Source organism: Corallococcus sp. AB032C (assembly GCF_003668935.1).
GTDB classification, from domain to species: domain Bacteria; phylum Myxococcota; class Myxococcia; order Myxococcales; family Myxococcaceae; genus Corallococcus; species Corallococcus exiguus.
On the sequence record NZ_RAWP01000089.1, the window covers coordinates 1 to 43,358 of the forward strand.

The window sequence follows — 43,358 nt, forward strand, 5'->3', positions numbered from 1 at the left end:
CGCCCGAGGGTGCCGAGTGCTTCGCGGAGAGCGCGGTGGGCAAGCCGCTGGACGTGGAGGCCCTGCTGGCGCCTTCACGCGCGAGCATTGCGCCGGCGTCGCCGCTGGCCACCGTGGACATGCAGCATCTCGCCACGCTGCTGCGCCGCCATGCGCGTCCCGAGAACAAGCCGCTCGTGGGCCGGGCACTTCGCGGCGAGCCCCTGGCACCGCGTGGCAGCCAGGACACGTCCCTGCAGCAGCTCATGAGCACCGTGGCCTTCTGCCTGCCCAATGACACGCCGGACGTGGCCATCGTGGAGATGCTGCGCCCGTGCTTCTCCGCAACGGACTGGGGCCAGGGCACGGAGCACCTGGTCACGGAGGCGCTGAAAAAGCTGCACAGGGCCCGCGCACGCAAGGCGGAGCGCGACGCGAAGCGGCTCGCGGCGAACCATGACCTCGTGGCCCTGCTGGGCACGCCCATGAGCGCACCAACGTCCGCCGAGAAGCTGCCGCCCGTGGACGAGGGACTGGAGACGCCAGAGGCCTGGGGCAAGGAGCTGCTCACCTACGAGACGCGGGACGGGGAGAAGAAGCTGCGCAACTGCGAGGCCAACCTGTCCATGGTGCTGCTGCGCTCGCCCGAGTGGCGGGGCACGCTGCGCTTCAACGAGACCTCGAAGGAGATCGAGTTCTCGGGCAGCCCCCTGCGCGCGGACGTGCGACAGGACGACCTGGACACGGAGATTGCCGTCTGGGTCCAGGGCAGCAGCTACGGGCGCCTGGGCCTGATGCCCCGCCCCGCCCAGGTGCGCGACGTGCTTCGCCAAGTCGCCCACGCCAACGCCTACGACCCGCTCCGGGACTACCTAGAGGGCCTTGCCTGGGACGGGAGGCTGCGTATCGACACCTTCCTGGAGCGCTACCTGGGCGCCAGCGGCGACGTGACGCACCTGCGCACCATCGGCCCCAAGTGGCTCATCAGCGCCGTGGCACGGGCGCTCCGGCCGGGCTGCAAGGTGGACACGGTGCTCATCCTAGAAGGCGCCCAGGGGCTCCGGAAGTCCACGGCCTTCCGCGTGCTGGCAGGTGAGTGGTTCAGCGACGCCACGCTGGACATCGGCCACAAGGACTCCGCCGCGCTCGCCTCTCAGTTCTGGATCATCGAGTTGGCGGAACTGGACGCCGTCCGGCGCGCGTCGGATGTGCAGGCCCTCAAGGCCTACGTGTCACGCAGCGAGGACACGTACCGGCCGCCCTATGGGCGCGTCACGGTGCGCACGGCGCGCCGGTGCGTCTTCGTCGGCACTACCAACAGCGAGGAGTACCTGCGCAACGACCCGAGCGGCTACCGGCGCTGGTGGCCGGTGCGATGCACGTCCATCGACATCGAGGCGCTGAAGACAGATCGAGCGCAGTTGTGGGCGGAGGCAGTGGCGCGCTTCCGTCAGGGCGAGAAGTGGTGGCTGTCGGAGGAGGAGGTCCCCCGCGCCGAGTCCCAGGCGAAGGAGCGCAGCGAGACGCCGAACGATGGGAAACGGGATGCCATCGTCCAATGGCTCCTGCGCATGCCGCCTGCTCGGCGCCCGGTGGACGTGCCGCTGCTGACCGTAGCGGAAGAGGCGCTTGGAGTCCTGAAGGGCAACCTCAACACGGCCACGGACCGGGAGATTGCCAGCGTCCTTCGAGACCTCGGCTTCCGCAAGCGAATCCAGAGCGTCGCTTCTGTGCGTCGTCGGGTCTGGGTGGTGCCAGATGCACTGCGCAATTCTCCGGAGGAATTCGCTAGGTGATGTCTCCAGAACGATGCTCGGAACTCAGCTCGTTAACGATTTGAAGAAGGTCTTCCTGCTGAACCAGCAACTCCTCGGCCTTGCCGCCCTTGCTGGCGGAAGGAGCGGCGTGGATTGAAATCAGAACTACATAGACATTGACACCTTTCACACGAAAGAAGCGCAATCCATCAGACTCCTCAAGAGGCAAGCGAGGAAGAACAAACGTGTCGATAAACACAGCAAGGAATCCATTGGGCTGATCGAAATCGCCACAATAACGGGAAACCTGATGCAGACCTTCGGCAATCTTCCTTTTCACTTCGGAAGGCGAGGCGTCTTGGGCAACGTATTTTGCATCAATGACGAGGTGTCGCCCATTCGCATCACTCAGCAGAAGGTCGACCTCCCCACTCGCAGACGTCGGCTCTATGGAAAACTCGACCCCCTGATTGAAAATGTATTCTTGGAGATCCACCGCAAGCGCGCGTTCGCCCTTTTTGCCCTCCAGCCCCTTCACAACGTCACGCAACCGAGCCCGCCTAAACCATTCGCTGCGCTTCTTGTATTTCAAGAGAACAGAATAAAGCGTATTGCGCGCATCTATTTGCTCATCGCAATACTCATAAAGTCCCACAACCGCAACATCCCTAATTACGTCCAGCATTTCATCATACCTAGGATAACGCTCGTCGCCCGTCAGCACAAAATACAACCAACAAACAAGACTCTGGCCGTTTTTTGGCTGATCCCATTCAGCAAGCGCACTCACCACAGAAAGACAGACCGCCGCATGGTCTTCCATCGTTGACGCGATCTGAGCTTCGACGTCGCTTTGCACCTTGTTCGCCTTGGCATCAGCCAAGGCAATCATTGCGTAATTTTTACTGCCAACAAAAGCTCTACTCCGCAGAGATGCTATCATCTGTGCGAACACTGGGTGCCCTTCCAACCAGTCAAGCAGATGCTTGCAGGCCGAGAAAAAAAGTTGCTCGGGGCACGTCTGCGCGCGCCGCACACGCGACTTCAGGACATACCGCGTCCGCTGCACGAGAGAGGGGTCCATCATTGCTCCTTTGCCGGTCAGACTAGCTAAACATTCGTTGCAGAGAAGCCCTTACCCGCTGAAAGCCCCCCAAGTCGTCCTCAAGCTGAATATTCGAGTGGCATCCTCGACAGATGACGACTTCATGGCGGCGAATCTCTCCCAATCGAACCCCCGTCTCCAGCTCGCAATATGGGCACTCGACGTCGATAATGTGCTTATCCAGTTCGGGGAGCTCCATCTCAAGACGCACACGAAACACTCATTCTCCCGACACACGCCAAAAAATCACTAACAACAAACCACCACTCTCGACCATATTCATTACCCCCCCAACCCGCAATCACAACACATACTTCTATTTCCCTGAGACCCGCTGCCCTCGGCGATACTCAATCAGCGCACCGAGAATGGTGGACATCGTCAGGACGACTCCTTGAGTCCCCGTCTGAGTTCCATGAAGCCCAGAGTTCTCCGCAAACCATTGCTGAAACTCGTCGGAAACGAACGTGCCCCCAAAGCCATGCAATTCCTGTCCCGTCATCCCGAAGGAGTCCATTGCGGCCTTGAGCTGACTCTCCAAGCGCTTCCCATGATTCTGATTTTCGACCCACTTCATAAACAGGTCGCCTGCATGGAGATTTGGAGCGAGGTCGTGGCACTCAGCGCACATCAGGAACAGATTGGAGGGTTCATCTGACCCGCCCAGCGAGCGAGGCACAATATGACACCGCTGCAAGGGAGTTTTCTCCCAGCACGCGACGACTTCATCCCAAGGCGCATCTGTCCTCTGCACATCGAACTTATCTCCCCAGTACTTCCTACAGGCCCAGCAGCAAGGCTCCCCCAGATCCACGCCTCTTGCGATGAGCCAGCTCTTCCAGTGCTCAAGGATTCGTCTCTTGATGGGCGTCCCCATGGTGACTATTTCCTCCTGACATTTGGCACTGCCGTCCTAGCCGCAACAAAGTCGAGTTTGCTGCTCGGTCACCTCAAGTGGTGGTTCGAGTCCTTACTCTTAGGTGCGCTAAACGCGCTTTGGTGAGTTCAACAGAAGCTACCAGATAGTACGGGAAATCATCCCCATTAAGAGGGGGTGATTCCGCCCTGCGACAGCCAGCGTCTGCACGCCGTTGAAGCGGGCGTCCTTCGCAGCCTGTCCGTCTCGCAGCTGCGGAAGTTTGCCCTCTGCGAGCGCGCGTGGTTCTTCGTCAAGGTCCTCCGGCTGCCTGAGCGGCCCCTCAAGGCTCGGGACCTTGGCACCGCAGTCCATGCCCAGTTAGAGCACTACCTACGCACGGGCCAGGACGTGCTGAGCCCCTTCGCGGCGTCCGGCAAGCACCTGCTCCCCACGCCAGGTCCGGATCTCCTCGTGGAGGAGCACTTCGGCCAGCCCTCTCCTCTCTTCGCGGACAGCATCCCGCTCACTGGATACATCGACCTCGTCAACCCGCGACGACTCGCCGGGGGCGTGCTGCGCATCACGGACCACAAGACGACGAAGTCCATCGCCAGTTACGCCGCCACGCCCGAGCAGCTCGCCTCCGCAGCCCATGACGCCGGCATCCAGATGATGGGCTACGGCTACTGGGCCGTCCTCGCCGCCGAGCGATTCCCGGGGCTGAAGCGGCTGGAGCTGGAGCACCTCTACTTTCAGACCCACGGCGCGAAGCTCGCCTGCTCCGTCGTCGCCACTGTCAGCGTCGAGCACGTCCGCGATGAGTGGCACACGCACGTCGAGCCGCTGGCGCGCCGCATGCGCGACGTCGCGCGGGCCACGTCCCCCAGCCAGGTCAAACCCACCTGGAGCGCCTGCCAGAAGTACGGCGGGTGCGCCTTCCAGGCGCAGTGCCTCAACTCGCAGTCGCAAGGAAGCAAGCCCATGGCCCTGATGGATCGCATCCTGAAGCCCCAGACTCCGCCCACGCAGCACACCGCATCGGCACCCGCCCAGGCCGCCCCCGAGCTGGAGCTGGCGGCGGTGCTGCCTCCCGACGCGCCCAAGAGCGATCCGACGCTCGCGTCCATCCCAGCGCCCGAGCAGGCCGCCTTGCCGGTCAGCGACGAGGCCCCGCGCCGCAAGCGCCGGACGAAGGCGGAGATGGAAGCCGCTCGCGCTGGCGAGCCCACGCGGCCCGCCGAGGCGAACCTCTCCCTCTTCGTGGACTGCGTTCCCAACTGCCCCGCCGAGCCGCTGGCCGGCTACGTCGGACGCATGGTGGCGAAGATTGAGCAGGAGTGCGGCGTGGTGGACATCCGCGTTGCGCCCAACGACTCGCCCCTGGCCTACGGGAAGTGGAAGGGCGTGCTGGCCGCCACCATCCGCGCCGAGCCTCCCGAGCCCGGCACCTACGCCGCCCTGGGCGTCGCTGGCAGCGAGCTGATGCAGGTGGCCGTGGAGGCCCTGGAGCCGCTGTGCGGCATGGGGCACTTCGTCCGGGGCGTCCGGTAGCGAGGCCCACCCGTGAAGCTTCTCCAGCGCCTTGGCGTGCCCCTGCCGCCGTCTCCATCCCCGGGCGACGTGCCCCAAGTAGCCGAGAACTACTCGCGCACCGGCCGCTCGCCCGTGGGCTGGTCCTCGGACCTGGCCCGAATCCTCGCCCTGCCCCGCCGCGACCTGGCTGCGTCCTACACGACGGCGGACATCGAGGCGCTGGAGGCCCAGCTGCGCGCTCCTGCAGGCCCGTGTGACTGCGCGGCCATGTCCCCTGCCCGTCCGTGTCCTACGCGGCTTCGGCGCGTCCAGGCCCTGGCGCTGCTGGAGGCGTCTCGCGTGGGCGGGCTGCTGGGCCCCATCGGCACCGGGCACGGCAAGGAGCTGACCACCTTCCTCATGCCCATGGTTATGCCGGGCTGCCGCGTGGCGTGTCTCTTCATCCCGGCCAACCTGCTGCCCCAGTTCACGGCGGAGTGGGACTACTACGGCGCGCACTGGCGCTTGCCGAACCTCGCGGGCGGACGCTGGTTCCGGCCAGGGCTGCCGGTGTTGCACGTCATCACCTACAACAAGCTCTCCAGCCAGGAAGCTACGGACCTGCTGGAGCGCATCCGCCCGGACCTCGTCATCCTCAACGAGGCGCACAACCTCAAGGACCCGAAGGCCTCTCGCACCGGCCGATTCCTCCGCTACTTCGAGAAGCGTCCGGAGACGCGGCTCGTGGCCCTGTCCGGCACGTTCGCGTCCAAGAGCATCAAGGACTACGCGCACCTGTCGCGGCTGGCCCTGCGCGAGGGCTCGCCCCTGCCGCTGGCACACCACGTCGTGGAGGAATGGGGCACGGCGTTGGACCCGGGCAAGGTGATTGCCCCACCTGGCGCACTGGAGCGGCTGTGCGAGCCTGAAGAGCACGTCCGCGAGGGATTCCGTCGCCGCCGCAATGACACGCGCGGCGTCGTCGCCACGGACGAGAGCGCCTTGGACAAGCCGCTCATCATCCGCCCACGCTATCCGGGGCCGGTTCCCGCCGAGTTGCTGGCGCTCATTGAGCTGGCGCACGGTGGAGAGCGACCGGACGGGGAGCAGTTCCAGGAGCAGCTCCAAGCCATGGCTTGCGCGCGGCAGCTGTCGGCCGGCTTCTACCACCGCTGGCGCTACCCTCGGGGGGAGGCACCGGAGTTGATCGAAGAGTGGTTCGCGAAGAGGAAGGCCTGGAACAAGGAGGTGTGGGAGGAGCTGAAGGGCGAGCGCCGCGAGCACATGGACTCGCCGGGCCTGCTCACCAAGGCAGCCATCCGCGCGTACATGGTGCCGCCCTACGAGGGAGACAAGCCGGTGTGGCAGGCGTCTACGTGGAGGGACTGGGCAGCTATTCACGACGCGGTGCGGCCAGAGCCTCAAGCCGTGTGGGTGTCGGACTTCCTCGTGCAGGACGCGGCGGAGTGGGCGCGGACCCAGGTGGGAATTGTCTGGGTGGAGTTCCCGGAGCTGGGTGAGCGCATCGCCCGCGCCGCTGGCGTGCCTTTCTATGGCGGAGGGCGGTCCGCGTCCGAGGCCATTCTCCAGGAGAGCGGGCGGCGCTCAATCGTCGCGAGCATCAAGGCGCACGCGACGGGGAAGAACCTCCAGCAGTTCTGCCGCAATCTCGTGGTGACACCGCCCTCGGACGGAGCCTTTTGGGAGCAACTCCTTGCGCGAACGCACCGCCCCGGCCAACAGGCTGCATGCGTCGAGGTGGAAGTGTGTCTCCACACGCAGGACTACGCAGGGGCCATTGCGACTGCGCGAGCACGGGCGCACTTCATCCAACAGACAGATGGACAGCCCCAAAAACTACTACTCCCAACGCGTGACCCGCAAGCACACTAGCAGATGCCCGGCAAGCACATCCGCCGCATTCAAATGGGTGACGATTATCGCGAAAACAACGACAGATCGGGACGCCTCCACGACTCGCCGTACACCCGATCTAGCAAACCGGAATACTCTTCAGAGATCAAACCCTTCAACTCATTCAGATAAGAAATTAGCTCCTGAACATCATTGCTCCCAACGACTCGGGACCAATTGCCCGGCCGATACTCCATAGGAATGTCGCGCATCAACCCGGCGCACTCTCTGTCCACAACCATTGCATCACAAACCGGCAAGACCGACGCAACCGTCTTCACGTCAGAAAAAGTCCCACGATTCGGTGGCTTTTTCTGTCCACCCGATGCCCTCATCGCCATTGCGGCCCATAGCGCGCAGCTGATTTTGACATATGGCGCCTCAAAGAACGCATCGGACATGAAGAATTTCCCGACCACGGAACGAACCTCTGACTGCGGAATGCCAAGATGCAGACACAAGCGAATCAACCCATTTACCGTACTGACTTCTTCAGAAGGAAAGACTCGCTTGAAATCGGGCGATCCAACACTCGCCATCTCATCAAGCGCCCCTTTCTCCCAGGCTGAGTGCAAGTAAATATATGCCCGACCCAAACTACGCCGCTCTTCATCATAGCGTTCCGCAAATGTTCTGTCTTTTTCCCCCTGCCAACGACTGAAAGCTTCCGTCAACAGAGCGTGCCCAGCGCTTCGCCCTGACCGCAAGTCGTCCGGGCCAACCGCATGACGCACATCAACATCCACCCAGACAGTGTTAATCCATTTATCGACATCCTCAAGAGCCGCATCCCGCGCGCCATCTTCATAGTTTGGGGGCCGCCCTTCGAGCATGGCGCGCATAGATTCCGCCATCTGGTCACGCACTATTTGTTCTGAACCATGAAGCGACACACCTCTTGAAATGTGTTTATAGGTCCTCTCCAATTCACCACTCAGCCCGGAATAGACGGACTCCAACTGGTGCCCCTCAGAATATGGGCAAGCTACAATCTGGGCTTTAACGAGGACATCAATCAACGAATACAGCTCAATCCACCTAGGATCATTCCTGGCCTTCTCATGCTTGTCCTTTGGAGCATTGGCATTCAATGCAAGCATAATATTGCTAATCACGAACTGATCTAGATAGACAACCTTCTTCCTAAGGAGGGGCAGGCTCTCTGATTTTATCTTCATGCATCGACGACATCTCAGGGTTAAACTGTAAGGCCCGACCGCAACAACCCCCAATTCCCTTTTCTTGCAGTACGGGCAGTCTTCAAATGGGGGCCGAATAAATCCCCGAGGGTCAAGAACAACACTTGTCATTCACTCCTCCTGATTGCTCCTGCTGAGTGTGCAAGCATCCCACCTGGCTGCAATGATGCAAAATTACATGACAGGCAAGGGCGCCATTATCCCGAGCCTAATATTGTGAGCCACTTCCGACGACCGCCCCCATTTGAGCTAGTAGGCGTCCTTTCGACGTCCCATCAATGGAGCAGCGGGACATGAGCAACGCAGCACTTTCGCGAATCGTCAGCGCACAGGCGGCGCTCGGCGCGCAGTACCTCAAGGCCGGCCGGTACCGCCTGGAGGTGCAGTCCATCCGCACCAAGGACGGATTCAAGGGCTTGTCCGCCATCGCTGAGCTGAAGGTGGTGTCCGCCGAGCGGACGCAGCCCGCCAGCGAGCCCAGCCGCATCGGCATGGTGGCCTCCTACGTCGAGAAGCTCTCCGAGGCGAAGAAGAACGGCGGCGGGCGCTTCAAGGCCTTCGTCATGGCCCTGACCGGCGCCGAGGAGCAGGAACTGTCCCTGGAGCAACTCGCCAAGTTCACGGGCGACAAGCAGGCCGGGGCCTTCCTCCTCATAGACTGCGAGGTCTTCCCCAAGACGCTGCCCGAGCAGGACGGCAAGCCCGGGAAGGTCATCGAGGGCTACCGCTGGAGCACCGTCAGCCCGACGGACGACGAGCTGGCCGCCATCGAAGCGAAGCGCGCCGAAGCGAAGCTGCCGGCCCTCGCCGTCGCCCTGGCCTGAGTAGTCCCTTCCCCCAACGCAGCTGAGTACCTGGCGCGACTCCCCTACCGCCACGGCTGGCCCACGACACGGGCCTCTTCGTGTTGTGCCCACCTCCCTCTTCAGCTTCGACACCGAGACGCACCTGATTCAACCCGGCCTCCTCGCCCCGCCGCTCGTCTGCGCCTCCATCGCGCACGCGGAACCGGGCAGTGAGCGCCTCCTCTCCGCAGCCCAGGCGCGGGACTGGTTTCGGGACGCCCTTTCCTCTCCAGGCATCCACCTGACGGGCGCCAATCTCGCCTACGACCTCGGAATCATGTGCGCGGACGACGCGCGGCTCGTGGATGCCATCTTTGAAGCTGCCGAAGCCGGGCGCCTTCACGACGTCGCCATCCGCGAGGCCCTCATCGACATCGCCCGAGGGCTGCACGGCGTTGACCCGGAGACGGGCCGCCAGCTGGGGGACGACGAGGGCGCCCGCTATCCGCTGTCCCTCCTGGTGAAGCGCCACCTGGGCCTCGATATCAGCGCCGAGAAGAAAGCTCCGGACGCATGGCGCCTGCGCTACGCGGAACTTGACGGCATGCCGCTGGAGCAGTGGCCCGCCGCCGCCGTGGCCTACCCGAAGCGGGATGCCCGTTTCACGCTGGACGTCCACCTCGCCCAGGAACGCGTCGCAGCCACCGTCCCCAACGGCGGCAACCTCCACGCGGAAGGCGACCAGGTGCGCGCCGCCCTTGCGCTGCACTTCGCATCCATTTGGGGGCTGCGTACTCACGGCGGGCGCGTCGCGGAGCTGCGCCAGCGAGTGGAGGCGGAGTGGAGCACCAACAGGACCCGCTTCCTCGCGGCAGGCATCTTCCGGCCCGACGGGTCCAAGGACTCGAAGCGACTGTCCACGCTCGTCTCCGCCGCATACAACGGCATGCCGCCCGTCACTTCACCCTCGGAGCGCTTCCCAGACGGACAGGTGGCCACCGACAGGGACACGCTCATCGACTCGGGCGACCCGCTGCTGGAGGAGCTAGGCAAGGCCGGCAAGGTGGACAAGTACCGCTCCACCTACCTGGGCAAGCTGGAGGCCGGCGTCGCGGGGCCCCTCAACCCGCGCTTCAACGTCCTCGTCTCCACGACGCGCGTCTCCAGTGACTACCAGCAGCTGCCCCAGAAAGGCGGCGTCCGCGAGTGCCATGAGGCCCGCCCCGGCTTCGTCTACTGCTCCGTGGACTACGCGGGCCTGGAGCTGCGCACCATGGCCCAGCGGGCAATTTGGGACGTGGGCTGGTCGCGCATGGCAGAGGCGCTGCTGGCCAAGGAAGACGTCCACACGTCCGCCGCAGCGACGTTCCTGGGCGAGAGCTACGCAGTCCTCCTGCCGCGCGTGAAGGTGAAGGACGCCACGGCCACGTCCTTCCGCGCGCTGGCCAAGGTCTTCAACTTCGGCAAGGGCGGGGGTATGGGCGCGGGCGCCATGGCCTACCACGCGCGGGCGAAGGACAACGTCCGCTTCTGTCTCCTGGCCAAGGTAGCGGAGGCGTGCGGCATCGAGCGCGTGCCGGTGCGCGTTCAGGGCAAGGTGAAGATGGTCTGCGCCGCGTGCGTGGAAGTCTCCCAGCGCTATGGCGACAGATGGCTGGACGCGTGGCCCGAGCAGCGGGAGCTGTTCTCCCGCGCCAGCCGCCTCACCTACGGCGGGCAGTTCGTGGACGTGCTCATTCCCGGGGCCAACATCCTCCGGGGCGGGTGCGGCTACACGCAGTGGCTCAACACCCCCTTTCAGGCCCTCGGCGCCGTCGGGGCGAAGCTGGCCACCTGGCGCGTCGCCCGCGAGATGTACACGGCCCGGCGCTCTCCTCTCTGGGGCTCGCGGCTCGTCCTCATGGTGCACGACGAGTTGGTGGCGGAGCTGCGCGCGGACTGCCCCAACCGACTGCACGACGCGGCTGAGCGTATGGCACACCTCATGCGGCAGGCCATGCGCGAGACGGCCCCGGACCTCGCGGATGCCATCGAGGCGGAACCCGCCCTCTCGCGGGTGCTGTCGAAGGATGCGGCCACAGTGCGCGACGCTGCAGGGCGACTTCTGGTGTGGGAGCCCGAAGCGAGGGTCGCGGCGTAACTGCCCGCGCGCCCTGCCCCCATTCCAGTGTGGTGAAGACCGAACTCCTCACGGAACGAATCGCACTGTTTCAGGGCGACGCCGCACACGTCGCCCAGGTGCTGGCCCCGGACAGCATCGATGCCATTGTCACGGATCCACCCGCCGGAATTGGGCTCATGGACAAGGAATGGGACAGCGACCGAGGAGGCCGCGACCCGTGGGTGTCCTGGCTCGCGGGTGTCATGCGGGAAGCCTTCCGCGTGCTCAAGCCCGGAGGGCATGCCCTCGTCTGGGCCCTGCCGCGCACGTCGCACTGGACCGCAACCGCGCTTGAGGACGCGGGCTTCGAGGTGCGCGACATCCTCATGCATCTCTTCGGCACGGGCCTGCCGAAGTCGCTCGACGTTGCCCAGGCCATCGACAAGCAGAAGGACAACCGCGCCGAGGTGCTCGTCGTCACCCGCTGGATTGCGGAAATGCGGGACAAGGCTGGCCTGACGAATGCGCAAATCGATGCGGCGCTCGGCATGAACGGGATGGCCGGCCACTGGACGAGCCAGGCCGCTCAGCCCTACGTGCCGCACGAGCAATACTGGCCGGCACTCCTCAAGCTTCTTGGCGTCGCCGAGGTGCCAGAGCCCATCCGCTCTATTGCGGAGCGCATCATCGCGGAGAAGGGGAGACCAGGCCCCAACTGGTTCCAGCGCGCCGTTACCGGGCAGCACCACGAAGCATCCGCTGGCCAGCGCTGGCGCTCCAGGAACGGACTGAACGCGAACCTCGCGCCCAAGGAGCGACGCGACGAGCCCGCCACAGAGGCCGCGCGCCAGTGGCAGGGATGGGGCACCGCCCTCAAGCCCGCTGCGGAGCACTGGATTCTCGTGCGCAAGCCCCTCACCGGCACGGTGGCCGCGAACGTGCTGCGCCACGGCACCGGCGCGCTCAACATCGAGGCGTGCCGCGTCTCCGGTGATGGGAAGGAGCGCTGGCCGGCCCACGTCACGTTTGACGAGAAGGCTGCCTCCTACCTGTCCGACGAGGTGTCGCGGTTCTTCTACGTTGCCAAGCCCTCGCGCTCGGAACGACATGCGGGCGCCGGGCTCAACTCCCATCCCACCGTGAAGTCCATCGCGCTCATGCGGTGGTTGTGCCGGCTCGTGACGCCTCCGGGCGGCGTGGTGCTCGACCTCTTCGCCGGTAGCGGCACCACGGGCATCGCGGCCCTCGCCGAGGGCTTCGAGTTCGTCGGCATCGAGCGCGAGCCTGAATACCTGGCGCTCGCGAAGGCTCGCCTTGAGCACGCCCTGCGGCAGGGTTGTGACGAGGCGACGCCATGAAGCTCGTCTCCATCGACCCTGGGCTTCGGCATTGCGGCGTGGCCCTCTTCGACATCCCCTCCGCATCCCTTCTCTGCGCTGGGCTGCCTAAGAACTCCGAGCCCGCCCACGGTGCGCTGTCCCTTGCCTCCTGGGCGTCCATGGCCGGCGCAGTGCAAGCCTGGCTTCGCCCACGCGTCCAGGACGAGCCCTTCCAACTCGTCATCGAGTTGCCCCGCGTCTACGCCGCCGCGCACCAGCGGGGCGACCAGAACGACCTCATCCAGCTTGCCGGCGTCGTCGGCACGCTCGGGGGCGCCCTGGCGTCCGTCACGGAGCGCCGGAGTGTCTTCCCGCGCGACTGGAAGGGCACCCTCGACGCGGACGCGTTCATCGAGCGCATCAAGCAGCGCCTCGACGCCGCCGAGCACCTTCGCGTCGAGTTGCCAGCCGCGCATGACCTCCACCACAACGTCTGGGACGCCATCGGCATCGGGCTATACGCCCTCGGTCGGCTCTCGCCCCGTCGCGTCTTCCCGAGGTAGCCATGTCCGAGCCTTCGCACGCGCTGAATGCTGCGCCCGACTTCCTCACTGTGGACGAGGCCGCAGAATTACTCCGGGTGAATCGGAAGACGCTCTACGAGGCCATTCGCCTTGGCCAGGTGCCAGGGGTCGTTCGGCTTGGTCGATGCGTTCGACTTTCCCGCGCCACGATGCTGTCGTGTTCACCGGGTCAAGGCGGTCCTGCGCTCAAGGAGAAGCAGTCATGAGCGTGAGACTCAGGAAGTACAACGACAAGAACGGAAAGCCTCAGCAGGTCTGGTTCGTGGACATCAAGTTCAAGCACGCGAGCGGGAAAGTCGAGCGCGTCCGCAAGGACAGCCCGCTCAACACCCGTCGTGGTGCCGAGCAGTACGAACGCGACGTCCGCGCAGCCCTTCTGATGGGCACATTCGGAAAGGAGAAGGAGCCCGTAGCAACCGAGGAGACAAAAGAGGTGCCGACCGTGAAGGATTTCACTTCGCGGTACCTCACCTACTCGGACAACAACAACAAACCCTCCAGCGTCGACACCAAACAGCGGATCCTCAAACACCACATCATCCCGTACTTCGGGGAGATGCCTCTGGATTCTATCGGCCCGGCAGTCATCGAGGACTTTAAGGCCCTGATGCGGAAGAAGAAGTCCGCCGCCAGAGAGAGGAAGACGGCCCCATCCCAGGCAGCGCTCCGAAAGCGCAAGGGCGCGGCTCCCAAGCCTCTGAGCTTGAAGACCATCAACAACGTGCTCACGGTGTTGGGCAAGCTGCTGGCGGTCGCACAAGAACAGGGGGTCATCCAACAGGCTCCGCGCGTGAAGCTTTTTGGGAAGGTGCCCAAGCCCAAGTTCGACTTCCTCTCCTACGAGGAGGCCGAGCGACTCATCACTGCGTCCGAACCTGAGTGGCGTCCCATGCTGCTCGTGGCCATCAAGACGGGGCTCCGACAGGGCGAACTCATTGGGCTTCAGTGGGATGACCTGGACATGCAACGGGGCAAGGTTCACGTCCAGAGAACCATCTGGCGTGGAGTGGAGGGGCTGCCCAAGAGTGGTCGCGAGCGAATGGTGGACCTCCCCGCGTCAGCGACCGAAGCACTCAAGGGACACCGGCACCTGCGAGGCCCGTACGTCTTCTGCCAGGAGGACGGCAAGCCCTTCACGGACGGTAAGTTGAAGCGCCCGCTTACCCGCGCCTTGAAGGCGGCGGGCATCGTCCGGGAGGTGGGCCGCATCGGTTGGCACGACCTGCGCCACACCTACGGCAGCCACCTTGCCATGAGAGGCGTGCCTCTGAAGGTCATCCAGGAGCTGATGGGCCACGCGACCATCGAAATGACGAACCGTTATGCCCACCTGAGCCCCGAGGTGAAGCGGGACGCGGTCCAACTCCTCGACACGCCCTTGCTGGCGTGGGGCAATACAGGGGCAACGGCAGTGGGGTGAAAAATGAAAGGGCCCGTAACCCCTGAGGATTACGAGCCCTTTCAAGTGGAGGCGGAGGGAATCGAACCCTCGTCCGAAAGCCGTCGGCTCTTCGACCCTACGTGCGTAGTCCGCGATTTGCTACGTCACCAGGGCTCCCACGGACGGGATACCTGATGCCGGTCCTGGAAAGATCTCGTCACCTCGGGCCCAGGCACCCTTGGCGACCAGTCCGCATTATGACGGCCCATCCCCACCCCACGGACCGAGAGCAGGGGGACCGCGCACTAAAGACTGCTAATTAGGCAGCCAGCGCGAGCTCAACGTTGTCGTTGGCTTTTGTGATGTTGTCGGCAGTTTTACGAGCACCCAACAAGCTCGGCACGCGTCTCGAACGTCATTGCCCCCGTCGAAGCCAGGTCGCCCCCGGTTCGATGTACGTCATGCGGCCCCAGCAGCTCCGCACCCGTCCTACATTAACCGCTGAACGCCCTCCGTCAATCCTCCTGAAGGCACGGCGGTCACTCCTGCGACATTCCCTCCCCTGCCTGCCCCTCAGGCAGCCCCTTCCTTCCGGAGTCCCCCATGCAGGCGTACGAGCTCCACACCCCCACCGGCTCCTCCAGTTGGACCCTCGTGGAAACGCCCCAGCCCCAGCCGGGCCCCGGCCAGGCGCTCGTCCGCATCCACGCCGTCTCCCTCAACTACCGCGACCTCATCATCGCCCGCGGCACCTACCCCGGCCTCAAGCTCCCTCTCATCCCCTGCTCGGACGGCGCCGGCCAGGTCGTCTCCGTGGGCTCGGGCGTCACCCGCGTGAAGGCCGGCGACCGCGTCGCCCCCACCTTCTTCCAGGTCTGGACCGACGGCGAACGCACCCCGGAGAAGGTCGCCCACGCGCTCGGTGGCGGCGTCCCCGGCGTCCTCTCTGAATACGTCTGCGTGGACGCCGAAGGGCTGGTGCTCCTGCCGGACTGGCTCTCCTACGAGGAGGGCGCCACCCTCCCCTGCGCCGCCGTCACCGCCTGGAACGCGCTCGTCCCCCAGGGTGGCCTCAAGCGCGGGCAGACCGTGCTCGCGCAGGGCACCGGCGGCGTGTCCATCTTCGCCCTCCAGTTCGCCCGCATCCTCGGGGCCCGCGTCCTCATCACCTCCAGCCAGGACGACAAGCTCCAGCGCGCGAAGCAGCTGGGCGCGCAGTGGCTCATCAACTACCGCCAGACGCCGGACTGGGAGGAGGCCGTGCTCACCCTCACCGGCAACCAGGGCGTGGACCACGTGCTGGAGGTCGGCGGCGCGGGCACGCTGCCCCGCTCCATCGCGGCCACCAAGGAGGGCGGCCACATCGCGCTCATCGGCCTGCTCACCGGCGCCCCCGGCAAGCCGGACACCACCGCCACCAGCTCCAAACACCTGCGCGTCGTCAGCACCTACGTGGGCAGCCGCGAGATGTTCGAGGACATGCTCAAGGCCATGTCCCAGGAACAGACCCGGCCCGTCATCGACCGCGTCTTCCCCTTCGCCCAGGCTCGCGAAGCCCTCCAGTACATGGAGTCCGGCGGCCACTTCGGGAAGATCGTCATCACCCTGTGAGGCGTGGCTCTGGCGCACAGGTGACATGCGCCGACAGAAAGCCACCCACCCCCGCCCTACCTCCGGCGTAACGTCCCGCGCGTTCCCAGCACCGAAAGGGTCCGCGCATGCGCCGCCTGTTGCCCCTCCTGCTGCTGCTCCTGATGATGCCGGCGCTGCCGGCGTCCGCGCAGCAGCCTCCTGACGCCTCCCGCTTCTTCCCCTACACGCTGAACACCACGCGCCTGCCCAACGGGCTCACCGTGGTGCGCGTGCCGTTCAACTCTCCCGGCATCGTCGCGTACGTCACCGCCGTGCGCGTGGGTTCGCGCAACGAGGTGGAGCCCGGCCGCACCGGCTTCGCCCACTTCTTCGAACACATGATGTTCAAGGGGACCAAGGCGAACCCGGAGGGCCAGCGCGAGCGAATCCTCGGCGGCTTCGGCTTCGACGACAACGCGTTCACCACCGACGACATCACCGTGTACCAGGTGTACGGCCCCACCGCCGGCCTGGAGAAGCTCATCGCGCTGGAGGCCGACCGCTTCCAGAACCTGGAGTACTCCGAGCCGGCCTTCCAGACGGAGGCGCTCGCCGTCCTGGGCGAGTACCACAAGAACGCCGCGGGCCCGGACCTCAAGCTGGAGGAGACCCTGGCGAAGACGGCCTTCACCCGCCACACGTACCAGCACACCACGCTGGGCTTCTACGAGGACATCCAGGCGATGCCTAAGGCGTACGCGTACAGCCGCTCGTTCTTCGAGCGCTGGTACACGCCCGCCAACACCACCCTCTTCATCGTCGGTGACTTCAACGACGCGCAGGTCGTCTCGCAGGTGACCAAGGCCTACGGCGGATGGCAGCGCCAGCCCACCAGCGTCATCATCCCCACCGAGCCCCCGCAGACGAAGCAGCGCTCCGTCCACGTGGACTGGCCGCAGCCCACGCAGCCGCGCCACGTGCTCGCGTGGCACACGCCCGCCGCGCGCGCGGACACGCCCGACGCCGCCATCCAGACCCTCCTCGCCGAGTACCTCGTGGGCGACACCAGCCCCGCGTACAAGGAGCTGGTGCTGGAGAAGCAGTACGTCGAGTCGCTGAACGTCTACACCACGCCCCACCGCGACCCGTACCTGTTCCCCATCGACGCCACGTTGCAGGACGAGAAGTTCCGCGCCGACGTGGACGCAGTGTTGCGCCGCGAGGTGACGGCCGTGGCCGGCGCCCCGGTGGACGCCGTGCGCTTGAAGGCCATCCAGGACCACCTGCGCTACGGCCTGCTGATGGACCTGGAGACGCCGCGCGACGTGGCCATCGATCTGGCCCTCTACGCGGGCGTGATGGGCCGCCCTGACGCGCTCGCCAGCTATCTGAAACAGCTGGGCAGCGTGACGCCCCAGCAGATCACCCTGTTCGCGAGGAAGTACCTCGAGGACAAGAACCTCACCGTCCTCACCCTCACCCCCAAGGCCGTCGCCGCCGGAGGGACGCCGTGATGAAGACCCGCGCTACCGTGTCGCTCGTCCTGGCCGCCGCGCTGTCGCTCGCCGCCTGCGCCCACCACAAGCCTCCCGAGGAACCGCCCCCGACTCCGACTCCTACGCCGCCTCCCGAGCCGGGCTCCGTGCCCGCGGTGCCGCTGAACGAGCCGCCGCCGATGCACCTCGTCGTGCAGGCCCGGGCGGACACGCCCATCGTCAGCCTGCGGCTCGTCTTCCACACGGGCTCCATCGACGACCCGAAGGGCAAGGAGGGCCTCACCGCCCTCACCGCGAAGCTGATGGCGGAGGGCGGCACGCAGCAGCTCACCGCCGCGCAGCTGCTGGAAGCGCTCTACCCCATGGCCGCCGAGCTCAAGGTCGTCACCGACAAGGAGATGACGACCCTCTCCGGCCGCGTCCACCAGGACTTCCTGCCCGCGTTCCTGCTGCTCTTCACGGACACGCTGCTCCAGCCGCGCTTCGACCCCGCGGAGTTCGAGCGCCTGCGCGCCAACGCGCTCAATGCCGTGCGCAACGGCCTGCGCAGCGAGGACGACGAGACGCTCGGCAAGGTGGGCCTGGACGCGCTGCTCTACGCGGGGCACCCATACGCCCACTACACCGGCGGCACCGTGCAGGGGCTCCAGTCCCTCACGCTGGAGGACGTGAAGGCGCACGCGCGCCGCGTCTTCACGCAGGACCGGCTCGTCATCGGGCTCGCGGGCCCGGTGGACGCGAACCTCCAGCAGACGATGACTTCGCGCCTGAGCGCGCTGCCCGCCAAGGGCGCGCCCCGGGTGGAGCTGCCCACCGTGAAGTCCTCCGCGGGGCGCACGCTCATCCTCCAGAAGCCCACGCTCTCCACCGCCGTGAGCATGGGCTTCGTCACGCCGATGCGCAGGGGGGACCCGGACTTCTTCCCGGTGGCGTTCGCGCTGTCGAACCTGGGCGAGCACCGCCAGTTCATCGGCGTGCTCTTCAACGAGCTTCGCGAGCAGCGCGGCCTCAACTACGGCGACTACGCCTACGCCGAGCACTTCATCGAGGACCGGGGCAACGGCACCTTCAACCGCACCAACCTGGTGCGCACCCAGCAGGACGTGTCCATCTGGCTGCGCCCCGTGGTGCCCGCCAACGGCGTGTTCGCCACGCGCGGCGCGGTGTTCTTCCTGGAGCGCATGTCGAAGGAGCCCCTCACCCCGGAGCGCTTCAACCTGGTGCGCGGCTTCCTCCAGGGCTACACGCGCCTGTGGGAGCAGACCGACCAGCGGCGGCTGGGCTTCGCCATCGACTCGCTCTACTACGGCACGCCTGACTTCCTGAACGCCTACCGCTCCGCGCTGACGACGATGACGCCGGAGTCCGTGCAGGCCGCCGTCAAACGGCAGCTGGCGCCGGAGAAGCTGGCGCTCGTGTACGTCACGGAGGATGCGCAGGGGCTGGCGGAGAAGCTGAAGTCCGGCGCGCCTTCGCCCATCACCTACGCGTCGCCCAAGCCGCCGGAGCTGCTCAAGCTGGATGAACTCATCATCCAGCAGAAGCTGCCGGTGCGTCCGGACGCCGTGCAGATTGTCCCGGCGTCTGGGTTCATGGAGCGCTGACGTCCGCGCGCCCTTCCGGCGCTCAGGGGCTTTCCGGCAACGCCGTCCACACGCCGCGGAAGCGCTTGAGCGCCGGATCCTTCTGGCGCTTGCACTCCACGCCGTCCACCTGCACGGTGCCGTCGTCGCTGAGCAGCAGGATGTCCTCCGACGTGTCGGGCGTGAAGAACGCCTCCGGGTTCACGCCGGACAGGTCCACCGATGTCACCGGCACCGGCGCGTCGTCTCCGCCCTTCCAGGTGAACATGCGCGACTTCGCCTCGGAGGCGGTGGCCCCCGCGATGATCAGGTAGCGCCCCCGCCACGACGACAGCGAGCGGATGCCCAGTCCGCCCAGCTCCAGCAGCCGGGGCTCACCGAAGCGCGCGGTCGCGCCGTCGCGCACCACCGCCTCCGGGTTCAAGAGCGGCACCACCAACGCCTTGCCCTGCGTCAGCGGGCTGCGGAAGCCAATCAGCATCCCGGGCGCGTCCAGCATCGCCGTCATGCCTTCGATGTTGAGCCCACCCGGCTCCTTGGGCGGCAGCGGCTCCGCCTGCGCGAGCCCGTAGGGCGCGAGCCGTGCATCCGCGAGCAGGTCCTCCAGGAGCTGCGTGTACGGCTGTCCGACGAGCTGCACGTGCTCAGGGTCTTCCACGCCGGTGGCGAAGAAGCGCAGGCGCGCGGGCTGCTTCTTGCCGGAGCTGTTGCGGCCGTGCGACGTGAGCCAGAAGGCCAGGTTGCCCAGCCGCGAGCCCGCTTCGATGTCCGTCTCCGGTGGCTTCTTCTTCGCCGGCAGGTCGAGCGACGGCGACAGGTCCACCGTGCGCAGCGGACGGCCTCCCTTCCGCGCATCGTAGACGCGCAGGATGTTGTCCTCGTCGTCCGCCACCACGAACAGGCCCTGGCCCAGCTCCACCGCGCCGGACGCATCACAGCTGCCTTCGAAGACGACCGTGTTCGCGGGCGCGGCGGTCAGCGCGTCGCGCCGCACGTTCGCCTCACGGGTGCCACAACCCGCAACCAGGACACATCCCCACAGGAGCCAGCGTTTCATGGCCCTTCTTCTCGCTGCTCGCACAGCGTCACACGCACCGGGAACCCGGAGGCCTCGCGTGAAATGTGTCGTATGCAACAAGACACACGGCGGATCCGACGCGCCCGGGGTTTGTAGAAATGGCATGGGGCTGTAGCTCACACCGCGAGGGTGGGTTTTCTTTCGGCAGGGGGAGGTGGGTGCTAAGAGCCTCAGGATGCAATGCCCCGACTCCGAACCTTCGTGGAGCCGGTCCGCGTGCGGCGCGGCCCTGCGACTCGCGCTCCTGGGCCTGCTGCTCACCACGGCAGCGGCCCACGCTCAACCAGACCCCTTCTCCCGAGGCTTCGACGCCGTCCCGGTGAAACCGACGGCCGCGCAGTCCAGCGGCATCGGCCTGGAAGGCGCCACCGTGGAACCGGTGGGCAGCTACCGGGGCGCTCTGCTCTTCGACTTCAACTGGCGCATCCTCGCGTTGAAGCTGGGCGACGAGAAGCTGGGGAACCTGCTGCCTTACCGGCTGGACGCGCACCTGCTGTTCTCCTACCAGCTGCTGGAGCGGTTGGAGCTGGGCGTGGACCTGCCCGTCACGCTCATCCAGGGCGACAACTTCTCGCTGCTGGGTGACGCGCTGAACGCGCCGGACTTCCCTGGCGCCGCGGGCGTCAGCGGCACCACGCTGGGCGACATCCGCGTGCTGCCGCGCGTGAGCCTGTTGAATCCGGACCGCTTCCCGGTGGGGCTCGCGCTGGTGGCGGAGGTGCGGCTGCCCACCGGCAGCGCGCAGAGCTTCACGGGTGAGAGCGGCGTGGTGTTCGCACCGCGCCTGGCCATTGAGAAGAAGCTGGGGCCCGTGCGCGTGCTGGGCAACGCGGGCGTGCTCGTGCGCCCCGCGGCGCAGTACCTCAACCTGCGCGTGGACGACGAGCTGACGCTGGGCGCGGGCGGCATCGTGGACCTGCCGGACATCAGCCGGCTGCGCGAGGTGAAGGCCACCGCGGAAATGCACCTGCGCACGCCGCTGGCGCGCCCCTTCAACTTCGACCAGGCGGATTCGCTCAAGACGCCGTGGGAGCTGCTGGTGGGCGCCCGCGCGAAGGTGTGGGGCGACTGGGGCGTGGAGTTGGACGTGGGCCGCGGCCTCAACGTCACCACCGGCTACGGCCGTGAGGCCCTTCGGGTCATGCTGGCGCTGCGCTACGACAAGACCTTCAAGGACGAGGGCCCGGACTCCGACGGTGACGGCGTGCCCGACGTGCGCGACCGCTGCCCCACGCAGCCCGAGGACAAGGACGACTTCGAGGACTTCGACGGCTGCCCGGATCCGGACAACGACGGCGACGGCGTGGCGGACGGCGAGGACGCGTGCCCCAACAAGCCCGGCCCCAAGGAGAACAAGGGCTGCCCGGTGGAGCCGGACAAGGACACCGACGGCGACGGCGTCATCGACCCGCTGGACAAGTGCCCGCTGGTCCCCGGCCTCAAGGACTTCGACGGCTGCCCGGACACGGACTTCGACGAGATTCCGGACGGCGAGGACGACTGCCCCGACGTGGCCGGTCCGCCGGAGAACAACGGCTGCCCGTACGACGCTCCGCCCTACGTGGTGGTGGAATCGGACCGCATCCGCATCAAGGGCAACATCCTCTTCGAGACGGGCTCCGCGGTCATCCAGAAGCAGTCGTACCCGCTGCTGGACGAGGTGGCGACGGTGCTCGCGAAGAACCCGACGCTGGGGCCCGTGCAGATTGAAGGGCACACGGACAACAAGGGTTCGCGCGCGCTCAACGTGGACCTGTCCAACCGGCGCGCGAAGTCGGTGCTCGAGTACCTGACGAAGAAGGGCATCGACCGCAAGCGCCTCACGTCGCAGGGCTTCGGGTTCGACCGGCCTATCGCCACCAACGACACGGCGCTCGGCCGCGCGAAGAACCGGCGCGTGGACTTCAAGCTGGTCAAGTCGGAGCTCGAATCCGGCCCGAAGGAGACCCTCGTCCCCCACGGCCAGCCGCCGCCGCCCGGCACCGAGCCGGTGCCCGGACCGGGCGCGCCTCCCGCGACTCCCGCGCCTGGCGCGGGCACACCGGCCGGCAAGAAGTAACGCGGACCCTTGGGACGGCCCGGCACCAGGGCCGTCCCAAATCGATACATTTGTTGTTTTGCGGGATGACTGAAGGCCCGGGGCAAAATGCCCCGCTTCGAGGCCTCGTCTCCCCACCCGCACGACGCGCTCTGTCGAGTGCGCTGCGTCGGAAATAATCGGGAATATCGCCGAGGGTCAGTTTCACCCAGTACCCCTCGCTGACCAGTTATTCTCGAAACATGAGGACATTTGAAACAGAAGGTAACGGCGCGGGGATGACCCCGGAGCAGAAGCGCGCGCGGCTGGCGGAGCTGCTGCGCGGCAAGGTCCGGCCCACGCATGCACCGGTGTCCTTCAGCCAGGAGCGCATGTGGTTCCAGGACCGCCTGAGCCCTGGCAGCGCCGCCTTCAACATCCCGGTCCGCGTGCGGTTCTCCGGCGTGCTGGACGTGGCCGTGCTGCACGCCAGCCTCCAGGCGCTGGTGCGGCGTCACGCGCCGCTGCGCACCACCTTCGTCGAACAGGACGGCCGGCCGCTGCAGCACATCGCGCCCGCGTTGGAGCTCGCGCTGCCCCTGGTGGACCTCCAGGCGCTGCCCGCCGCGGAGCGTGAGGCGGAGGCCATTCGGCTGATCACCGACGAGGCGCGCCAGCCGTTCGACCTGGAGAAGGGACCGCTGCTGCGCACCGTGCTGTATCGGCTGGATGCGCTGGAGCATGTGCTGCTGCTCAAGCTGCACCACATCATCACGGACGGTTGGTCCATGGGCGTGCTGGTGCGCGAGCTGAGCGCGCTGTACCCGGCGCTCGCGGAAGGCAAGACGTCACCGCTGGCCCCGCTGCCCATGCAGTACGCCGACTATGCGGCCTGGCAGCGTGAGTTCCTGCGCGGTGACGTGCTGGAGTCGCACCTGGGCTTCTGGCGTGAGCGGTTGGACCCAGACGCGGTGCTGGAGTTGCCCACCGACAGGCCCCGCCCCGCGGTCCTCTCCGGGCGCGGTGCGCGCATCAACGCGGTGCTGCCCGTCGCGCTCGTGGAGTCGCTGAAGGCGCTCGCGCTCGCGGAGGGCAACACGCTCTTCGGCGTGCTGCTCGCGGGCTTCCAGGTGCTGCTGTCGCGCTACAGCGGCCAGCAGGACGTGGTGGTGGGTACCTCCGTGGCCGGCCGTGGCCGCGCGGAGTTGGAAGGGCTCATCGGCCTGTTCACCAACTACCTGGCCTTCCGCACGGACCTGTCCGGACAGCCGTCCTTCCGCGAGCTGCTCGGCCGCGTGCGCGAGACGACGCTGGAGTCCTACGCGCACCAGGACGTGCCCTTCGAGAAGCTGGTGGACGCGCTGAAGCCGGAGCGCCAGCTGAGCGTGAATCCCCTCTTCCAGGTGGCGCTGACGCTGCAGAACGCGCCCCTGCCGCCGCTGCGATTGCCGGGGCTCATCCTGGACGCGCAGCCGGTGGACAACCGCACCAGCAAGACGGACCTGTCGCTCATCGCCATGGAGGTGCCGCAGGGCATGCGCCTCACGGCCGAGTACAACACGGACCTCTTCGACCCCGGTTCCATCCAGCGGCTGCTCGCGCACCTGCGCACGCTGCTGGAAGGAGTGGTCGCGGATCCGGGCCGGCGCGTCTCCGAGCTGCCCTTGATGGACTCGGCTGAGTCCATGCGGGTCCAGCGGGAGTGGGCCGGTGAAGCCGCGCCCTTCCCGGAGGACTGTTGCCTGCACACGCTCTTCGAAGCGCAGGCGCAGCGGACGCCCGAGGCCGTGGCCGTGCGGTTCCTGGGACAGGCGCTCATGTATGCGCAGCTGGATGCTCGCGCGAACCAGCTCGCGCATGCGCTGCGCCGCCGGGGTGTGGGAACAGAGGCCCGGGTGGCCTTGAGCGTGGAGCGCTCACTGGACGTCGCCGTGGGATTGCTTGGCATCCTCAAGGCGGGCGGTGCGTGGGTGCCCGTGGATCCGATGCTGCCTCGGGAGCGGCTGGCCTTCATGCTGGAGGACAGCGGCGCCTCCGTACTGGTGACGCAGGCTCCGCTGTTGGAGCGCTTCCCAGCGGGAGCGCGCTCCCGTGCGCTGTGCCTCGATGTGGAGCGGGACGGGCTCGCGGGGGAGAGCGTGCTGGCTCCGGACTCAGGCGTGGGGCCCCGGAATCTCGCTTACGTGCTCTACACCTCTGGCAGCACGGGCATGCCCAAGGGGACCGCCATCGAGCACCGTGGCGTGTGCAACCTGGTCGCGCATGAGGCCACGGCCTACGGCATCGGGCCGGGCAGCCGCGTCCTCCAGTTCGCCAGCCTCTCGTTCGACCTGTCGGTGGAGGAGATCTTCACCACGCTGTGCAGCGGGGCCACGTTGGTGCTGGCACCGCTGGAAGACCTGATGCCCGGCGAGCCGCTGCGCAAGCTGCTGCGCGACGAGGCCCTGACGGTCATCAGCCTCACGCCTGCGACGCTCGCGGCCACGGCCCCTGAAGGACTGCCCGCACTGCGGACCGTCATCTCCGGCGGTGAAGCGCTGCCTCCGGAAGTGGTGGCGCGGTGGGCTCCGGGCCGCGTGTTCATCAACACGTACGGCCCCACGGAAGCCACCGTCATGGCCACGCTCACCGAGTGCACGGCGGACGGGCGTGTGCCGTCCATCGGCCGACCGCTGGCCAACGTGCGCGCGTACGTCCTGGATGCCCGGGGCGGGCTCGTGCCCGTGGGAGTGAAGGGCGAGCTGCACCTGGGCGGCGTGGGCGTGGCGCGAGGCTATGCGGGCCGGTCCGCGCTGACGGCCGAGCGCTTCGTGCCGGATGCCTTCTCCGGTGATGCCGGGGCGCGGCTGTACCGCACGGGCGACGTGGTGCGCTGGCGCGAGGACGGCACGCTGGAGTTCGTGGGCCGGGCGGATGCGCAGGTGAAGGTGCGCGGCTTCCGCATCGAGCTGGGTGAGGTGGAGACCGCGCTGGCGAAGCTGCCTCCGGTACGGGACGCGGTGGTGGTGGCGCGCGAGGACGGGCCCGGCGGCAAGCGGCTGGTGGGCTACGTCGTGCTTCGCGACGGCGTTGACGCCAACGGCAGCGGGCTGCGGGCTGCCCTCAAGGACGCCCTGCCTGAGTACATGGTGCCGTCGGCCGTGGTGGTGCTGGCCACGCTCCCGCTCACGACCAACGGCAAGGTGGACCGCAAGGCGCTGCCGGCTCCGGACCTGGCGGGGGGTGATTCTCGGGAGTACGTGGCGCCTCGCACGCCCACCGAACAGCGCCTGGCGGGGCTGTGGCAGGAGCTGCTCGGCGTGACGCGCGTCGGGGCGAATGATCATTTCTTCGACCTGGGCGGCCATTCGCTGCTGGCCACGCAGGCGCTCAGCCGGATCCGTCAGGCGTTCTCGGTGGAGCTGCCCCTCCGGCGCCTGTTCGAAACTCCCACACTGGACGCCGTGGCCCGCCTCATCGACGAGGCGCTCGCGGGCAAGGGGCAGCCGGTCCCGGCACCGCCCAAGCCACAGGAGGCCCGTGCGCGGCCCGCGCCCACGGTTCCGCTGGAGGATGTCGCGCGCGAGTGGGCGGCCCATGCCTCCGCGCAGCCACGTGACACCGTGATGCCCTTCACGGCGGAGCTGCGCCAACGGGTGCTGGTGGAATGGAACGCGACGGCGACCGAGTACCCGCGCGACTCCACCCTTCCGGAAGTCTTCGAGCAGGTGGTGGCCCGCTTCCCGGAGAAGGTCGCCGTCGAGTTCGGAGATACGCGCCTCACGTACCGGCAACTGGATGAACGCGCCAATCGGCTTGCGTGGCATCTGCGCTCGCTGGGCGTGGACACGGATTCGCGTGTGGCCGTGGCACAGGAGCGCTCGCTGGAGCTGGTCGTCTCGCTTGTCGCCATCCTCAAGGCGGGCGCGGCCTACGTGCCGCTGGATCCGGCCTACCCACGCGCGCGTCTGGCCGCGATGGTGGAGGACGCACGGCCTCGCGTCCTCGTCACCTCTCGCGCGCTCCTGTCGAACCTGCCTCACGAGGAGCTGTTGCCCGTGGCGCTGGAGGAGCTGTCTCTCGACGTGATGCCTGCGCATGCGCCTCCTCGAAGCGCCCTGCCGCAGAGCCTTGCGTACATCGACTTCACCTCCGGCTCCACCGGCAGGCCCAAGGGTGTCGGCACGCCCCACGCCGCCGTACTCCGCACCCTCTTCGGCGTCGACTACACCCACTTCGGGCCCGACGAGACATTGTTGATGATGGCCCCCCTCGCCTTCGACGCCTCCACCTTCGAAGTCTGGGGCGCGCTGCTGCATGGCGCGAAGCTGGCCGTCTTCCCCGCGCACCCTCCAACGGATCCGCATGAACTGGAGCAGGTGCTGGTGCAGCACGGCGTGACGACGCTGTGGCTCACCATTGGCTTCTTCACCCAGCTGGTGGATTCACACCTGCCCGCGCTGCGCACACTGCGCCAGGTGCTCACGGGCGGTGACGTCATCTCCGCGTCCCACGTGCGCCGCGTGCTGGAGCAGTTGGGCATCCCCGTCAGCGCCTTCTATGGCCCGACGGAGACCACGGTCTTCGCCACCAGCCACCGCTTCACGCATGCCTCTCAGGTGGGCGCCTCCGTCCCGCTGGGCCGCCCGCACAGCAACATGCAGGTGTACGTGCTGGATGCCTCCGGCCAGCCCGTTCCTCCGGGCATCCAGGGCGAGCTGTTCATCGGTGGCGACGGACTCGCACGCGGCTACGTGGGCCAGCCCTCGCTCACCGCGGAGCGCTTCCTTCCCGACCCGTTCTCCTCCACTCCAGGCGCGCGCCTCTACCGTACCGGCGACCTCGGCCGCTGGCGTGAGGATGGCGTGCTGGAGTTCCTGGGCCGCGCGGACGCACAGGTGAAGGTGCGCGGTTTCCGCATCGAACTGCCCGAAATCGAAGCCGCCCTGCGCGCTCATCCCGAGGTGCGCGAGGCCGTCGTCATGGCCCGCGAGGACGTGCCCGGCGACAAGCGCCTCGTCGCCTACGTCGTCGCTCCTGAGTCCCTGGACGTGGCTGAACTGCGCGCGTTCCTCAAGCAGCGCCTGCCTGACTTCATGATGCCTTCGGCCATGGGGCGGCTGGATGCCCTGCCCCTCAACTCCAACGGCAAGGTGGACCGCAAGGCCCTCCCCGCTCCCTCCACCTTCCAGACTCGCGCACGGACGCGCCCGCCGCGCACGGACACGGAGCGGTTGCTCGCCACGCTCTGGGAAGAGGTTCTCCAGACGGGCACGGTCGGCGCCGAGGATAATTTCTTCGACCTGGGCGGCAACTCACTGAGCGCCACGCAGATCCTCTCGCGCATCCGGCGTGCGCTCCAGGCGGAGCTGTCCATCGCGAACTTCTTCGCGGCCCCCACCGTGGAAGCCATCGCCCGTCGTCTTGAGGCGCAAGGCCCGGTGCTCCCTGTCCTGGCCGTGCCCGCGCTCAAGCCAGTGCCACGCGACGGCGGCCTGCCCCTGTCCTTCGCCCAGCAGCGGTTGTGGTTCTTCGCGAAGCTGGAGCCCGCGAGCACCGCGTACAACCTCCCCTTCGTCATGCGGCTCGAAGGCACCCTCGATGTGCCCGCGCTCGCACGAGGCCTGAGAGAGCTGTCCCAGCGCCACGAATCCCTGCGCACCACCTTCCGTGAAGAGGCGTCAGGCCCCGTCCAGGTCATCAGCGCGTCCCCCACGCTGCCCGCGGGCTGGATGGACCTGAGCACGCTTCCTGATGCCGAGCGCGAGCTCAGCGCCATCCTCGACGAAGAGGCACGGCAGGTCTTCGACCTGGAAGCCGGCCCGCTCTGGCGCGTCCTCCTGGTGCGCATGAGCGCGCAGCACCACCTGCTGCTGCTCACCATGCACCACGTCATCTCCGACGCCTGGTCCATGGGCGTGCTCCTCCAGGAGTTGACCACGCTGTATGCCGCCCACGCGGAGCGCCGGACGCCGCAGCTCAAGCCGCTGCCCGTGCAGTACGCGGACTTCTCCGTCTGGCAGCGAGGCTGGCTGCGAGACGCGGCCCTGGAGTCCCAGCTCGGCTGGTGGCGCGAGCAACTCCACGGCGCGCCGAAGGCCCTGGAGCTGCCCACGGATCGGCCTCGTCCCGCGGCGCAGACCTTCCGCGGCGCGGTGGTGCCCTTCCAGTTCCCTCGCGAGCTGTCGGACGCGATGCAGGCGCTCTGCCGGAGCGAAGGCGTCACGCCCTCCATGGTGGTGCTGGCCGCGTTCCAGGTGCTGCTCTCTCGCTACAGCGGCCAGGAAGATGTCTCCGTGGGCTCGCCCATCGCGGGCCGGCACCATGCGGAGCTGGAGGGGCTCATCGGCTTCTTCGTCAACACGCTGGTGTTGCGCACGAAGCTGGACGGAGACCCGAGCTTCCGCGAGCTGCTCGCCCGCGTGCGCGCCGTGGCCCTGGGTGCGTACGCGCATCAGGACGTGCCCTTCGAGAAGCTGGTGGAGGCGCTCCGGCCAGAGCGTGACCCGCGCCGCACGCCCCTCTTCCAGGTGATGCTCGCGTATCAGAACGCGCCCATGCCGGAGACGCTGGGTACGGGCCTCAAGCTCCAGCCTCTGGAGCCTCGGGGCGGCACCGCGAAGTTCGAGCTCACCCTGGCGCTGAACGACACCGCCGACGGGCTGAAGGGCCTGCTCGAATACAACACCGACCTCTTCGACGCCTCGACCGCCAGCCGCATGGTGGGCCACCTGCGCGCGATGCTTGCCGGCGCCCTCCACGCACCGGAGCGCCGCCTCTCCGCGCTGCCCATGCTCACGCTCGAGGAGCGCGGGCTCCTGCTCCACTCGTGGAGCGAAACCGGCGCGGCCACGGCGGAGGATGCTTCCCTGCACCGGCTCCTCCAGACACAGGCCCGGCGCCATCCCGACGCGATCGCCGTCGAGCACGAGGGCCAGGTCCTGACCTGGGAGGAGGCTCACCACCGGGCCCGGGAGGTCCTCCGCGAGCTGCGCAGGCGCGGCGTGGTGGCCCTGCCTCCCGCGCCGCCTCTCGTGCCCGTGTCCCGCACGGGCCCGCTGCCCCTGTCCTTCGCCCAGCAGCGGCTGTGGCTCATTGATCAGCTGGAGCCGGGCAGCGCCGCCTACAACATCTTCCTGGCCCTGCGCGTGGAGGGCGCGCTGGACGTGTCCGCGTTGGAGCAGGCCTTCGCCGCGCTCATCGCCCGCCACGAATCCCTGCGCACCGTCTTCATCGCGAAGGAGGGCCAGCCCGCCCAGGTCATCCTCGCCGAAGTGCCGTTCGCCCTGGAGGTGGTGGAGCTGGGCGAGGTCTCCCGCGAAGCGCTGGACGAGCGGCTGCGTGAAGAGGCGCGGCGCCCGTTCGACCTGGAGCGGGGGCCACTGCTGCGCGTCTCGCTGTTGCGTCTGGGCGCAGGGGAGCACGTGCTGTGGCTGAACATGCACCACATCGTCTCCGACGGTTGGTCCATGGGCGTGCTCGTGCGGGAGCTGTCCGCGCTGTACGGCGCCCGGGTTTCGGGCCAGCCGTCGCCGCTGCCTCCCCTGCCGGTCCAGTACGCGGACCACGCGGCCTGGCAGCGCGACTGGTTGAAGGACGAGGTCCTGGATCACCACCTCGCGTACTGGCGCCGTCAGCTCTCCGGAGCGCCGCCACTGCTGGAGCTGCCCACCGACAAGCCGCGTCCGCGCGTCCTGTCTCCCCAGGGTTCGCAGGTGCCCGTGCAGCTGTCTGGAGCGCTGTCGGAGTCCCTCCAGGCGATGTGCCAACGCGAAGGCGTCACGCTCTTCATGGCCCTGGTGGCGGCATGGCAGGCGCTGCTCTCGCGCTACAGCGGACAGGAAGATGTCTCCGTGGGCTCGCCCATCGCGGGCCGCACGCACGAGGACACGGAGGGGCTCATCGGCTTCTTCGTCAACACGCTGGTGCTGCGCACGCGCGTCGATCCGAAGGCCACCTTCCGCCAGCTGCTGGCCCAGGTGCGCGCCACCACGCTCGCCGCCTACGAACACCAGGACGCGCCCTTCGAGAAGCTGGTGGAGGAGCTTCAGCCCAAGCGCAGCCTGAGCCACTCGCCGCTCTTCCAGGCCGTGCTCGCGCTGCAGAACGCTCCGACGCAGCCGCTGGTGCTGCCGAGCGGACCTGGTGTTTCGGAGCCGGTGCGGCTCCTGCCCCTGGAGCAGACCGAACAGACCACGCAGTTCGACCTCACCCTGGCCCTGGCACAGACCGCGCAAGGCCTGCGGGGCGCGCTCAGCTACCGCACGGACCTGTTCGAAGCCTCCACCGCCTCCCGGATGGTGGAGCACCTGCGCACGTTGCTGGAGGCCGTGGCAGCGAAGCCTGATCAGCCCCTGGGCGAGCTCTCCCTCCTCACCCGCGACGAGCGCCAGCGCATCCTCGTGGCGTGGAACGACACCGCCGTCACCAGCCCCACGGACATCCCCGTCCACGTCCACTTCGCCCGGCAGGCACAGCGCACGCCTCACGCGGTCGCGCTCGTGCTGGGGGATGATTCGCTGACGTATGCCCAACTGGACGCGCGCGCGAACCAACTGGCCTGGCACCTGCGCGCGCAGGGCATCGTCCCGGGTGCACGCGTCGGACTCGCCGTCGAGCGTTCCTTCGAGTTGGTGACGGCGATGCTCGCCATCCTCAAGTTGGGCGCGGCCTTCGTTCCCGTGGACCGCAACGCGCCCGTGGAGCGCACCGCGGCCCTGCTGGAGGACGCGGACGTCCGCGTGACGGTGACCCACCAGCCGTTCGCGCCGTTGCTGCCGGCCTCCGGCGGGCGTGTCTGGCTGGATGCGCAGCGGGACGTCATCGCCGCGTTGCCCACGCATGCACCCGACCTCCGCGTGGACGGCGAAGCCCTGGCGTACATCATGTTCACCTCTGGCAGCACCGGCCGCCCCAAGGGCGTCTGCGTGCCGCACCGGGGCATCACCCGGCTGGTGCTCGGCAGCACCTTCATGCGCTTCGGGCCCGACGAGGTCTGGATTCAGTTCGCGCCCGTTGCCTTCGACGCGTCCACGCTCGAAATCTGGGGCGCGCTGCTGCACGGCGCGAAGCTCGTCCTTCCGCCTCCGCATGCCCTGTCATTGGAGGAGCTGAGCGGACAGCTTCGCCGCCACCGCGTGACGTCGATGTTCCTCACGACCGCGCTCTTCGAGCAACTCGTCCTGCACCAGGGCGACGTCCTGGCGGAGGTGCGTCAGGTGCTCGCGGGCGGAGAGGTGATGCCCTGGCCCCGCATGCGCGACCACCTGGCCCGCCTCCCTGAAGGCGCGACGGTCATTCACGCCTATGGCCCCACGGAGAACACGACCTTCTCCACCACGCTGCCCCTGAACCGCGACGCGCGAGTGGAGGGCCCTGTGTCCATCGGCCGTCCCATCCCGAACGCCACCGCGTATGTGCTGGATGCGAACCTGCAACCGGTGCCCGTGGGCATCGCCGGTGAGGTGTACGTGGGCGGCAAGGGCCTGACCTGGGGCTACCTGAACCGTCCCGAGCTGACCGCCGAGCGCTTCGTCCCCCATCCCTTCGCGTCCACTCCGGGCGAGCGCATCTACCGCACGGGAGACAAGGCTCGCTGGCTTGCGGACGGCACGCTCGACTTCCTGGGCCGGGTCGACTTCCAGGTGAAGGTGCGCGGCTTCCGCATCGAGCTGGGGGAAATCGAAGCGGCGCTGCGACAGGTGGAGGCGGTGAAGGAAGCCATCGTGGTGGCGCGGGGTGAGACCACGGAGAAGCAGCTCGTCGCGTACGTGGCGCCGAAGGCTGGCGAGACGCTGGACGTGGACGCCCTGAAGGCACACCTGCGGCAGCGGCTGCCGGAGGCCATGGTGCCCGGCGTGGTCGTGGTGCTGGAGGCGCTGCCGCTCAACGTCAACGGCAAGGTGGACCGCAAGGCATTGCCGGAACCGGAAGCGCCGACGGCCAGCAGCACGTACGAAGCGCCTCGCACGGAGCTGGAAGCGAAGCTGGCGGCCATCTGGGCCCAGGTGCTGCGCGTGCCCCGCGTGGGCGCGAAGGATGACTTCTTCGCGCTGGGTGGGCACTCGTTGCTCGCGACGCAGGTGGTGTCGCGGGTGCGCGCGGAGACGGGCGCGGAGCTTCCGCTGCGCACGCTGTTCGAAGCCCCCACCGTGGAGGCGCTGGCCTCACGCATCGAAGCCGCCTCACGTGCTCAGCAGGGCGCACGGCGTCCACCGTTGGTGCCCGTTCCTCGCAGCGGTCCACTGCCGCTGTCCTTCGCGCAGCAGCGGCTGTGGTTCCTCGACCGGCTCAACCCGGAGAGCGTCCACTACAACGTCCCTGCCGCCTTGCGGCTCGACGGGCCCCTGGATGCGGAGGCGCTGGCGCAAGGCCTCCAGGCGCTCGTCCAGCGCCATGAAGCCCTGCGCACCACGTTCCACGCGCGCGAGGACGGCGAGCCCGTCCAGCACCCGCACGCGCACGCGGAGCTGTCCATGGCCCAGGTGGACCTGAGTCACCTGCCAGAGGCGGAGCAGGACGCGGAGGCCCGGCGACGGGCCCTGGAGGAAGCGCTCCTCCCGTTCGACCTGACGCGCGCGCCACTGATGCGCGCCACCCTGATGCGCCTGTCCGCGCGACGCCACGTGTTGCTCGTCACGCTGCATCACATCGTCTCGGATGGCTGGTCCAATCGCGTCCTCGTCGAGGAGTTGAGGGCGCTCCATGCCGCGTTCTCGCGAGGCGAGCCCTCGCCCCTGCCACCGCTGACGCTCCAGTACGCGGACTACGCGACCTGGCAACGGGGTTGGCTCCAGGGCGAGGTGCTGGAACAGCAACTGGGGTGGTGGAAGCAGCAGCTCGACGGCGTGCCGCATGCGCTGGAGCTGCCCACGGACAAGCCTCGTCCGGCCGTGCAAACCTACCGTGGCGCGCAGGTGTCCGTGCGGCTGTCACAGGCTGCCACGCGGGGACTCAAGGCCCTCTGCCAGCAGGAGGTCACCACGCCGTTCATGGCGCTGCTCGCGCTCTGGCAGGTCCTGCTGGCTCTGTACTCGGGACAGGAGGACTTCGCCGTTGGCTCGCCCATCGCGGGCCGTGAACAGGGGGAGTTGGAGGGACTCGTCGGATTCTTCGTGAACACGCTGGCGCTGCGGGCGCGGGTGGACCGCCGCGGCTCGTTCCGGCAGTTGCTGCGCCGGGTGAAGGAGGTGGCGCTGGGCGCGTATGCCCACCAGGACCTGCCCTTCGAACGGTTGGTGGAAGCGTTGAGGCCCGCGCGAGACCCGAGCCGCGCGCCGCTGTTCCAGGTGCTCTTCACGTCGCGGGACGGTGCTCCGCCCGCACCGGCTGGAGAGGAGCTGACGCTGCGCCCGTTGGACGTGGAGGAGACCACGTCCAAGTTCGACCTGGAGTTGAGCCTGATGGAGTCACCCGAGGGCTTCACGGGAGCGCTGGTCTACAACACCGCCCTGCTCGAGCCGCGCACGGCCGCGCGCATGGCGGAGCACCTCCGCACGCTGGCGGAAGCGCTCGTGGCCCGACCGGAGGCGCCCCTGGCTTCCATGTCCCTGCTGACGGAGGGAGAGCGTCAGCGCGTGTTGGTGGAATGGAACGCGACGGCGACCGAATACCCGCGCGACTCCACCCTTCCGGAAGTCTTCGAGCAGGTGGTGGCCCGCTTCCCGGAGAAGGTCGCCGTCGAGTTCGGCGATACGCGCCTCACCTACCGGCAGCTGGATGAACGCGCCAATCGGCTTGCGTGGCATCTGCGCTCGCTGGGCGTGGCCACGGATGCGCGCGTCGCCGTGGCCCTGGAGCGTTCTCTGGAGCTGGTCGTCTCGCTCGTCGCCATCCTCAAGGCGGGCGCGGCCTACGTGCCGCTGGATCCGGCCTACCCGCGCGCGCGTCTGGCCGCGATGGTGGAAGATGCTCAGCCTCGCGTCCTCCTCACGTCGCGTGCGCTCCTGCCGAATCTGCCTCACGAGCACCTGTTGCCCGTAGTGCTGGAGGAAGTGTCCCTCGACACGCTGCCCGCGCATGCGCCTCCACGAAGCGCTTTGCCGCAGAGCCTTGCGTACATCGACTTCACCTCCGGCTCCACCGGCAGGCCCAAGGGTGTCGGCACGCCTCACGCCGCTGTACTCCGCACCCTCTTCGGCGTCGACTACGCACGCTTCGGGCCCGACGAGACACTGCTGATGATGGCGCCCCTCGCCTTCGATGCCTCCACCTTCGAGGTCTGGGGCGCGCTGCTGCATGGCGCGAAGCTGGCCGTCTTCCCCGCGCATCCTCCGACGGATCCTCATGAACTGGAGCGCGTGCTCGTGCACCACGGCGTGACGACGCTGTGGCTCACCGTGGGCCTCTTCACCCAGTTGGTGGATACGAATCTGCCCGCACTGCGCTCCCTGCGCCAGGTGCTCACGGGCGGTGACGTCATCTCCGCGTCCCATGTGCGTCGCGTGCTGGAGCAACTCCACATCCCCGTCACCGCCTGCTATGGCCCGACGGAGACCACGGTCTTCGCCACCAGCCACCGGTGCACGCAGGCCTCCCAGGTGGGCGCCTCCACCCCGCTGGGCCGCCCGCACAGCAACATGCAGGTGTACGTGATGGATGCCTCCGGCCAGCCCGTTCCTCCGGGCATCCTGGGCGAGCTGTTCATCGGTGGCGACGGACTCGCACGCGGCTACGTGGGCCAGCCCGCGCTCACCGCGGAGCGCTTCATTCCCGATCCGTTCTCCTCCACCCCCGGCGCACGCCTCTATCGCACTGGAGACCTCGGCCGCTGGCGTGAGGACGGCGTGCTGGAGTTCCTGGGCCGCGCGGATGCGCAGGTGAAGGTGCGCGGCTTCCGCATCGAACTGGCGGAGATCGAGGCCGCGCTCCTCGCCCACCCAGCGGTGCGGAGCGCTGTCGTCATGGCCCGCGAGGACGTGCCCGGCGACAAGCGCCTCGTCGCCTATGCCGCGCCCGAAACCCTGGACGTGGCCGAACTGCGCACGTTCCTCAAGCAGCGGCTGCCCGACTACTCGGTGCCTTCCACCCTGGTGTGTCTGGAAGTCCTGCCCCTCACCGCCAACGGCAAGGTCGACCGCAAGGCCCTCCCCGCGCCCGAGTCCGCGACCTCCGCGTCCGGAAGTGACGTCGCGCCCCGAACGCCCCTGGAGGAGCAGCTGGCCTGGTCCTTCGCGGAGGTGCTGCGCGTGCCTCGCGTCAGCATCACCGACAACTTCTTCGAGCTGGGCGGTCACTCCCTGCTGGCCCTGCGGCTGATCGCCTCCATCCGCGTGCACACCGGGCACCTGGTTCCCATGGCGGCCCTCTTCCAACACGGCACCGTCGAGCAACTGGCGCTGCGGATCCAACAGGAGACCACCCCGCTTCCCGCCAACCTCGTGCGACTGAAAGCGGGCGCCGCCGAGAAGCGGCCCCTCTTCCTCGTCCACGGCGGAGGAGGAGGCGTGCTGGGCTACTCCGAGCTCGTCCGCCAGTTGGGCAACGACCGGCCCGTCTACGGACTGTCCGCGTCGGGCCTGGAGGGCGGCGCCCTTCCTCCCGCATCCGTCGAGACACTGGCGCGCGATTACCTGAGCCAGCTGCGCACCGTGCAGCCGCAGGGGCCGTATCTGCTGGGTGGCTGGTCCTTCGGCGGGCTCGTCGCGATGGAGATGGCGCGTCAGCTCCAGGCCCTGGGTGAAGTGGTGGAGCTGCTGGCCCTGATGGACTCCACCGTGCCCACGCCCCAGCCGCGTCCGGAAGCCGACCCGCTCGGACTGCTGGCGCTCGTCGGGCGGACGCTCGGCCTGCGCTGGCAGGACCTGTCCCTGGACCTGGAGCAACTGCGGCGCATGGAGCCGCGCGAACGGCTCACGTACGTCCTGGAGCAGCTCAAGGGCGGCAACCTGGGCCTGGACCTGGAGAGCGCCGAGCGCCTCTTCGAAATGCACACGCGGTTCTACGAAGCCCAGCGCTTCTACGTGCCTGACGGTGGCTACTCAGGCCCCACGCTCGTCTTCCGGGCCACCGCGGGACAGCGTGACGCCGACGAGCCCGCATGGCGCACGTGGCTCACGGGGCCTGTCACTTCGTACGACGTGCCGGGAGACCACTACACGATGCTGAGCGCGCCCCACGCATCGTCCGTGGCGGAGCAGCTCCTCCACCACCTGCGGGCGCTGTAGCGCGAGGGAGGGCGGGCCCGGACGCGCGGGCCCGCTTCCTCAATCCGCCGAGCCGGGCTCCAAGCCCAGTGCTTCGCTCGCGAAGCGAGCCATGCGCTCAATCAGCCGCGCCTTGTCGTCCAGGACGCTGCGACCGGACCGGTCCGACATGGACTCCAGCCGCTCACCACAGCGCAGGTCCAGGCAGACGATCACACCCACCCTGCGCTTCGAGTCGACATCCGTGGTGATGAGACCCACCTCCGCCACGGTGGGCGTCCGGCACCAGTCACACATCTTGGGCGCAAGGGTCGGGTCTCCGTGCTGATCCCTGCGGAAGGCGATACCCGTGGGCTGCTTGCTCCCCGGCGCGACGAACACCAGGAAGACGCGCACCCCGTACGGATCCACCCACGAAAGGTAGTCCCGCACGAAGAGCGGGAGCTGGGTGCCCTTGGGCAGTTCGACGTGCTTGCGATCCCTGGAACGGAAGGCTCGCAGCAACTCTTTCTCTGACTCGATTCGGAACATGGCGTGCTCTTACGGACTGCCTTCGAGAACATCCTGAACGTGCGTCAGCCTGATTTTGTCCAACCCTTGCGGACACTGGGTTGAAATCACCACCGCATGCCAGCTTGGTGGGCACTCGCGTTCCGAGGACCCCCCATGCACCTTCCCATGCGGCTCCTGCTGGCCCTGCTGTTCCTGGGGCCTGGAGTCATCGCCTGTGGTGATGATGCTTCGCCCACCCACAACACGCCCCCCACCCTCACTGGCCCCACCGTGCAGGCATCGAGCGTGACCTCCGGCACGCCCGTCACCATGACGCTGGAGGCGTCGGATGCGGACGGAGATGCGCTCACCTACGCCTGGACACAGGTGCCTGCCTCACCGGCGGGAACCTTCGACAACTCCTCCGCGCCCCAGCCCTCCTGGACCGCGCCCGACGTGGCCAGTGCCCAGAGCTTCACGCTGAAGGTGACCGTGAGCGACGGCAAGGGAGGCTCCGTCGAGGGCGCCATCGACGTCTCCGTGCGGAAGACCAACCAGTCACCCGCCGTGAGCGCCACCATCGCGCCGGCGTCGCTGGTGGCCGGAGCGACCGGAACCTTCTCTGTCACCGCGAGCGACCCGGACGGGGATCCGCTGACGTACACATGGACGCAACTCACTCCGGGCACGCCTGGCACCTGGGTGGGCGGCACCACCGGCTCGAGCGCGCAGTGGTACTCGCCCGTCGTGGCCACGGAGACCGAGTTCACCTTCTCCGTGAGCGTCACGGACGGCGTGGGCCCGCCCGTGGTGCGGAACGTCACCCTGCCCGTGTCGGTGCCCCGCTACGGCGCGGACGTCCAGTCCGTGTGGAGCTCCGTGGAGTGCACGACCTGCCACGGCAAGGCCGGCAACCTGAGCCTCGCGGCGGCCAGCAGCCACGCGAGCCTGGTCAACGTCACCGCCAAGGCTTGCGGCGGCATGCTCCGGCGCGTCACGCCCGGCGACCCGGACAACTCGGCGCTCGTGCGGAAGATGGAGGGCACGGCGTGCGGAGACCGCATGCCCACGGGCAAGCCGGAGTACTTCGATCAGCACCCGGGCATGAACGTCCTGGTCCGCTCGTGGATCCTCGCGGGCGCGGCCAACGACTGACGCACGGCGGGCTCGCGCCCGTTCCAGCCGGGGCATAGGCTCGCGGTCGTGGCCGCGAACCCGCCCCTGCTGGACGACATGGTGCTCTTCGCGGAGGTGGTGGCGACGGCCAGCATCACCTCCGCGGCGGAGCGCCTGGGCCTGCGCAAGTCCACGGTGAGCCGCCGTCTGGCCGCCCTGGAGGAGCGCCTGGGCATCCGGCTGCTCGAGCGCAACACGCGCAGGCTCCGCCTCACCGAAGCGGGCCGCGAATACCACGCGCACTGCGCACGGCTCGTCGCCGAGGCCCGCGAGGTGAACGCGGCGGTGAGCGAGTCGCGCGGCACGCCCCAGGGCACGCTGCGCATCGCCACCCTGTCGCTGCTGGGCGAACTGCTCACGCCCGTCATCGCGGAGCTGCTCCTGCACCATCCCCGGCTGCGCGTGGAGGTGTCACTCGCGCAGACGCACGTGGACCTCATCGCGGAGGAGTACGACCTGGCGCTGCGCACCGGGCCGCTCGCGGATTCGTCGCTGATGGCGCGCAGGCTCGGGCGCCTGCGCACGGGCTACTACGCCAGCCCGCACTACCTCAGCCGCCACGGCACGCCCCGGACGCCCGAAGCGCTGACGACCCACGAGTGCATCCTCCTGGCCGAGTCCGGCACCGACGAGGTGTGGTTCTTCGGCGAAGGCCGGAGCGCGCGCACCGTGCCGGTGACGGGCCGCCTGCGCGTGCCGAGCGAGCGCGCGGGCCAGGCTGCGGCGCGAGCAGGACTGGGCATCGTCCGGCTCGCGGCGTCGCTGGTGGCGGACGACGTGCGCGCGGGGCTGCTCGTCCCGGTGCTCGAAACCGACACGCCCCCGGGCCTGCCCATCTTCGCCGTCTACCCGAGCAGCCGGCAGCTGCCCCTCAAGGTGCGCGCCTTCCTCAAGCTCCTGTCCGCGCGAGGCGCCGCGCTCCCGTGGCAGGAGGAATAGGGGGCTCCTGGCGGAACAATGCGTCCCGCCGGGGGCGCTCGTCGTCACACCCGCCCGCGATTACATCCCGTGGACACGAGGCGCGGCCCCACGAGTGGCCCGCGCCCTTCACGCAAGGATGGGACCCATGGCTGGCGACGTCATCGAGCTGGGAGACGCGGAGTTCCAACGCGAGGTGCTGGAGTCGGAGGAACCGGTGCTGGTGGACTTCACCGCCACCTGGTGCCCGCCGTGCCGGGTCCTCGCGCCGGTCATCGACTCGCTGGCCGCCGAGTACAAGGGCCGGATGAAGATGGCCAAGCTCAACGTGGACGACCACCCGAGGACGCCCGAGCAGTACGGCATCCGGGCCATGCCCACCCTGCTGTTCTTCAAGGGCGGGAAGGTGGTGAAGCAGGTGGTGGGCGCCGTGCCCAGGGCGAAGCTGGAGGAGGCCGTGCGCCAGGTGCTCTGACGCTCAGCCCACGTCGCCGGACGGCGCCCGGTTGCCCAGGCGCGACTCCACGAAGCTCCGGGTCGCGCTGAGCGCCGCTTCGATGCCGTCCGCGCGCGAGCCGCCGCCCCAGGCCACCTCCGGCGAGCCGCCGCCCTTTCCCTCCACGCAGGGCGCCGCCTGGGCCATGAGCTGGCCCGCGTCCATGCCCACGCGGAGAAGCGCGTCGCTCGCGATCGTCACCAGCACCACCTTGTCGCCGCGCGTGGCGGTGAGCACCACGCCCATGACTCCCACCAGCTCCCGCCGCAGCGCCTCCACCAGCGCCTTGAGGTGCGGCGCCGGCACTTCGCCCAGGTGCGCGGCGACGAGCTTCGTGTAGAAGCCCCAGCACGTCGCGTCCTGGAGCAGCTGCCGGGCCTGCTCCGCGGGAGGCACGCTCGCGGTCGCCACGGCCTGCGAGGGCTTGCGGCGCGCCTCCTGCTCCAGCCGCGTCAGGCGCTCACGCAAGGCCACCACGCGGCGCATGGGCTGCGGCCAGTTGTGCAGGGTCTCCGACAGCGGCGAAAGCGCGCGCAGCCGGGCCTCGCCCTCCAGCCGGGCGGCGGACTCCAGCGAGGTCTCCAGCGCGTCCACCTGCTCGCGCAGCGCCCGGGCCGCTTCGCGCGGCGTCTGGCCCGTGGGCGGCGTGAAGGGCAGCGTCAGCGGTCCGAAGCCGACGATGCCGTCGCCATCAATCTTGCGCAGCATCGCGTTCGCCGCGGGCCGCACGCCGCCGTTGACGTAGCGCTGCAGCGTGCGCCACGCGTACTGGCGAAAGCCCGACAGGTGCTTCACGGAGTACGCGGTCCAGCGGGGCACCGGCTGCGAACCGCGCAGGCTCTTGAACGGATCCGCGCCCGGCCCCAGCTCGAGGGTGAGCCCCACCTCCAGCGCGTCCTGCATCAGCCGGTGCACGAGCCCGCGGTACAGACCCAACTCCTGCGGCAGCGACAGGTCATAGCCGAACAGCGGGGACCAGACCGTGTCGTCACTGAGGTGCGTGGCATAGAAGCCGTCCACGCGTCCGTCCTTCACCGCGAGCCAGTACTGGAAGAGGCCCGCGCGCAGCGTCCACGCGAACCACTCCTCCGTGAAGTCGAGCGTGGAGTGGTACTTGTCCGCGTTGAGCGACCGGTACAGCTCCCGCAGCCGGGGCGCGCAATCCGGCATCTCCCGCCCATCCACGATGCGGTAGCCCGCGGCCTCCAGGAGCCGCCCGTCGCGGCGCCGGTTCTCACGCACCTGCCGGCTGACCTCGTGCGTGGGCAGCGTCATGCGCGTGTGCGACCCGTAGACGAAGCCGTAGTCCCGCGCGGCCAGCGTGTTGAGCAGGGGCGACGCGTTCGCCGGGTTGATGGCGGGGAACACGATGGCGTGTCCGGGGAACTGCTCCACCAGGAAGGCGGTGAGGCGCTCCACCTGCGCCTCGTCCAGGCTCACGCTCAGGTTGCGCAGCACCAGCCAGTGGTCCACGTAGACGCACTTGTCGATGCGCGCCGCCTTCAACATCCCGCCCAGCGTCCGCATGGCCCCGCGCATCACCACCGCGCGCGCCGCGCCGTACGTCTCCGCCGTCACGGCCGCCACCGGCAGGCCGATGTAGCGCACCCACAACGAATGCAGCGGGGAGTTGCCGTACTCCGCATCGTTGATGGCCAGCGGGATGCGCAGGTCATCCATCGCCAGCAGCCGCAGGGTGGTGCGGTCGGAGATGAAGGCGGTGCTGCCGCGCTTCATCAGCGGGACGAAGTAGTCGCGCGCGAGACGCGCTTGCGGCGTCTCCGGCCACGTGCACGCGTCGACCGTGTCCGCGTCATAGAGGGTCATGCCCTCCACTCTAGCGCTTGAGTGCGCGCTCGATGCGGCGGCGCAGTCCGTCCTCGGACAGCATGCCGCGCTGCGCGTCGATGACCTTCCCGTTCCGGTCCAGGAAGTAGAGCGTGGGCAGCGCATTCACCTGGAATGCGCGCGCCACGTCGTCGTCCGCGTACACCACGTACGGGCGCAGGTCCGGCTGGAAGCGCTGGAGGAAGTAGTCCACCTCCTGCGACGCCGTGGAGCCCTCGTCCCGGCTGGCCGCCACGAAGACGAGCCCCTGGGACTCGTACTCCTTGGCCAGCTTCACCAGGGACGGCATCTCCTCGCGGCACGGCGGACACCACGTGGCCCAGAAGTCGAGCATCACCACGCTCCCCTTCAGGTCCGACAGCGCGAGCGAGCCGCCCTCGTGCTTCGTCAGCTGGAAGGACGGCGGCGACGCCCCGTCAGGCACCAGCCGCGCACGCTGCGCCTCGCGCACGCCCAGGAACGCCAGCGCCGCCAACCCCAGCACCGCCACCACGGACAGCGCCGTCTTGGCCTTGTCCCCGCGCGCGCCCGGCGGCCGCGTCCCTTCCGTCCCAGCCTGCTGTGTCATCCGCGTTCCTTCCGTGTCAGGCGGCCGTGCACCCGCGTCAGGGCCCAGCGCACCCCGGCCCGCACCCGCGGTCGGCGCACCACCCACGCCGCCAGCGGAGGGCCCCAATAATAATACCCGTCGATGAACCCCTGGCCGAGCCGGCTCTTCCGGAGCACGTCATCGCGGTAGGCCCGGAACGCCACCAGCTCCGGCGCGCCCTCGCCAAAGGCCGCCGTCACCACGAAGCACGACGACGCGGGGCTCACCCACATCAGCTTGCCGTTGGTGAGGTTCACCACGACCTTCAACTCCCGCTGCTCCGTGTAGAGGAAGGCCAGCAGGTCGCGCCGCGCGGCCGGGAACTCCTGTCCGCCCGCCTCCTCGAAGTCGATGCGCGTGCTGACGGTGCTGCCCACTTCATCCACCGTGAAGCGGTAGCGCTTGGAGCTGCGCCGGTGCTCCACCTCCAGGCCCTTCAATTCGCCGAAGTAGGCCAGGAAGGGCACCCGGCACGCCGGGCAGACGAAGCGGTGGTAGGCGTGCGTCGGGACGAAGGCGTAGTCCCCCAGGCGCTTGCAGCCCGTGTTGGGGCACACCAGCTTCACGGTCGCCTGGGCCGCGTTGCGCGGGTCGTAGCGCGACAGGCCGGAGTCCTTGTCGAACACCGGCGGAGGCCGCGGCGGCTGGCCCACCATCTGACGCGTGGGGTGCGCGGCGCGCTCCAGTTCCTGGGCCTTTCGCCACGCCAGCTCCGCCGCCTCCAGCCGGCCGTCCGCGGTGTGCACCAGCGCCTCCGCGTGCGCGCGCAGGGCCGCCACCAGCCGGTCCACCAGCGGCGACACCGCTGGCTCGCGCGCCACCGCGAAGGCCTCCGCCAGCACCCGCTCCATCTCCGGCAGCAGCGCCTGGGCCGCCTTGCGCGACGGGTCCTCCGCCCGCCGGTACACCGGGGGCTCCGGAAGTTTCGCGAACAACGCCGAGGCCTGGGCCCGCACGCGCTCCAGCGCCGCGTCCCCCCGCCCCACGTCCAATCCCGCCGCCCGCGTCTGGGCGGCCCTGATGAGTTCTTCGGGCTGCAAGGGCGTGGACCTTAGGGGCCCCCAGGCCCCCTGTCAGCGACTGAGGAGCGACAGGTCAGGAAACTCGCCATGTGCCCGGGGTCGATGTAAGACGACGTAGGAGGATGTGAATCATGGGCGTGTTGAAGTTCCTGGTCTGGACGACCTGCGCTGTGGGTCTGGGCGTCTTCCTGGCGCGGGGCAACGTGGACGGCCGGTCCCCGCTGGAGCAGATGGAGCGCACCTGGAAGCGCACCGTGAACCCCTCCACCCTGGACAAGGTGAAGGGCAGCGTGGGGGACGCGCTGGACGACGCGAAGGGCGCCGTGTCCCAGAAGTCCGCCAACGCGGCGGGCCCGCGCGAGCGCATCACCGCCGAGGACCGGGCGGCCATCAACGACATCATCGCCAAGAAGAAGCTGTCTCTTATACACATCTGACGCTGCCGACGAATAG

General features: G+C 68.2%; 25 protein-coding genes and 1 other RNA gene. 17 read left to right on the plus strand and 9 right to left on the minus strand.

What is annotated here, in order from left to right; all coding sequences use genetic code 11:
* The coding region (locus D7X99_RS30805) for a virulence-associated E family protein (RefSeq protein WP_121780894.1) at positions 1-1,775 on the plus strand (1,775 nt) is incomplete at its 5' end.
* Here D7X99_RS30805 and D7X99_RS42450 read toward each other — a convergent pair.
* Positions 1,768-2,628, minus strand: a complete 861-nt coding sequence (locus D7X99_RS42450; RefSeq protein ID WP_147476305.1) for a hypothetical protein — start codon at positions 2,626-2,628, stop codon at positions 1,768-1,770. The genes D7X99_RS30805 and D7X99_RS42450 overlap by 8 nt on opposite strands.
* Positions 2,629-3,157: 529 nt before the next feature.
* Positions 3,158-3,718, minus strand: coding sequence for an HNH endonuclease (locus tag D7X99_RS30810; RefSeq protein ID WP_121780895.1), 561 nt, complete (start codon positions 3,716-3,718; stop codon positions 3,158-3,160).
* A gap of 177 nt (positions 3,719-3,895) precedes the next feature.
* Between D7X99_RS30810 and D7X99_RS30815 the strand changes: the two genes are divergently transcribed.
* Together D7X99_RS30815 and D7X99_RS30820 are read left to right on the plus strand one after the other, a co-directional pair.
* Positions 3,896-5,251 carry a PD-(D/E)XK nuclease family protein gene (locus D7X99_RS30815; RefSeq protein WP_121780896.1) on the plus strand — a complete coding sequence of 452 codons (1,356 nt, stop codon included), beginning with the start codon at positions 3,896-3,898 and terminating at the stop codon, positions 5,249-5,251.
* Between the two features lie 12 nt (positions 5,252-5,263).
* On the plus strand, positions 5,264-7,105 hold the full coding sequence (locus D7X99_RS30820; RefSeq protein ID WP_121780897.1) for a DEAD/DEAH box helicase family protein: 1,842 nt from the start codon (positions 5,264-5,266) through the stop codon (positions 7,103-7,105).
* 44 nt (positions 7,106-7,149) lie between these two features.
* Here the strand turns inward: D7X99_RS30820 and D7X99_RS42455 are convergent, their stop codons facing one another.
* Positions 7,150-8,304 carry a hypothetical protein gene (locus D7X99_RS42455; RefSeq protein WP_147476306.1) on the minus strand — a complete coding sequence of 385 codons (1,155 nt, stop codon included), beginning with the start codon at positions 8,302-8,304 and terminating at the stop codon, positions 7,150-7,152.
* Positions 8,305-8,618: 314 nt separating this feature from the next.
* On the opposite strand from D7X99_RS42455, the gene D7X99_RS30825 reads away from it, so the two are divergent.
* The 6 genes from D7X99_RS30825 to D7X99_RS30850 all read left to right on the plus strand — a co-directional run bounded on the left by D7X99_RS30825 (position 8,619) and on the right by D7X99_RS30850 (position 14,534).
* Positions 8,619-9,149, plus strand: a complete 531-nt coding sequence (locus tag D7X99_RS30825; RefSeq protein WP_121780898.1) for a hypothetical protein — start codon at positions 8,619-8,621, stop codon at positions 9,147-9,149.
* 85 nt (positions 9,150-9,234) lie between these two features.
* Entirely contained in the window at positions 9,235-11,250 is a 2,016-nt protein-coding gene (locus tag D7X99_RS30830) for a DNA polymerase (protein ID WP_121780899.1), read from the plus strand.
* A gap of 32 nt (positions 11,251-11,282) precedes the next feature.
* Positions 11,283-12,569 (plus strand): site-specific DNA-methyltransferase, encoded by a 1,287-nt coding sequence (locus D7X99_RS30835; RefSeq protein ID WP_233613858.1) that lies wholly within the window; start codon positions 11,283-11,285, stop codon positions 12,567-12,569.
* Complete coding sequence (locus tag D7X99_RS30840; protein ID WP_121780900.1) at positions 12,566-13,093, plus strand: hypothetical protein; 528 nt, start codon at positions 12,566-12,568, stop codon at positions 13,091-13,093. The genes D7X99_RS30835 and D7X99_RS30840 overlap by 4 nt, the downstream gene beginning before the upstream one ends.
* 2 nt (positions 13,094-13,095) lie before the next feature.
* Positions 13,096-13,320 (plus strand): helix-turn-helix domain-containing protein, encoded by a 225-nt coding sequence (locus D7X99_RS30845; protein ID WP_121780901.1) that lies wholly within the window; start codon positions 13,096-13,098, stop codon positions 13,318-13,320.
* Positions 13,317-14,534 carry a tyrosine-type recombinase/integrase gene (locus D7X99_RS30850; protein ID WP_121780902.1) on the plus strand — a complete coding sequence of 406 codons (1,218 nt, stop codon included), beginning with the start codon at positions 13,317-13,319 and terminating at the stop codon, positions 14,532-14,534. The genes D7X99_RS30845 and D7X99_RS30850 overlap by 4 nt, the downstream gene beginning before the upstream one ends.
* Before the next feature lie 43 nt (positions 14,535-14,577).
* Here D7X99_RS30850 and ssrA read toward each other — a convergent pair.
* Positions 14,578-14,941, minus strand: a transfer-messenger RNA (tmRNA) gene (gene ssrA / locus D7X99_RS30855).
* Between the two features lie 157 nt (positions 14,942-15,098).
* Here ssrA and D7X99_RS30860 point away from each other — a divergent pair.
* The 3 genes from D7X99_RS30860 to D7X99_RS30870 all read left to right on the plus strand — a co-directional run bounded on the left by D7X99_RS30860 (position 15,099) and on the right by D7X99_RS30870 (position 19,167).
* Complete coding sequence (locus tag D7X99_RS30860) at positions 15,099-16,106, plus strand: NAD(P)-dependent alcohol dehydrogenase (protein ID WP_121780903.1); 1,008 nt, start codon at positions 15,099-15,101, stop codon at positions 16,104-16,106.
* A 107-nt stretch (positions 16,107-16,213) separates the two neighbouring features.
* Complete coding sequence (locus D7X99_RS30865) at positions 16,214-17,581, plus strand: pitrilysin family protein (protein ID WP_121780904.1); 1,368 nt, start codon at positions 16,214-16,216, stop codon at positions 17,579-17,581.
* Positions 17,581-19,167 (plus strand): pitrilysin family protein, encoded by a 1,587-nt coding sequence (locus tag D7X99_RS30870; protein WP_121780905.1) that lies wholly within the window; start codon positions 17,581-17,583, stop codon positions 19,165-19,167. The genes D7X99_RS30865 and D7X99_RS30870 overlap by 1 nt, the downstream gene beginning before the upstream one ends.
* 22 nt (positions 19,168-19,189) lie before the next feature.
* Here D7X99_RS30870 and D7X99_RS30875 read toward each other — a convergent pair whose 3' ends face one another.
* Positions 19,190-20,203: a DUF3616 domain-containing protein gene (locus tag D7X99_RS30875; RefSeq protein ID WP_121780906.1), complete on the minus strand. Its 1,014-nt coding sequence runs from the start codon at positions 20,201-20,203 to the stop codon at positions 19,190-19,192.
* A gap of 196 nt (positions 20,204-20,399) precedes the next feature.
* Here D7X99_RS30875 and D7X99_RS30880 point away from each other — a divergent pair, with 196 nt between their 5' ends.
* Both D7X99_RS30880 and D7X99_RS30885 read left to right on the plus strand, forming a co-directional pair.
* The gene (locus D7X99_RS30880) at positions 20,400-22,283 is read left to right on the plus strand and encodes an OmpA family protein (protein ID WP_121780907.1); all 1,884 of its coding nucleotides are present in this window, start codon (positions 20,400-20,402) and stop codon (positions 22,281-22,283) included.
* 257 nt (positions 22,284-22,540) lie between these two features.
* Positions 22,541-36,385 (plus strand): amino acid adenylation domain-containing protein, encoded by a 13,845-nt coding sequence (locus D7X99_RS30885; protein WP_158627094.1) that lies wholly within the window; start codon positions 22,541-22,543, stop codon positions 36,383-36,385.
* Positions 36,386-36,424: 39 nt separating this feature from the next.
* On the opposite strand, the gene D7X99_RS30890 is transcribed toward D7X99_RS30885, so the two are convergent.
* A complete protein-coding gene (locus tag D7X99_RS30890) occupies positions 36,425-36,895 on the minus strand; it encodes an FBP domain-containing protein (RefSeq protein ID WP_121780909.1) in 471 nt (156 codons plus the stop codon).
* A gap of 135 nt (positions 36,896-37,030) precedes the next feature.
* Here D7X99_RS30890 and D7X99_RS30895 point away from each other — a divergent pair, with 135 nt between their 5' ends.
* The 3 genes from D7X99_RS30895 to trxA all read left to right on the plus strand — a co-directional run bounded on the left by D7X99_RS30895 (position 37,031) and on the right by trxA (position 39,425).
* A complete protein-coding gene (locus tag D7X99_RS30895) occupies positions 37,031-38,011 on the plus strand; it encodes an Ig-like domain-containing protein (protein WP_121780910.1) in 981 nt (326 codons plus the stop codon).
* A gap of 48 nt (positions 38,012-38,059) precedes the next feature.
* A complete protein-coding gene (locus tag D7X99_RS30900; protein ID WP_121760225.1) occupies positions 38,060-38,971 on the plus strand; it encodes a LysR family transcriptional regulator in 912 nt (303 codons plus the stop codon).
* Positions 38,972-39,098: 127 nt separating this feature from the next.
* Entirely contained in the window at positions 39,099-39,425 is a 327-nt protein-coding gene (gene trxA, locus D7X99_RS30905) for a thioredoxin (RefSeq protein ID WP_120568223.1), read from the plus strand.
* A gap of 3 nt (positions 39,426-39,428) precedes the next feature.
* On the opposite strand, the gene D7X99_RS30910 is transcribed toward trxA, so the two are convergent.
* From D7X99_RS30910 to D7X99_RS30920, 3 genes are read right to left on the minus strand one after another with little or no spacing between them, the layout of a single operon-like run.
* Positions 39,429-41,273 carry a GNAT family N-acetyltransferase gene (locus tag D7X99_RS30910; protein ID WP_158627095.1) on the minus strand — a complete coding sequence of 615 codons (1,845 nt, stop codon included), beginning with the start codon at positions 41,271-41,273 and terminating at the stop codon, positions 39,429-39,431.
* A gap of 10 nt (positions 41,274-41,283) precedes the next feature.
* Positions 41,284-41,862, minus strand: coding sequence for a TlpA disulfide reductase family protein (locus D7X99_RS30915; protein WP_169824675.1), 579 nt, complete (start codon positions 41,860-41,862; stop codon positions 41,284-41,286).
* Positions 41,859-42,923, minus strand: a complete 1,065-nt coding sequence (locus tag D7X99_RS30920) for a CFI-box-CTERM domain-containing protein (RefSeq protein ID WP_121780912.1) — start codon at positions 42,921-42,923, stop codon at positions 41,859-41,861. The genes D7X99_RS30915 and D7X99_RS30920 overlap by 4 nt, the downstream gene beginning before the upstream one ends.
* Positions 42,924-43,358: the final 435 nt, after the last annotated feature.

Coding starts and splice junctions, on each gene's coding strand:
- D7X99_RS30895 (WP_121780910.1), top strand. CDS start 37,031: ATGCACCTTCCCATGCGGCTCCTGCTGGCCCTGCTGTTCCTGGGGCCT.
- D7X99_RS30915 (WP_169824675.1), bottom strand. CDS start 41,862: ATGACACAGCAGGCTGGGACGGAAGGGACGCGGCCGCCGGGCGCGCGC.
- D7X99_RS30870 (WP_121780905.1), top strand. CDS start 17,581: ATGAAGACCCGCGCTACCGTGTCGCTCGTCCTGGCCGCCGCGCTGTCG.
- D7X99_RS30885 (WP_158627094.1), top strand. CDS start 22,541: ATGACCCCGGAGCAGAAGCGCGCGCGGCTGGCGGAGCTGCTGCGCGGC.
- D7X99_RS42450 (WP_147476305.1), bottom strand. CDS start 2,628: ATGATTGCCTTGGCTGATGCCAAGGCGAACAAGGTGCAAAGCGACGTC.
- D7X99_RS30860 (WP_121780903.1), top strand. CDS start 15,099: ATGCAGGCGTACGAGCTCCACACCCCCACCGGCTCCTCCAGTTGGACC.
- D7X99_RS30810 (WP_121780895.1), bottom strand. CDS start 3,718: ATGGGGACGCCCATCAAGAGACGAATCCTTGAGCACTGGAAGAGCTGG.
- D7X99_RS30840 (WP_121780900.1), top strand. CDS start 12,566: ATGAAGCTCGTCTCCATCGACCCTGGGCTTCGGCATTGCGGCGTGGCC.
- D7X99_RS30865 (WP_121780904.1), top strand. CDS start 16,214: ATGCGCCGCCTGTTGCCCCTCCTGCTGCTGCTCCTGATGATGCCGGCG.
- trxA (WP_120568223.1), top strand. CDS start 39,099: ATGGCTGGCGACGTCATCGAGCTGGGAGACGCGGAGTTCCAACGCGAG.
- D7X99_RS42455 (WP_147476306.1), bottom strand. CDS start 8,304: ATGAAGATAAAATCAGAGAGCCTGCCCCTCCTTAGGAAGAAGGTTGTC.
- D7X99_RS30825 (WP_121780898.1), top strand. CDS start 8,619: ATGAGCAACGCAGCACTTTCGCGAATCGTCAGCGCACAGGCGGCGCTC.
- D7X99_RS30850 (WP_121780902.1), top strand. CDS start 13,317: ATGAGCGTGAGACTCAGGAAGTACAACGACAAGAACGGAAAGCCTCAG.
- D7X99_RS30910 (WP_158627095.1), bottom strand. CDS start 41,273: ATGACCCTCTATGACGCGGACACGGTCGACGCGTGCACGTGGCCGGAG.
- D7X99_RS30880 (WP_121780907.1), top strand. CDS start 20,400: ATGCAATGCCCCGACTCCGAACCTTCGTGGAGCCGGTCCGCGTGCGGC.
- D7X99_RS30845 (WP_121780901.1), top strand. CDS start 13,096: ATGTCCGAGCCTTCGCACGCGCTGAATGCTGCGCCCGACTTCCTCACT.
- D7X99_RS30875 (WP_121780906.1), bottom strand. CDS start 20,203: ATGAAACGCTGGCTCCTGTGGGGATGTGTCCTGGTTGCGGGTTGTGGC.
- D7X99_RS30890 (WP_121780909.1), bottom strand. CDS start 36,895: ATGTTCCGAATCGAGTCAGAGAAAGAGTTGCTGCGAGCCTTCCGTTCC.